The organism is Nocardia australiensis (assembly GCF_020733705.1).
Lineage (GTDB): Bacteria > Actinomycetota > Actinomycetes > Mycobacteriales > Mycobacteriaceae > Nocardia > Nocardia australiensis.
In genome coordinates this window covers 344,676-397,380 of the sequence record NZ_JAJFZM010000016.1, presented here as the reverse complement: position 1 = coordinate 397,380, position 52,705 = coordinate 344,676, and the positions used below count along the sequence as shown (strand labels likewise).

42 protein-coding genes, 1 other RNA gene and 1 pseudogene (1 of these 44 running past the window's edge) are annotated in these 52,705 nt (G+C 65.6%); 24 read left to right on the top strand and 20 right to left on the bottom strand.

All coding sequences use genetic code 11. From position 1 onward, the window contains the following. The 3 genes and pseudogenes from LKE06_RS29215 to LKE06_RS29205 form a co-directional block, all read left to right on the top strand. Positions 1–303 (top strand): annotated as a pseudogene (locus LKE06_RS29215) (hypothetical protein); the annotation flags it as partial. 13 nt (positions 304–316) lie between these two features. After that, the gene (locus LKE06_RS29210; RefSeq protein ID WP_228002194.1) at positions 317–523 is read left to right on the top strand and encodes a helix-turn-helix transcriptional regulator; all 207 of its coding nucleotides are present in this window, start codon (positions 317–319) and stop codon (positions 521–523) included. A 68-nt stretch (positions 524–591) separates the two neighbouring features. Continuing rightward, a complete protein-coding gene (locus LKE06_RS29205; RefSeq protein WP_228002209.1) occupies positions 592–1,725 on the top strand; it encodes a tyrosine-type recombinase/integrase in 1,134 nt (377 codons plus the stop codon). A 33-nt stretch (positions 1,726–1,758) separates the two neighbouring features. Here LKE06_RS29205 and glnA (LKE06_RS29200) read toward each other — a convergent pair whose 3' ends face one another. Beyond that, positions 1,759–3,195 (bottom strand): type I glutamate--ammonia ligase, encoded by a 1,437-nt coding sequence (gene glnA, locus LKE06_RS29200; protein ID WP_228002208.1) that lies wholly within the window; start codon positions 3,193–3,195, stop codon positions 1,759–1,761. A gap of 252 nt (positions 3,196–3,447) precedes the next feature. Between glnA (LKE06_RS29200) and LKE06_RS29195 the strand changes: the two genes are divergently transcribed. Further along, positions 3,448–3,903, top strand: a complete 456-nt coding sequence (locus LKE06_RS29195; RefSeq protein WP_228002580.1) for an RDD family protein — start codon at positions 3,448–3,450, stop codon at positions 3,901–3,903. Between the two features lie 128 nt (positions 3,904–4,031). On the opposite strand, the gene LKE06_RS29190 is transcribed toward LKE06_RS29195, so the two are convergent. Both LKE06_RS29190 and LKE06_RS29185 read right to left on the bottom strand, forming a co-directional pair. Next, complete coding sequence (locus tag LKE06_RS29190) at positions 4,032–4,775, bottom strand: DUF4191 domain-containing protein (RefSeq protein WP_228002579.1); 744 nt, start codon at positions 4,773–4,775, stop codon at positions 4,032–4,034. 190 nt (positions 4,776–4,965) lie between these two features. Continuing rightward, positions 4,966–5,853 carry an oxidoreductase gene (locus LKE06_RS29185; protein ID WP_228002574.1) on the bottom strand — a complete coding sequence of 296 codons (888 nt, stop codon included), beginning with the start codon at positions 5,851–5,853 and terminating at the stop codon, positions 4,966–4,968. 91 nt (positions 5,854–5,944) lie between these two features. On the opposite strand from LKE06_RS29185, the gene LKE06_RS29180 reads away from it, so the two are divergent. The 5 genes from LKE06_RS29180 to LKE06_RS29160 all read left to right on the top strand — a co-directional run bounded on the left by LKE06_RS29180 (position 5,945) and on the right by LKE06_RS29160 (position 10,937). Next, a complete protein-coding gene (locus LKE06_RS29180) occupies positions 5,945–6,511 on the top strand; it encodes a TetR/AcrR family transcriptional regulator (protein WP_228002569.1) in 567 nt (188 codons plus the stop codon). Positions 6,512–6,574: 63 nt separating this feature from the next. Beyond that, positions 6,575–8,233 (top strand): CocE/NonD family hydrolase, encoded by a 1,659-nt coding sequence (locus LKE06_RS29175; RefSeq protein WP_228002567.1) that lies wholly within the window; start codon positions 6,575–6,577, stop codon positions 8,231–8,233. After that, entirely contained in the window at positions 8,230–9,627 is a 1,398-nt protein-coding gene (locus LKE06_RS29170; protein WP_228002566.1) for a M20 family peptidase, read from the top strand. Before LKE06_RS29175 ends, LKE06_RS29170 begins: the two co-directional genes overlap by 4 nt. Then, complete coding sequence (locus tag LKE06_RS29165; protein WP_228002564.1) at positions 9,624–10,475, top strand: alpha/beta hydrolase; 852 nt, start codon at positions 9,624–9,626, stop codon at positions 10,473–10,475. The genes LKE06_RS29170 and LKE06_RS29165 overlap by 4 nt, the downstream gene beginning before the upstream one ends. A gap of 9 nt (positions 10,476–10,484) precedes the next feature. After that, complete coding sequence (locus LKE06_RS29160) at positions 10,485–10,937, top strand: 6,7-dimethyl-8-ribityllumazine synthase (RefSeq protein WP_228002562.1); 453 nt, start codon at positions 10,485–10,487, stop codon at positions 10,935–10,937. Positions 10,938–10,961: 24 nt separating this feature from the next. Here LKE06_RS29160 and LKE06_RS29155 read toward each other — a convergent pair whose 3' ends face one another. From LKE06_RS29155 to LKE06_RS29135, 6 genes are all read right to left on the bottom strand, one after another. Further along, positions 10,962–11,258 (bottom strand): hypothetical protein, encoded by a 297-nt coding sequence (locus tag LKE06_RS29155; protein ID WP_228002560.1) that lies wholly within the window; start codon positions 11,256–11,258, stop codon positions 10,962–10,964. A 123-nt stretch (positions 11,259–11,381) separates the two neighbouring features. Next, on the bottom strand, positions 11,382–11,621 hold the full coding sequence (locus LKE06_RS33490; RefSeq protein ID WP_443678140.1) for an FDXHR family putative zinc-binding protein: 240 nt from the start codon (positions 11,619–11,621) through the stop codon (positions 11,382–11,384). 352 nt (positions 11,622–11,973) lie between these two features. Then, positions 11,974–12,918 (bottom strand): endonuclease/exonuclease/phosphatase family protein, encoded by a 945-nt coding sequence (locus tag LKE06_RS29150; protein ID WP_228002558.1) that lies wholly within the window; start codon positions 12,916–12,918, stop codon positions 11,974–11,976. 184 nt (positions 12,919–13,102) lie between these two features. Continuing rightward, the gene (locus tag LKE06_RS29145; RefSeq protein WP_228002557.1) at positions 13,103–16,114 is read right to left on the bottom strand and encodes a bifunctional [glutamine synthetase] adenylyltransferase/[glutamine synthetase]-adenylyl-L-tyrosine phosphorylase; all 3,012 of its coding nucleotides are present in this window, start codon (positions 16,112–16,114) and stop codon (positions 13,103–13,105) included. A 93-nt stretch (positions 16,115–16,207) separates the two neighbouring features. Next, positions 16,208–17,545: a type I glutamate--ammonia ligase gene (gene glnA / locus LKE06_RS29140; RefSeq protein ID WP_228002555.1), complete on the bottom strand. Its 1,338-nt coding sequence runs from the start codon at positions 17,543–17,545 to the stop codon at positions 16,208–16,210. A gap of 166 nt (positions 17,546–17,711) precedes the next feature. Further along, complete coding sequence (locus LKE06_RS29135) at positions 17,712–19,238, bottom strand: alpha/beta hydrolase (RefSeq protein WP_228002554.1); 1,527 nt, start codon at positions 19,236–19,238, stop codon at positions 17,712–17,714. Between the two features lie 215 nt (positions 19,239–19,453). Between LKE06_RS29135 and panB the strand changes: the two genes are divergently transcribed. The 4 genes from panB (at position 19,454) to LKE06_RS29115 (ending at position 22,858) form a co-directional block, all read left to right on the top strand. Further along, positions 19,454–20,311, top strand: coding sequence for a 3-methyl-2-oxobutanoate hydroxymethyltransferase (gene panB, locus LKE06_RS29130; protein ID WP_228002552.1), 858 nt, complete (start codon positions 19,454–19,456; stop codon positions 20,309–20,311). Positions 20,312–20,499: 188 nt separating this feature from the next. Then, positions 20,500–20,955, top strand: a complete 456-nt coding sequence (locus LKE06_RS29125) for a hypothetical protein (RefSeq protein WP_228002551.1) — start codon at positions 20,500–20,502, stop codon at positions 20,953–20,955. Further along, on the top strand, positions 20,955–21,917 hold the full coding sequence (gene pip, locus LKE06_RS29120; RefSeq protein WP_228002550.1) for a prolyl aminopeptidase: 963 nt from the start codon (positions 20,955–20,957) through the stop codon (positions 21,915–21,917). Before LKE06_RS29125 ends, pip begins: the two co-directional genes overlap by 1 nt. Before the next feature lie 2 nt (positions 21,918–21,919). Continuing rightward, positions 21,920–22,858 (top strand): CHAD domain-containing protein, encoded by a 939-nt coding sequence (locus LKE06_RS29115; protein ID WP_228002549.1) that lies wholly within the window; start codon positions 21,920–21,922, stop codon positions 22,856–22,858. A 154-nt stretch (positions 22,859–23,012) separates the two neighbouring features. Here the strand turns inward: LKE06_RS29115 and LKE06_RS29110 are convergent, their stop codons facing one another. Together LKE06_RS29110 and LKE06_RS29105 are read right to left on the bottom strand one after the other, a co-directional pair. Continuing rightward, a complete protein-coding gene (locus tag LKE06_RS29110) occupies positions 23,013–24,629 on the bottom strand; it encodes an RNB domain-containing ribonuclease (protein ID WP_228002547.1) in 1,617 nt (538 codons plus the stop codon). Positions 24,630–24,646: 17 nt separating this feature from the next. Continuing rightward, on the bottom strand, positions 24,647–24,979 hold the full coding sequence (locus LKE06_RS29105) for a hypothetical protein (protein ID WP_228002545.1): 333 nt from the start codon (positions 24,977–24,979) through the stop codon (positions 24,647–24,649). A gap of 418 nt (positions 24,980–25,397) precedes the next feature. Here LKE06_RS29105 and LKE06_RS29100 point away from each other — a divergent pair, with 418 nt between their 5' ends. After that, entirely contained in the window at positions 25,398–25,781 is a 384-nt protein-coding gene (locus LKE06_RS29100) for a hypothetical protein (RefSeq protein WP_228002543.1), read from the top strand. 88 nt (positions 25,782–25,869) lie between these two features. On the opposite strand, the gene rnpB is transcribed toward LKE06_RS29100, so the two are convergent. Continuing rightward, positions 25,870–26,294, bottom strand: an RNA gene (gene rnpB, locus LKE06_RS29095) — RNase P RNA component class A. 65 nt (positions 26,295–26,359) lie between these two features. Here rnpB and LKE06_RS29090 point away from each other — a divergent pair. The 3 genes from LKE06_RS29090 to LKE06_RS29080 all read left to right on the top strand — a co-directional run bounded on the left by LKE06_RS29090 (position 26,360) and on the right by LKE06_RS29080 (position 28,201). After that, positions 26,360–27,247, top strand: coding sequence for an alpha/beta hydrolase (locus LKE06_RS29090; protein WP_228002541.1), 888 nt, complete (start codon positions 26,360–26,362; stop codon positions 27,245–27,247). 135 nt (positions 27,248–27,382) lie between these two features. Further along, on the top strand, positions 27,383–27,964 hold the full coding sequence (locus LKE06_RS29085) for an NUDIX domain-containing protein (protein ID WP_228002540.1): 582 nt from the start codon (positions 27,383–27,385) through the stop codon (positions 27,962–27,964). A 57-nt stretch (positions 27,965–28,021) separates the two neighbouring features. After that, positions 28,022–28,201 (top strand): hypothetical protein, encoded by a 180-nt coding sequence (locus tag LKE06_RS29080; RefSeq protein ID WP_228002538.1) that lies wholly within the window; start codon positions 28,022–28,024, stop codon positions 28,199–28,201. Between the two features lie 103 nt (positions 28,202–28,304). On the opposite strand, the gene LKE06_RS29075 is transcribed toward LKE06_RS29080, so the two are convergent. Further along, positions 28,305–29,135 (bottom strand): CPBP family intramembrane glutamic endopeptidase, encoded by an 831-nt coding sequence (locus LKE06_RS29075; protein WP_228002536.1) that lies wholly within the window; start codon positions 29,133–29,135, stop codon positions 28,305–28,307. Between the two features lie 65 nt (positions 29,136–29,200). Further along, positions 29,201–29,620, bottom strand: coding sequence for a hypothetical protein (locus tag LKE06_RS29070; protein WP_228002535.1), 420 nt, complete (start codon positions 29,618–29,620; stop codon positions 29,201–29,203). A 129-nt stretch (positions 29,621–29,749) separates the two neighbouring features. Between LKE06_RS29070 and LKE06_RS29065 the strand changes: the two genes are divergently transcribed. Continuing rightward, entirely contained in the window at positions 29,750–30,598 is an 849-nt protein-coding gene (locus LKE06_RS29065) for a helix-turn-helix domain-containing protein (RefSeq protein WP_228002533.1), read from the top strand. A gap of 25 nt (positions 30,599–30,623) precedes the next feature. Here LKE06_RS29065 and LKE06_RS29060 read toward each other — a convergent pair whose 3' ends face one another. The 4 genes from LKE06_RS29060 to LKE06_RS29045 form a co-directional block, all read right to left on the bottom strand. Next, positions 30,624–37,853: a non-ribosomal peptide synthetase gene (locus LKE06_RS29060; protein WP_228002531.1), complete on the bottom strand. Its 7,230-nt coding sequence runs from the start codon at positions 37,851–37,853 to the stop codon at positions 30,624–30,626. A gap of 177 nt (positions 37,854–38,030) precedes the next feature. Then, positions 38,031–40,508: an FAD-dependent monooxygenase gene (locus LKE06_RS29055; RefSeq protein WP_228002524.1), complete on the bottom strand. Its 2,478-nt coding sequence runs from the start codon at positions 40,506–40,508 to the stop codon at positions 38,031–38,033. Positions 40,509–40,819: 311 nt separating this feature from the next. Continuing rightward, a complete protein-coding gene (locus LKE06_RS29050; RefSeq protein WP_228002522.1) occupies positions 40,820–41,950 on the bottom strand; it encodes a bifunctional RNase H/acid phosphatase in 1,131 nt (376 codons plus the stop codon). Between the two features lie 67 nt (positions 41,951–42,017). Continuing rightward, positions 42,018–42,755: a zinc ribbon domain-containing protein gene (locus LKE06_RS29045; protein ID WP_228002521.1), complete on the bottom strand. Its 738-nt coding sequence runs from the start codon at positions 42,753–42,755 to the stop codon at positions 42,018–42,020. A gap of 231 nt (positions 42,756–42,986) precedes the next feature. Between LKE06_RS29045 and LKE06_RS29040 the strand changes: the two genes are divergently transcribed. The 6 genes from LKE06_RS29040 (at position 42,987) to LKE06_RS29015 (ending at position 51,016) form a co-directional block, all read left to right on the top strand. Continuing rightward, on the top strand, positions 42,987–43,508 hold the full coding sequence (locus LKE06_RS29040) for a YbaB/EbfC family nucleoid-associated protein (RefSeq protein ID WP_228002519.1): 522 nt from the start codon (positions 42,987–42,989) through the stop codon (positions 43,506–43,508). Beyond that, positions 43,505–43,819 carry a WXG100 family type VII secretion target gene (locus LKE06_RS29035; protein ID WP_228002518.1) on the top strand — a complete coding sequence of 105 codons (315 nt, stop codon included), beginning with the start codon at positions 43,505–43,507 and terminating at the stop codon, positions 43,817–43,819. Before LKE06_RS29040 ends, LKE06_RS29035 begins: the two co-directional genes overlap by 4 nt. A 4-nt stretch (positions 43,820–43,823) precedes the next feature. Next, positions 43,824–48,908 (top strand): ADP-ribosyltransferase, encoded by a 5,085-nt coding sequence (locus LKE06_RS29030; RefSeq protein ID WP_228002517.1) that lies wholly within the window; start codon positions 43,824–43,826, stop codon positions 48,906–48,908. Continuing rightward, the gene (locus LKE06_RS29025; RefSeq protein WP_228002516.1) at positions 48,905–49,342 is read left to right on the top strand and encodes a hypothetical protein; all 438 of its coding nucleotides are present in this window, start codon (positions 48,905–48,907) and stop codon (positions 49,340–49,342) included. The genes LKE06_RS29030 and LKE06_RS29025 overlap by 4 nt, the downstream gene beginning before the upstream one ends. A 34-nt stretch (positions 49,343–49,376) precedes the next feature. Continuing rightward, positions 49,377–49,679, top strand: coding sequence for a hypothetical protein (locus tag LKE06_RS29020; protein WP_228002515.1), 303 nt, complete (start codon positions 49,377–49,379; stop codon positions 49,677–49,679). A 581-nt stretch (positions 49,680–50,260) separates the two neighbouring features. Further along, complete coding sequence (locus LKE06_RS29015) at positions 50,261–51,016, top strand: hypothetical protein (protein ID WP_228002514.1); 756 nt, start codon at positions 50,261–50,263, stop codon at positions 51,014–51,016. 189 nt (positions 51,017–51,205) lie between these two features. Here the strand turns inward: LKE06_RS29015 and LKE06_RS29010 are convergent, their stop codons facing one another. Both LKE06_RS29010 and LKE06_RS29005 read right to left on the bottom strand, forming a co-directional pair. Continuing rightward, positions 51,206–51,847 (bottom strand): hypothetical protein, encoded by a 642-nt coding sequence (locus LKE06_RS29010; protein ID WP_228002513.1) that lies wholly within the window; start codon positions 51,845–51,847, stop codon positions 51,206–51,208. 165 nt (positions 51,848–52,012) lie between these two features. Beyond that, positions 52,013–52,705: the 3' portion of a Nif3-like dinuclear metal center hexameric protein gene (locus LKE06_RS29005; protein ID WP_228002512.1), read on the bottom strand. 432 nt of this gene lie beyond the right edge of the window; the window shows 693 of its 1,125 coding nt (coding positions 433–1,125); its start codon lies beyond the right edge, outside the window; it ends in the stop codon at positions 52,013–52,015.

Genomic DNA, 52,705 nt, shown 5'->3' with positions numbered 1-52,705 from the left:
GGCAAAACGATTCCCGATCACAAGGCCGATCGCCTCGACTTCGTGCGCTCCGAGCTCGCCCGTGTCGGCATCGTCAAACCCGACACCTCACACCTGCGTATCACCCCGGTCGGACCTACCGACAAGGACGCACCACCTCGTTCCCATCTGGTCATGGCACTCGTCGCCGCCCGCATCAACCAACGCGCCGAGTACACAAACGCCCGCCTCGAGATGACCGAAGGTCCACCAGGCGACGGTGATGTTTCACGCGAAACCGTTGTGCCACAACAGAGTTCGTTCGTTCAGCAATCCGCAGCATAGGGAGGAATCCGAGATGAACACCGAAGACACGTACCTGAGGGCCAAGGACTGCGAAGCCCTCACCGGTATCCCCGAGGCCACCTGGCGGTGGTGGGCACACGTCGGACAGGGACCAGCAAGCTTCAAACTCAGCGCTCGCCGTCGGGTGTGGCGAAAGTCTGTCGTCCTGGCCTGGATCGAGGAGCGGGAGCGGCTCACCAGCACGCAGGCAGCAGCCTGATGAGCACGTCACCGCGTCGCCATCGACGTTCAGGAGTTGAGCCGCGCTGGTTCAAGACTGTGACCGTCGTGAGCGAGGATGGCACGACAACCCGCGAACAGGTGCCGTCAGCGAACCACGGCAAGGGCAAGAAATGGCGGGCGCGCTACGTCGATGACCAGGGCAACGAGCACGCCAAAGGGTTCGACCGCAAGACCGATGCGCAAGCCTGGCTGAACGCGCAGATGTCCACGCTCGTCCAGGGCACTCACGTATCGCCACGGGATGCACAACTGACCATGCAAGAGTGGTGCGATCTCTGGATTCAGGGCTACGCAGTTCATCGTGACTCGACCGTTCGGCAAGCCAAGGTTCATATCAAGCTGATCACGCATGAGTTCGGTATGGTGCCCTTGGCTGCCGTCCGGCCATCCTCGGTGAAGTCTTGGGTAGCAAAACTGAAGACTGAGAAGCGTGAGCCGAGCTACGTCTACGCCGTGCATTCGCGCCTCTCGCAGATCATGAGCGACGCAGTGCATGAGGGCCTACTGGTCCGCAACCCATGCTCGCGCCGAACCGCGCCCCCGATGGGCAAGCAGAAGCCGTATGTCGCTACAACGCAACAGGTTTGGGCGATCTACGATGCGTTCCCGAAGCACCTACAGGCGTCCGTTCTGCTCGGTGCATTCGCCGGTCTTCGGGTCGCTGAGGTGTCCGCGCTCAAGGTCGCCGATATCGACCTCATGCGGGGCGTGGTGAACCCCAAGCAGCAATGGAAGGACGAACCGCTCAAGACCGACGCGAGCCAGACACCGATACCGATACCGAGGGAACTGGCGTTGCTGCTGTCGGCGTCAGTTAAGAAGTGGCCTGGCGAACACATGGTGACCGATGGCATGGGCAACCCTGCGCCACCCTGGCACATCGATCGCGCCCTCCGTGCGGTGCGGAACGCGGGCAAGGTGCAGTCATTGCCCGAGGAGTTCAGCTTCCACGACTTCCGGCACTACTTCGCGTCGCTGCTCATCTCCAAGAAGGCGGACATCAAGACCGTGCAAGTCCGCCTCCGCCACGCCAGCGCCAAGACCACGCTCGACACCTACGGGCACCTGTGGCCGGACGCGGACGAGTCCACCCGAACCGCAATCGGTGAGGTGATCGCGGAACGGATGGACTCGGGTACTGCTACTGCGGATGAACTGCGGACGGAGGACCAGGGTTAGATGCTCAGCCGCAGGTCAAGCCCCCAATACGACTTACACGTCGAAGTACAGCTCGAACTCGTACGGGTGCGGGCGGAGGTTCACCGGGGCGATTTCCTGCTCGCGCTTGATGTTGATCCAGGTCTCGATCAGGTCCTCGGTGAAGACGTTGCCTTCGGTGAGGTAATCGTGGTCCTGCTCTAGCTTGTCGATGACCGACGCCAGGCTGGTGGGGGCCTGGGGGATGTTCTTGGCCTCCTCCGGGGGGAGCTCGTAGAGGTCCTTGTCGACGGGAGCCTGCGGCTCGAGCTTGCGCTTGATGCCGTCGAGGCCGGCCATCATCATGGCGGCGAAGGCGAGGTACGGGTTACCCGAGGAGTCCGGCGCGCGGAACTCGATACGCTTGGCCTTCGGGTTGTTACCGGTGACCGGAATGCGGACCGCGGCGGAACGGTTGCGCTGCGAGTACACCAGGTTGATCGGCGCCTCGTAGCCCGGAACCAGACGGTGGTAGGAGTTCACGGTCGGGTTGGTGAACGCCAGCAGCGACGGCGCGTGGTGCAGGATGCCGCCGATGTAATGGCGCGCGAGATCCGACAGACCCGCGTAGCCGGCCTCGTCGTGGAACAGCGGCTTGCCGTCCTTCCACAGCGACTGGTGCACGTGCATGCCCGAGCCGTTGTCACCGAAGAGCGGCTTCGGCATGAACGTGACAGTCTTGCCTTCCTGCCACGCGGTGTTCTTCACGATGTACTTGAACAGCTGCAGGTCGTCGGCCGCACCGAGCAGGGTGCCGAACTTGTAGTTGATCTCGGCTTGACCGGCGGTCCCAACCTCATGGTGGCCACGCTCGAGCTCGAAGCCCGCGTTCTGCAGGTTGGACGAGATCTTGTCGCGCAGGTCGACATAGTGGTCGTAGGGGGCGACCGGGAAGTAGCCACCCTTGTTGCGGACCTTATAGCCCCGGTTGGGCGAACCGTCCGGGTTGAACTTCGCGCCGGTGTTCCAGGAGCCCGAGATCGACTCGATCTCGTAGAACGCGCCGTTGATCCCCGAGTCGTAGCGGATCGAGTCGAAGATGTAGAACTCGGCCTCGGCACCGAAGTACGCGGTGTCGGCGATACCGGTCGAACGCAGGTACTCCTCGGCCTTGCGCGCGATGTTGCGCGGGTCGCGGCTGTAGGCCTCGCGAGTGAACGGATCGTGCACGAAGTGATTGAGGTTCAGCGTCTTGGCGGTGCGGAACGGGTCGAGCTGCGCGGTGCTGAAATCGGGCAGCAGCAGCATGTCCGACTCATCGATCGACTGGAAACCACGGACGGAGGAGCCGTCGAACGCGAGCCCTTCCTCGGCGAGATCGGCCGTGAACGCCTGCGCCGGGATCGAGAAGTGCTGCTGCACACCGGGAAGATCGCTGAAGCGAATGTCGACGTATTCGACTTCTTCGTCAGCGATGTATTTGATGACCTCATCGGCCGTGCTGAACGTCACTTGTTCTCCTTACGGATCGGTTCCCAGCCAGTGTCGATTGCATGGGTTCGTCGCGACCAGACGCTATGGATGAAGTGTTTCCCGGCCGTCAAGGCTGTGTTTCGCCAGTGTTACACGTCCGGCTGGCGGGGTGGCCTTGGCCACCCGGGCTCGAACAACATGGTAATCCTGCCATCTTTTTCGGCGCGCGCCGACGTGAACTCCCCTTATGCGGTGTCGGGCGACCGGCTGGACGCGCTTACTCTGGGGAGCATGGCACGCAGTACGGGATCCTGGCTTTCCGGACCTCCGACGGACCCGGGCGACCCGGCAACCCCAGAGTTCCGCGGTCAGTATTTGGGGTTGCCCGAGTCCGGAGTCGGGTCGTTGCCGGGTTTGGGACGCCGTATCGCCGCGCTGTTCGTGGACTGGATGATCGCGGTCGGGATCTCGCTGCTGATCGTGCGCGGCGGATCGGCGTCGAGTCTGACGCTGCTGGTCTGGTTCGTGATCGGGGTCGGCGCGGTGACGCTGTTCGGCTACACGCCGGGCCAGTACTTTCTGCGGATACGGGTGATCCGGATCGACGCGCCGGTGCCGGTCGGCTTCGTCCGCGCGCTGGCACGGCAGGCTCTACTGGTATTCGTGGTGCCCGCGCTGTTCACCGACGCCGACGGTCGCGGCATGCATGACCGAGCCACCGGTACCGCGGTCGCCCGGTCCCGGTAACGGACTTCGAACCTTCGAACCGTTGGAGCCCGCGCACGGCGGCGCATACGCGAAGGCCCGCGTCCCAGCCTCATGGAACGCGGGCCTGTCGAAGCGTCACCCGGCGCGATGTCTCCGCGCTGCAATACTCAGCGCCGACGGATGCTGCGCTGTACGCCGCGCATCTTCGCGCCCGCGGGCATGGGCCCCTTGGGCAGCGCCGGGCCGCTGCGCGCGTTGAGGGCGGTCAACCGGCCCTCGATCAGGTCGATGCGCTTGGCGTCGATATTGCGCGGCAGTTTGGTGAGGTGCTTCTGCAGTCCCTTCAGCGGTACCTGCCCCTCCTCGTTGCCGATGATGATGTCGTAGATCGGGGTATCGCCGATGAGCCGGGCGGTGCGCTTCTTCTCCTGCGCCAGCAGCGACTTCAGCCGCTGCGGGGAGCCCTCGCCGACCAGGACCACGCCGGGCAGCCCGATCACGCGGTGCACCGCGTCGAGCTGGGTGGTCGCGGCGATGCCGTTGCTGACCCGCCACTTGCCCTGCAGGTTCTCCAGTACCCACGCCGCCGCGCCGGCCTGGCCTTCGGCCTTGGCGTAGACGTTCTTCTGCACACGGCGACCGAAGATGATGAACGCCACCAGGGCACCAAGCAGCAGGCCCAGCGGCAGCAGGAACCATTGCAGGCCGAAGATCAGCCCGACCACCAGGAACACGAGCGTGATGCCGACCAGCGCGCCGATCATCATGGGCAGCAGCAGTTTGTCTTCCTTGCGCTGCATCTGGAACGCCTGCCACAACTGCTGGCGACGTTCTTTCGACTGCTGCTTGCGCGCCGCCTTCGCCGCGGCCTTCGCTTCCTTCGACGGCGTGCCGCCCTTACCTGCTGCCATGCCCACAGGATAGTGCCAAGTGGGGTGTCGACCGGCGACGGGACCACCCGCTCGGGCCGCAAGCGCGGCAACGACTGCCGGACCGGGCGCACCGCGCATTCGGGCTGGTCGTGCGGCACGCTCGCGAATGACCCCCACGAGTCGGGTGCGCGACGGCCCGGTGCCGTGGCCGTGCAACCACGCCGGTTGATCAGGCGGCGTAGCGCACTCCGGTCAGGCGCTCGGAGGTCTCCCACAGGCGCGACTGTGCGGCGTGATCGTGGGAGCGGGTGCTCGATCGAACTGCGGCGGGATAACCTTTGATCTCGAAAAGACCTGCGGGCCCGTAGTATTCGCCGCCGGCGGCGGACGGATCGGTGGCCGCGCGCAGCGTCGGGAGCGCACCCATTGCCGGTGTGCGACCGAACAGGCGAGCGATGGCCAGGTTCGGTAACCGAAACCACGGCGACGAGTAGCGGAATACCTCGGTACTCGCACCGCCAGGATGTGCGGCAAGGGCCACGGCGGGGAGATCGGCGAGCCGACGATCCAGTTCGTAGGTGAACAGCAGGTTGGCCAGCTTCGATCTCGCGTACACACCGCCGCCGGAGGACACTTCATCGAAGTCGATCCCGCCGAATCGGTGCCCGATGCTGCTGACGGTGACGATGCGTGCGCCCTCGGTCGAGGCCAACCTGTCGAGCAGCAGACCGGTGAACGCGAAATGTCCGAGATGGTTGACCCCGAACTGGATCTCGAATCCGTCGGCGGTTCGGCCGGACAGTCCGGTCACACCCGCATTGTTGATCAGCAGGTCGAGTCGTTCGTGACGCGCTCGGATGTCGTCGGCCGCCGCGTGGATCGACGCGAGCGAGGCCAGATCGAGACGCACCGAGTCGACCCCGGCGCCCGGCACGCTTGCCATGATCCGCTCGGCCGCGCCCCGGGCTTTTCCCTGATCGCGGCAGGCGAGCACGACGGTGGCGCCGTGTTCGGCCAATGCCCGGGCGGTCTCGAAACCGATGCCGGTATTAGCACCGGTGATGACGGCGACGCGACCGTGCTGGTCGGGGATGTTCGCTTCGGTCCAGATTTCCATTGCGACTCCTAAAATGAACGAGTGGTTCACTATTAAAAGTGAACCACTCGTTCATGTTCTATGCAAGAGCGGAGGATAGGGTGAGTTCGATATGACCGGACAACCCAGACGGCGCGCTGACGCGCTACGGAACAGAGACGCGATCGTCAGCGCCGCACGAGAACTGGTCGTTGCGCGCGGGCCCGACATCGGTATGGATGACATCGCCGTGGCGGCCGGCGTCGCGGTCGGGACCATCTATCGCCACTTTCCGACCAAGACGGATCTGATGGAAGCGATCGTCACTGATCTCGCGACGGAGATCGCGGCATCGCTCGAATCCGCCACCGCCAGAGTCTGCGATGGTGAAAGCACCGCGCTCGAGGAGATCATTGCGCTGCTGTCGCGGGTGGTCATGGATATGCGGCAGGAGCGGCTGCTGCGTTATGCCGTCGCGGGCCTCGCGCCGGACTCGTTGCGCGAGGTCCAGCGACAGGCCAGGCATACCGTCGCCCGATGGGTCGACGCCGCACACCGGGACAAGGCTCTCTATCGAGACATCACGGTCGAAGATGTCATTCTGCTGCTGGCGACCGCACCCGACGACGCCCGGCCCGAGGCCGAGCATCGTCGCTGGCTGACACTGGCCCGGCGCGCGCTCGCACCCGAATCAGCGTGAAGCAGGCCGACCCCCCTGTTCCCAGGGCTGGACAGCCGACCGAGTTCGGTCGATAGTTCACGGGTGAATGTGGGTGCTGTGGTATTGCGTGCGTCGGCCGGGCTCTTGCTGATACTGGGTGTACTTGCGCCGGTGTCGCACGCGGATCCGGGATTGCCGTTTCAGTGGTCCCAGAGCTATATCACCGCGGCCGACGGCACCCGACTGCACGCGGATGTATTGCGTCCGCTCGGGGTTTCCGACGACACGCGCACACCGGTGATCCTTACGGTAAGTCCGTATCGCGCGCACCTCGCGTATTTGAGTAACCCGCGGCTGGAGCCAGGGCCGTCCATCGAGGACCTCAATGTGGAGATGTTTCTGCAGGCCGGATACACCTATGTCGTCGTCGACCTGCGCGGGTTCGGTGGATCGTCCGGGTGCCCGGATTTCGGCGGGCCGGGCGAACGCTCGGATGTGAGCGCCGCGGTGGAGTGGGCGGCAGGCCAGCCGTGGTCGACCGGCCGGGTCGGCATGACGGGCGTTTCGTATGAGGCGTGGGCCGGGTTGATGGGGTTGGCCGCCAAGCCGAAGGGACTGGCCGCGGTGGCCGCGTTCGAGCCGGTGATCGACCCGTATTCCTATCTGTACATGCAGGGTGTGTCGTGGAAGTTCTCCGGAAAACCGGTGACCGAGACCGGGATTCGCCCGGCCGATGAGGTCGGCCTCGAACACCTGCTGATTGCCTCTACTCCCGGCCGCTGGGACGACTCCCCCGAGTACCGGGCCAACGCCACCGAGATGACGCCGCAGTGCTACGCGCAGTACGCCGAGAACACCGCCGATCATAATCGCGACAGCCAGTTCTGGCGCGAGCGCGACCTGGTGGAACAGTTGCGCGGCAATACGATTCCACTGTTGCTCGGCCAAGGCTTCCTCGACCAGAACACCCGCGCCTATCGCGCGTTCGATGCATGGAACGCGCTCGGCCCCGGCGAGCACCGCGCCTGGTTCGGCCAGTGGGGTCACAGCGACTGTCATGCCAAATGTGGCACACCGAATTTTGACGCCGAATTGCTCGCCTTCTTCGACAGGCAGGTCGCGGGCAAGGACGTCACGGTGCCGGGGCCGCGTATCACCGTCGGCCAGTACGACGGCGGCTGGCGTTCGGAAACCGCATGGCCGCCGAAGGATGTGCGGCGTGTGCCGATCGACCTGCGCACCGGCGAGTACACCGATCGCGGGCTACCTAACGGACTCGACCGCGAGATCTGGTCGATATCCGAACCATTGGCGCAAGACCAACACCTGTCCGGAATTCCTACCGCGTCGCTGCGACTGAACGGCCCGCCGTCAGCCACCGTCGCGATCGAGTTGTACGACATCGCGCCCGACGGCCTGTCCACCGTCATCACCCGAGGTATCGCCCCGGTCGCCCAAACCGCCGATGTCCGGCTACTCGCTCAGGATTGGCCGCTTCCCGCCGGGCACCGGATCGGCGCGCGGATCACCGACGTCATCGATGACATCTGGTCACATACTCCGGCCTTCGCATCCGTCACCGTGACGGCCGCTCGGCTCGAATTGCCGCTGCTCACCATCCCACGCCATCCGGACCTGACCGGCGGATCGAGCGAGACCTGGGACAAATGGCACACCAACGAGACCATCACCATTGGGCCCGATCTGTTGAACAATGCAACGATGCCCATGAACCTACCGACCATGACCGGTAACCGATGACCGACGAAGCCGCCACCCACTCGGTGGTGGTCGATAACCACGTCGCCGAGCGTCTCGCGCGGGCTCTGCGTTTCGCGACGGTGTCCACCGAAGAGCCCGACCGGCCCGACGACCCCGAGTTCGCCCGATTGGGCGCGTACCTCGAGGAGTCCTTCCCGCTGGTGCACACCGAGTTGGAGCTGGAGCGGTTCGGCTACAGTCGGCTCTATCGGTGGGCCGGGGCCGAGCCGGAGCGGGTCTCGGCAATCCTGCTCGCACACCAGGACGTGGTCCCCGTCGACGATCCACACCGATGGACCCATCCACCGTTCGCCGGCATTGTCGACGACGAATTCATTTGGGGCCGTGGCGCAATCGATGACAAGAGCCGGGTGCTGGCCATTCTGGAGGCAGTCGAATCGGCACTCGCCGTGGGCATTCGGCCGTACCACACCGTCTACCTGGCCTTCGGCCACGACGAAGAGGTGTTCGGCGACCAGGGCGCGGCGCGGATGGCGCGGCGACTGCGCGAAGCGGGTGTGCACGCGGATCTGTTGATCGACGAAGGAGGGGTGATCACCGACGGCATAGTTGACGGCGTGGACCGCCCGGTGGCCTCGATCATGGTGGGCGAGAAGGGTTATCTGACGGCCCGGTTCTCCGTGCGGGAAGTGGGTGGACACTCAGCGATGCCGGGTCGCAGGACCGCGGTCGGCCGGATCGCACGCGCGGTGAGCCGGATTCAGGACCATCCGATGCCATTGCGGATGACGCCGATCGTGGTTGACATGCTGCGGCGGCTGCGTCCGGCGCTGCCCGAGTCACGCCGTCGTCTACTCGGGGTGGCCGGGCTGGCCACCCCGCTGGTCACGCGGGTAATGGCGGCGCGTCCGCAGACCGAGGCGCTGGTGCGCACGACCACCGCGCCGACGGTGATCAGCGGTGGTGTGAAGGCCAATGTACTGCCGCAGCACGCCGAAGCGCTGGTGAACTTCCGTATCCTACCCGGCGATTCGGTTCGCTCGGTGCTGGAACACTGCCGAAAAGTAGTGCGCGACAAGGGGATCCGAATCGAACCGTTCGGGATATCCTCGGAGCCATCACTTTTCGACGGCCCCGGCCCCGGATTCGATGTGATCGCCGGACTCGCCCAAGCGGTTGTCCCCGGAATCGCGGTTACCAGCGGCATCGTCCCTGGCGCCACCGATGCCAGACATTACGACGACCTCGCCGCGACGCGTTGCAATTTCGCGCCCATCGTGATGACCGAGGCCGACCTCGCGACCATCCACGGAACCGACGAGCGCATCTCGCTGGTGAACTACGCTCGGCTCATCGAATTCAATCGGCGGCTGATCGACCATCTCGCGCGCGGGTCGAGCACCACGCCGCAGACGTCAGGAGCCGACGTATGACATCCGAGAGCGCTGTATCCGCGACCGGCGAATTCGAGGGCCGTGGCAGCCGGGTCGCCTGGCGGGCGTGGCTACCGGACACCACAGCCAAGGGCGTTATCGTGCTCGTGCACGGAGTCGCCGAGCATTCCGGACGCTACGTGTATGTCGGAAAGCGGTTGGCGGACGCCGGTTTCGCCGTGTACGCACCCGACCACATCGGCCACGGCAAGTCCGCGGGCAGCAATGCGAACATCGGCTCGATGGACGCGGCGGCCGACAATGTGGCCGCCATGCTCGACATCGCGAGCCGCGAACATCCCGATGTGCCACGCGTGCTGCTCGGCCATTCGATGGGCAGCCTCATCGTGCTATATCTGGCCACGCGCGCACCCATCGACGTCGCGGGAATCGTGGTCTCCGCACCGCCGCTTGACATTCCGCTCGGCAACCCGTTGCAGCGCCTGTTCGCCCCGCTGTTGACCAGGTTCACGCCGAATCTCGGTGTGCTGAAACTGGATTCGTCGATGATCAGCCGTGACCCCGATGTGGTGCACGCCTACGACAACGATCCGCTGGTGTTTCGAGGCAAGCTGCCCGCCCGCACCGCTGTCGAGATACTGAACGCGACGCAGCTGGTGAAAGGGCGCCTGGACCGGCTCACCGTGCCGCTACTGGTGTTACACGGCACCGCCGACGCGGTCGCGGCACCTTCGAGCTCCACGCTGATCGAGCGGAGCGCGAGCTCGAAGGATCTGACCGTGATCCGCTACGACGGGCTCTATCACGAGATCTTCAACGAACCCGAAAAGGACCGGGTACTCGGCGACGTCGTGGACTGGCTGCGGGCGCACATTTCCGAGACGTAGGCTCTGCCTATGGGAGATAGAGTCGCATTCATCCGCGCCACCTGGCACAGCTCGATCGTGAACAAGGCGTACCAGGGTTTCGGCACGGAATACGCCGATCTCGGCTTCGACCCCAGCACTATCGATCTGTTCGAGGTCCCCGGCGCGTTCGAGATCCCGCTGCACGCCAAGCGCCTCGCGCGCAGCGGCGACTACGCGGCGGTGGTCGCGGCGGCATTGGTGGTCGACGGCGGCATCTACCGGCACGATTTCGTCGCCTCCGCGGTGATCGATGGCCTGATGCGGGTGCAACTCGACACCGATGTGCCGGTGTTCTCCGTGGTACTCACCCCGCACCATTTCCACGAGCACAGCGAGCACGTCACCTACTTCACCGAGCATTTCGTGACGAAGGGAGCCGAGGCCGCCCGCGCGCTGGCGGGCACCCTCAGCTCCCTTCGGGCATTACCCGCGGCCAACTAGCTCACTCCATTTGGTTGAAGCGGCTCAATGCTCGTCGTAGTGGCCGTTGTGGGCGGCGTGCCGATGACCGTCGTGGATATAGTCCACATGATCACCATGCGGGACCGCGACATGACCACAATTCTCGCCGTGGATGTGGTCGTGACTACCATGCTCGGCGTGACCGGCAGGTTCGCATTCGTCGTAGTGGTCGCCATGGGCACGGTGCAGGTGTCCATCGTGGACATAGTCGACGTGGTCCCCATGCGGAACGGCCGCATGGCCGCAGCCCTCACCGTGCACATGGGTGTGATCTTCGTGCGACAAGTGTGCTGTCGTCATTCAACGCCCCTTTCACGTGCTTGAACAATGATTGCTATGCCACCGATCACATTAACAAACATGCATACATCGGCGCGCGTGCGGAATCGGATGACGATCTCCGCATCCGTCGAGCGACGCTAATTAATGCGGCAAGCCCCAGCAGGGGTAATCGCGGCCGGCATCGACAAGGCCGACGCTGTGCGGTGTCCGACAGGTGACGTGCGGCTTGTGGCGATAATCCACAACCAGATGCAGACTCGCAGCCTTCTCGCCGGTGAACGTCTGATGACATTGGGAACAATGGCACACATTGTGTGCGCTCAATGGCCACCAGCACTGGCATCCCCGGCACGTCACCGCTTCCGGCGGTTTCGTCTTCATGATCACTCACCCACTCGCGCGGCCCCGGGCGCGGTCCGCTCAACACCTCGGGGGTCTCCGGTAGGTCTCCGGTTTTTCTCGGTCATTAAACCACCTACCTGAGACCTCACCCATATACCAACGCGGACAACAGCTTTCACCAACTCACTGCTACACAGACCCTAGCTCTTCACCACCCCGATGTATTCGAACTGCGGCGGCATCGCCATCGGGAATCTTGGCCATCGCCCGGGCCAGGCTGGTCAGCGACGCCTCGTCGACCGGGCCGCCGCCGTTCTCCACGGTGAGTGTTCACATGGTATTCGCTGCGGCCCGATCGCGCGTAAACGTCACGCGAGACGCCGACCCGCGGCTACTTGTTCAGCCGCACCGTGGCGAGCACGGCTCGATGGTCAGATCCTGGGACCGTCACTGTGCGGACCTCGTCGGAGGTCGCGTCGGCCACCAGAATGTGGTCGATGCCGATTACCGGACCCCATCGGCGATCGTTCGGAAAAGTGGGCAGCGGCCCCGCACCCGCGAGATCCGCCGCCGCGGCGAAGCGTCCGCGCAGCAGATCGCGGAATGCCGAATGATCCCGTGTCGCATTGAAATCCGCGCCGACGATCGCCGGACCCTGTTGCGCGTCCAGTATTTCGCGGATCTTACGCATTTCCGAACTCCAGACCGGAAAATCGAATAGCGGCGGAACCGGATGGAACGCGAACACCGTGACCGCGCCCGCCTGCGGATGGTCCATCGTCGCCGACACATTGTTGAGCACGAAGCCGTAGTATTTCTTGCTGTCGCGCAACGGATACCGGCTGTATATGCCGGTACCGCCGCCACCACCGCCCGGCTGCAGGAATCGATACGGCAGCAGCTCCGAGATGCCCGCCGCGTCCAACCGCGTCACCATCTCCGGTGTCAGCTCCTCGATGGTCAGCGCTTCGACGCGGCCGTCTCGCACCGCCCGCACGACCGTCGCCTCGTCGGCTCCGCCGAACAGCACATTCGACTGCATAACCCGCAGGTCCGCCCCTGCGGCCGCGTGCCCGTCCGGCACGAACATCGGCACCGATGTCCACAACGCGGCCGCGACGATCACCCCCGCCACCGCCGCACTACGCCAGCGTCGCGCACCCAGCAGCAACACCAGTCCGATGATCGCGCCGACCATCAGATACGTCGCCCCCGAGGCGGCAAGCACGAACAGCTGCCGCTGCCATGGTCCGAAATGCAGGGCAATCCCGAGGATCCCCGCCGTGAGCGCACACCACCCCACACCGGGCAAGGCCTGGTCTCTCCAATTACGCATGGACCGACCCTAGATCGGATCGGCGCGGACGCCGTGCGCAGTTCGTGGAGCTTCGCCCCCGCCCCGAAACCGGCCGGGCGCCGTCGCGGAGGTGCAGTAGGGACAGCGCCAGGTCGATGGGTGGAGGCTGCTCAGAGTGGGGCAAACACTCGCGCAGGGGCCCCATTCACCCGGTGCGGGTCGTTCACTCGCCGAATACCCGCTCCACGACCGCTTTCGCGCGACGAGTAATGCGCAGATAGTTGTCGAGGAACTCGCTACCGTCGTCATTGGGCCAGCCTGCGACGCGCGCAACGGCCGAGAGCAGCCGACCAGGGGCGGGGAGTTGGTCGGCGGGTTTGCCGCGCACCAGGACCAGGGCGTTGCGCGCCCTGGTCGCGGTGAGCCAGGACTCGCGCAGTAGCGCGGCATCTTCAGCGTCCAGCAGTTCGGCCCTCTCGATGACATCGAGCGACTGCAGTGTCGACGTGTTGTGCAGAGCCGGCACCTCGTGGGCGTGGCGCAGCTGCATGAGCTGCACCGTCCACTCGATATCGGCGAGCCCGCCGCGGCCGAGTTTGGTGTGGGTGGCCGGATCGGCGCCGCGTGGCAGTCGTTCCGAATCGATCCTTGCCTTGATCCGCCGGATCTCACGCACCGCATCGGCCGAAACACCGCCTGCGGGGTAGCGGACCTTGTCGATGGTGTGCAGAAAGCGCAGACCGAGCTGATCGTCACCGGCGACCTGGTGCGCGCGCAATAGCGCTTGCACCTCCCACGGTTGCGCCCACTGCTGGTAGTAGGCGGAGTACGCGGCCAAGGTGCGCACCAGCGCACCGTTGCGTCCCTCCGGCCGCAACCCGGCATCCACCTGCAGTGGCGGATCGATGCTCGGCGCACCGAGCAGCCGCTGTACCCGCTCGGCCACGCTGATCGCCCATTTCACCGCCATGGTCTCGTCTTCGCCGGGGCGCGGATCGCAGACAAACAGCACATCGGCGTCGGAACCGTAGCCCAGTTCCATACCGCCGAGCCTGCCCATTCCGATCACCGCGAAATCGGCGGGCGCGGGTGCGCCGCGCTCGGCCTCGCTGGCCCGGATCACCGCGCGCAGCGCGGCTTCCAGCACCGCCACCCACACCGAGGACAGCGCACGGCACACCTGCGCCACATCGAGCATGCCGAGCAGGTCCGCCGAGGCAACCCTGGCCAGCTCATGGCGACGCAGTGAACGCGCCGCGGCCACAGCACGTTTCGGATCGTCATATCGCTTCGCGGCGGTAAGGATGCCGCGCGCAACCTCTTCCGGCTGCGGTGTGAGCAGCAACGGCCCGGTCGGTCCGTCGGCATACATCCGAATCGTGTCCGGCGCGTTGATCAGCAGATCCGGTAGATACTCCGACGAACCGAGCACGATCATCAGCCGCTGCGCGATCGCGCCCTCATCGCGAAGTTCGCGCAGGAACCAGATCTGGTCGCTGAGCCCCTCCGACACGCGCCGGTAAGCCAGCAGGCCCGCATCGGGATTCGGTGTGTCACCGAGCCATTCGAGCAGGGTCGGCAATAGCAGCGCCTGGATTCGCCCCTTACGCGAGACGCCGCCGGTCAATGCTTTCAGGTGACCGAGTGCGTGTTCGGGCGCGGCGTAGCCAAGCGCGGCCAGCTGCCGGATCGCGGCGTCGGGACTGAGCCGCAGGGCGTCGGGGTCCAGGCGCACCACCGATTCGAGCAGCGGCCGGTAGAAGAGCTTCGCGTGTAATCGCCGCACCCGCACTGAGTTACGGCGGATTTCGGTCGCGAGCACCCCGACCGCGTCTTGCCTGCCATCGGGACGGATGTGCGCGGCGCGGGCCAGCCAGCGCATCCCTTCCTCGTCGTCGGCGGCGGGCAAAGTGTGGGTCCGCTTGAGACGCTGCAATTGCAGCCGGTGCTCGAGCAGGCGCAGGAATTCGTAGGAGGCAGTGAGATTCGCCGCGTCGTCGCGACCGACATAGCCGCCGGCGGCAAGCGCCGTCAACGCCTCGACGGTGCCCTGCACATGCAGCGCCTCGTCCACCCGCCCGTGCACCAATTGCAGTAGCTGCACGGCGAATTCGACGTCACGCAGGCTGCCGCGTCCGAGCTTGAGCTCGCGCTCACGCAGGTCGGCGGGCACCAGATCCTCCACCCGGCGCCGCATCGCCTGCACGTCGGCGACGAAATCCGGTCGCTCCGAGGCGGCCCACACCATCGGCATCAGCGCGTCGCGGTACTGCTCGCCCAGCTCGAGATCGCCGGTCATCGGCCGTGCCTTGAGCAATGCCTGGAACTCCCAGGTCCGCGCCCACCGCTGGTAGTACGCGACATGCGAATCCAGGGTGCGCACCAGCGCACCGGCCTTGCCCTCCGGGCGTAGCGCCGCATCGACCTCGAAGAAAGCCGCGCTACCCACGCTCATCATCTCCGCGGCCAGCCTGGCCGCGGTAGCGTCGGCGGGTTCGGCGACGAACACCACATCGACGTCGCTGACGTAATTCAGTTCGCACGCACCGCATTTGCCCATCGCGATCACCGCGAGCCGGACCGGTACCGGTTCGTCCTGGCACACCCGCGCCACCGCTACCGACAGCGCCGCGGCCAGTGCGGCATCGGCCAGATCGGTGAGGTGGCGACCAACCACCTGATAGGGCAATACCGGCTCGTTCTCGACCGTCGCCGCCAGATCGAGCGCGGCGAGCAGCATCAGTTGATCGCGATATCGCTTGCGCAGCAACCCAATCGACTCCGGACCCGAAATCTCCGCCCGATACAGCACGGCGGTCGGGTCGGGACTGCGCGCGGGCACCGCGGCCACGGCGGCGAGCAGGTCGTCGACGAGTTCCTCGCGACTCGGCAGTTTGTCGCGCCGCAGGATCCGCCAGGTATCCGGATCGGCGACCAGATGGTCGGCGAACGCGCTCGACGATCCGATCAACGCGAACAGCCTGCCGCGCAACGATCTGTCCGCGCGCAACATCGCGTCCAATTCGGCCCAATCGTCACCGAGTGCCGAACGCAGCCGCATCAATGTCAGCAGTGCCAGATCGGCATCCGGAGACCGCGACAGGGCCCACAGCACCGGAATGCTGTCGACGTTATCCCACGCCAATTCTCGTAACGACGCAGCGGCAGTCGGCTCGAGCAATCCGAGCCGACCGACACCGGGAACAGCAGAACGAGCAGACGGCGGCCGGACCATATGTCCAACCTAGTTGTCCGGGCAACTCTTTCCACAATGGCCGGTGGATAGCAGCGCAAACGTAGCCGTAATCGCCCGATTCGCGACGCGGGCCTACAACCCGAGGTATTCCCGCAGCTCGAACGGCGTCACCTGGCTGCGGTAGTCCGCCCACTCCCGACGCTTATTGCGCAGGAAGAAGTCGAACACATGCTCGCCGAGTGCTTCCGCGACAAGCTCCGATCGCTCCATCGCCTGCAATGCTTCGTCCAGCGTGCCGGGCAGCTCACGGAAGCCCATCGCGCGGCGCTCGGCCGAAGTCAGCGACCACACGTCGTCCTCGGCCTCCGGCGGCAGCGTGTACCCCTTCTCGACACCGCGCAGACCGGCGGCCAGCAGCACCGCGAAACTCAGGTACGGATTGCAGGCCGAATCTGGGCTGCGGATCTCGACACGGCGCGAGGAAGACTTGTTCGGGGTGTACATCGGCACTCGAACCAGCGCGGAGCGGTTGGAGCGCCCCCACGAAGCCGCGGTAGGCGCCTCGCCGCCGTGGATGAGCCGCTTGTAGGAATTCACCCACTGGTTGGTGATCGCGCTGATCTCCGGCGCGTGCTCCAGGATGCCCGCGATGAACGCCCGTGCGGTGGCGGAAAGGTTGATCGGGTCGTCGGGGTCGTGGAAGGCATTCGCCTCGCCCTCGAACAGACTCATGTGGGTGTGCATCGCCGAACCCGGGTACGGGGCGAACGGCTTCGGCATGAACGTCGCGCGCACACCCTCGTCGATGGCCACTTCCTTGATCAGGTAGCGGAAGGTCATCACATTGTCGGCCATGGACAGCGCGTCGGCGTAACGCAGGTCGATCTCCTGCTGGCCAGGCGCACCCTCGTGGTGGCTGAACTCGACCGAAATGCCCATCGACTCGAGCGCGTCGATGGCGTGGCGGCGGAAGTTCGGGGCCGAGTCGTGCACGGCCTGATCGAAGAAGCCGCCGCTGTCGGCGGGCTTGGGGTCCGCGCCCGCCGGACCGTTCTCGAGCAGGAAGAACTCGATCTCCGGGTGAACGTAGCAGCTGAAGCCGACGTCACCGGCCTTGTTCAGCTGACGGCGCAGCACGTGGCGCGGGTCGGCCCAGGACGGCGAACCATCCGGCATGGTGATATCGCAGAACATGCGCGCGGAGTGCTGATGGCCCTTGCTGGTCGACCACGGTAGGACCTGGAAGGTCGAGGGATCCGGTCGGGCAACCATGTCCGCTTCGGAGACGCGAGCAAAGCCCTCGATGGCCGAACCATCGAAGCCGATGCCCTCCTCGAACGCGCCCTCCAGCTCTGCGGGCGCGATAGCGACGGACTTGAGATACCCCAGTACGTCGGTGAACCAGAGCCGCACGAAGCGGATATCCCGTTCTTCGAGCGTCCGCAGCACGAATTCCTTCTGGCGATCCATGAACGCGAGCGTAAGCACCTGGCGTTAAATCCGTGTTACATACACGCTTAGGGATTGCAATTCACTGATTCGGAACACCTCGCGCGCCCGCGTACACGATGGTGAGCCGTCCGGGCATACCGTCCAAGGACGGCCGTTCACCCCGGACGGCACGATCACCGATCGGTCAGCAGGTGAGTCCCTGGGCCGGGACAGTCAGGTCGGTCAGGTACCCGATAACCGCGTCGTCGAGGCATGCATCGCCCGCCACCAGGGCCGCAGTGTGCCGATTACCGTTATAGGTGATCAGCTCGGCGCCCATCTGCGCGGCCAGATCGACACCGGCCTGGTAGGGCGTCGCCGGGTCGTCAGTGGTCGAGACCACCACGGTCTTCGGCAGGCCGTTCGCCGAAATCTTATGCGGCTGGCTGGTGTTGGGCACCGGCCAGACGGCACACAGTTCCAGCGGAGCGGCCCCGGTGCCGCGGCCGTCGTCCATGAACGGCGCCGCCTTGCGGTATTCGACATCCTGCTTGCCCGCGATCGCGGGGTCGGAGATGCGCGGGTCGTCGACACAGCGGATCGCGTTGAAGGCGTCCTGGGTGTTGTTGTATGTGCCGTCGTCGCGGCGGCCGTCGTAGAGGTCGGCGAGCTTGAGCAGGGTGTCGCCGCGGCCGTCACGTAGTTCGGTCAGTCCGTGGGTCAGCGCGGGCCACAGTTCGTCGGTGTAGAGCGCCTGCTGCACACCGGTGATCGCATCGTTGTAGGCGAGGCCGCGCGGGTCGGTGGTGGACGCGGGCTTGTCGTGCAGTGGGTCGACCAGCGCGCGGAACTTTGCGACGGACTGGGCCGGGTCGGTGCCGATCGGGCAATCCTGATGCTGGGCGCAGGCGGCGCTGTAGGCGTCGAACACTTTCTGGAAGCCGGCGGCCTGGCGCAACGATTCCTGCACCGGGTCCTGCGAGGAGTCGACCGCGCCGTCGAGCACCATCGCGCGCACGTTGGCGGGGAACTTCTCGGCGTAGGCCGAGCCGAGCTTAGTGCCGTAGGAGTAGCCGAGGTAGCTGAGCTTCGGATCACCGAGCACGGCGCGGATCACGTCCATGTCCTGCACCACCTCGCGGGTGCCGACATGCGAGAGGAAATCTGTGCCGGTGCGATCGGTGCAGTGGCCGACGTACTTGCGATTTTCGTCCTCGGATTCGGCGATGCCTTCGGGTGTGTTGTCCGTCGGCTTCTCGGCCCGCTCCTTATCGGCTTCCTGCGGGGTGAGGCAGTTGATCGCCGGGGTCGAGGAGCCGACGCCGCGTGGGTCGAAGCCGACTCGGTCGAAATGCTCGGCGAGCGGGGTCTTGCTCGCGATGCTCGACATCGACAGCCCCGATACTCCCGGCCCGCCCGGGTTCAGCAGCAGCGAGCCGATGCGATTGCCACTGGCTTTGACCCGGGCCAGCGCGATCTGCGCGGTCGGGCCGTCCGGCTTGTCGTAGTCGATGGGCACGGTGACCCGTGCGCACTCCGCGGACTTGTCCATCCGGTCCTCGGGATCACCGAAGCCATCGCAGCCGCCCCACTCCGGCGTCTGCGAATAGAACTTCTCCAACCCCGATGGCGGAGCGGGCATCGGCGCGCCCTGCTCGTCCTTCGTGGCTGTACAACCCGCCACCGTCATCGCCAGCACCGCCGCCACCAGCACACCGCGCCCATTGCGCATTAAAGCCATCCTGAAATCCTGCCATCAACCGCGCTCGGCACTGTCGGTCCCGGTAGCCGAACGGTGTCACGCACGCCGCGAAGCGCGGCGGCCTGTGACCAATCGCACCAGGCCCTGGCCTTAATCCGGCCCTCAGGCTGGTGGCACACTGAACTGGTCAGACAAACCCGGGGACCCGTACGGGCCTCGAGGAGACACGACCGAAAGGGACGATGATGTCCGTATCCGATTCGGAATCCCCTGCCTACGGCGTCGGGCCCGCAGCGGCCAACCCCGCCAAGCGCAAGACACGGGTGCATCACCTGCAGCAGATGAAAGCCGACGGTGAGCGCTGGTCCATGCTTACCGCCTATGACTACTCCTCGGCCCGGCTGTTCGAGGAGGCCGGCATCCCGGTGCTGCTGGTCGGTGACTCCGCGGCGAACGTGGTTTACGGCTACGACACCACCGTACCGATCACTGTCGACGAGCTCATCCCGCTGGTGCGTGGCGTGGTTCGCGGCGCACCGCATGCGCTGGTGGTCGCAGATCTGCCATTCGGCACCTACGAGTCCTCGCCGCAGCAAGCGCTCGCGACCGCCACCCGCTTCATGAAGGAGGGCCAGGCGCACGCGGTGAAGTTCGAGGGCGGCGAACGCGTCGCCGAGCAGATCGCGCTGATCACCTCGGCGGGTATTCCGGTCATGGCGCACATCGGGTTCACACCGCAGAGCGTGAACACACTGGGCGGCTTCCGCGTGCAGGGCCGCGGCGACGGCGCCGAACAGCTCATCGCGGACGCCATCGCCGTGCAGGAGGCGGGCGCGTTCGCCGTGGTCATGGAGATGGTGCCCGCGGAACTGGCCGGACAGGTCACGGGCAAGCTGACCATCCCCACCGTCGGCATCGGCGCGGGCGTGGAATGCGATGCGCAGGTGCTGGTCTGGCAGGACATGGCCGGCTACACCAGCGGCAAGACCGCCAAATTCGTCAAGCGTTTCGGCAATGTCGGTGACGAACTGCGCACCGCCGCAGCCACTTACGCCGCCGAGGTCCGCCGGGGCACCTTCCCCGGCCCCGAACACAGCTTCTGAGCAGAGCCTCGATGATCGGCCGAGCGGCGCAGGATCCACCCGCACCACTCGGCCGACCATGAACGCCGATTGGGCGGGCAGGATACTCGCGGCCGGTTTCCGGTAGCTCTCAGACAATCCTCCCGGACCGGTGGCACAAAAAATGGCAGACTCGAAGCCGACAATGTCGACACGAGTCAGAGGTACCGATGCCGCAACCCCGTTGGATCACCCGCAGCACGCTATTGCTGGCCGGAGTTTTCGCCGCAGCCGCGCTCACCGCCTGCGGAACCGGCTTGGATTCGACACCGACCGGGAGCTCGGGTTCGACAACGGGATCGGCCGCCGCGACCACCGTCCCCACCGGTTCGGCCACCGCCAGTAAGCCGAATAGCCCGCAGATCTCCGATGCGGCAGGCACCCAACTGTGCGACATGATCCGGCCGGAGCTGTCGAACTGGCGGGTCCAGGGGCCGACACTCGGCCGGATCGGGCTCAACGCCATCGTGCACGAATGGGCGCTACGCAACGGCGGCATCAACGCTCAGGTGCTCGCCGATAAGGCGATCATCGATAGAGTCACCACCAAGAGCTGCGTCGATGTGCACCAGCAGGCCATCGAGGCGCTGGAACTGTCCGATCTCGCTTCGGGGCTCGTCTTCTGATGCGCGTCCTGTATCCCCCCATCGAGCCGTATGACACCGGCATGCTCGATGTCGGTGCGGGACAGTCGATGTACTGGGAAGTCAGCGGCAACCCGGACGGTAAACCGGTGGTGTTCCTGCACGGCGGACCCGGTGGCGGCACCTCGCCGCTGCATCGGCAATTCTTCGACCCCGCCGCCTACCGGATCGTGCTGCTCGATCAGCGCGGCTGCGGTCACTCGACCCCGCACATCGCCGACGGCGCGAGCCTGGAGACCAACACCACGGCGCACTTGATCGCCGACATCGAAGCGCTGCGTACACATTTGGGCATCGACCGCTGGCAGGTGTTCGGCGGTTCCTGGGGTTCGACGCTGGCGCTGGCCTACGCGCAAACCCATCCGCAGCGGGTTACCGAACTGGTGTTGCGCGGGATTTTCCTGTTGCGGCGCAAGGAAATCGACTGGTACTACAACGGCGCCGCCGGTTACCTCTACCCGGACGAGTGGGAGAAATTCCTGGCCCCGGTGCCCGAGGCCGAACGCGACGGCGATCTGGTCGAGGTCTACCACCGGCTGCTGCACTCCCGCGACGACGAGGTCGCATTGGCGGCCGCTGTCGCCTGGTCCACCTGGGAAGGGTCGACGAGTGCGCTACTGCCGCACCCGGATCGGGTCGCCGAGACCGGCGAGCCACGCTTCGCGCTGGCCTTCGCGCGCATCGAGAACCACTACTTCCGCAACGGTGGCTTTCTCGACGAGGGCCAGTTGCTGCGCGATATCGACACCATCGCGCACATTCCCGCCGTCATCGTGCAGGGCCGCCACGACATCGTCTGCCCGGCCGTCAGCGCCTGGGACCTGCACCGCGCCTGGCCCGGCTCGGTTTTGCATATCGTGGATGACGCTGGGCACACCGCCAACGAGCCCGGCATCACCCATCATCTGGTCGAGGCGACCGACGGATTCGCGAAAGTGAGCTGAGCATGGTCAACGCCGGAAACGCCCTCGTCGCCGCACTCGGCGACGACGTCGACCGGCTGCTGGCCGCCGAACCAGAGGTCCGCGCCGACGCCGACGATTCGGTGCACCAGATGCGGGTGGCGACCCGCCGCCTGCGCAGCGTGCTGCGGTCCTACCGCGGTCTGTTCGAGAAGGCGCCCGCAACGGTGATGGGCGCTGAACTGAAATGGCTGGCCGGGCTCCTCGGCGTCGCACGCGACGCGGAGGTCCACGCCGATCGCTTCGCCGCACTGCTGGCCGAACACACACCGTCATCCGAACCGAGCAAGGCCCGATCCGGTTCAGCGACAACCGATTCCGCAGCATTCGAGCAGGCAGCTGCCACACGCACCGACATCGAAACCGTAACCGCCGAACTCGTCGGGGCCCAGCAAGCGAGATACGCGAGCGCCCACGCGGAAATCATTGCCGCGCTCGACGGCCACCGATACCGCACGCTGCGCGACGAACTGTCGGTATGGCGCACCGATCCCCCGCTGGATCACGCCCAGGCCGCAAAGCCCGCGACAAGGACCTTCGAGCGGGTAATTCGCGGCGATCGCAAACGGCTACGCCGCCTGGTCTTCGCCGAACCCACCGTCTCGCCCGCCGAACACATCGAGCTGCTGCACGATATCCGTAAGAGCGCCAAGCGGTTACGGTACTCGTGCGCCGGCGCGGCGTCGACGCTCGGCGCCGCGGCCACCGAACTGGGCGCGAACGCGAAGCGCCTGCAAACCGTCCTCGGCGACCATCGCGACGCCATCGAATCCCGCGACACGATTGTGGCCCGCGCCGCCGAATCACACGCCACCGGCACGGTCGCGGCGATCTACGAACTGCTCGCCGACGCCGAGGAAATCGCCGCGGGTAAAGCACTCGCCCACTACCCGACCGCCGCCACTTTCGTGTCGGCTGACTGAAACCTATTGCACTCCTAAGTATTTGGGCCGAGACATCGGCCGACTCGCTCAAGTCATCACAGTGGGATCGGCCACAATAACCCCTACGTCGAAACCGGACGTGACGGTGTGCCGAATCGAGACTCGCGCAGAGCTGTCCCACCGGGCGCGGGAATCAGGCTGGGTAGGCGAAGGCGATCTTGCGGGTGGCAGGGTCGGCGGATTGCAGACGAACTCGCACCTTGGCGCCTTCAGAGGGTGCACCTTCGCATCTTCCGACCACCGGTGGGTCCGCGATGAATACTTCGGCGGTGCGGTTTCCGTTCGCCTCGCGGATGACCACCGCGTCGAATTCCGCGCCGATGCGCTCGGCCAGCAGTGTCGCCTCTGTGAGGTCGATACAGGCTCGTTCCACCTTGTTCGCGGTAGCGTCGGTGCGGCGCATGGTCTCGGCGGCGGATGGCAGTCCGTCGCGAACCCATTGCGGCACTTCGGTTCCGGCGCACAGGGCCAGACATATTTCGGTCGTGAACCGGTCGGATAGTCGACGCAGCGGAGCGGTGACGTGCGCGTACGGTGCGCCGATCGCGCTGTGCTGCAGGCTATTCGACGACTGGGTGTGCTGCCCATCCGACTGCGGCAGGCTCTGCGTCGGCTTGCCCCCGTTCGGCTGCCCGTCTTCGGCCGCCCCTGCGCCCGAATCGGACTGCGAGGTCTCGCCAGTATCCGGTTGCCCGAAGCCCGGGCGTGCATCATTCGGCTGCCCCCGCACTGGCTCGGGCCGGTGCGACTCCGTACCGGCCAACACCGTGTACCCGGCCCCGCGCAGCAACCCGGTGGCCTCCGACATCAGCACCAGCGCGGCGGGAGTATTCGGGTCGAGCCCGGCGAGCATCCGGCCGACCGATACGTCCACGGGCCACACGATGCCCAGCGCCGCCGCCGTCCTGCGCATGGAATCTATCGCCGATTCGACGGGCGGCGGCATGGTCCGCAGCAGCGCGACCCGCTCCCCTGACGGCGTCACCCCGTCGAGCATGATGCGCGCCGCGCACATCCCGGTTAGCAGCGATACCTGTTCGTTCCAGTCGTCGACGGCGGTGCGCGGCTCCAGCACCAGCCGCCAATGCCCGTCGGTCCGGTCGTCGCCGACCACGCTCTGGGCCGGTAGCCGCAGCCCGATCGCGCCACGGGCAAGTCCCGCCTCGATGCGCCGCGTACCGAATTCCGGCAGGGCTGCGATCGCAGGATGTAACCGGCCCGCGTCGGCGTCGGCCTGCACACCCGCGTAGTCCAGTCGGGCGCGGGACCGAATCATGGCGCGCACCACCGAGAATCGTTGTGGTTCGGCGTTTTCGTCGAGTTCGACGGTCCACAACGCGGCAGGCCTGGCCTGGTCGGGCAGCAGGCTCGCGGTGTTCTCCGACAGGACCGGCGGGTGCAGCGGCACGGTGCCATCGGGCAGGTAGAAGGTCTGTCCCCGGGCGCCCGCCGCTTCGGCGAGGGCACCACCGGGATTGATCACGGCGCCGACATCGGCGATCGCGTAGTGCAGAGTGAAGCCGGAATCGGTGCGCTCCAGATGCAGCGCCTGGTCGAGATCCATGGCGCCGGGCGGATCGATCGTCACGAACGGGATATCGGTGCGATCAGTGCGGTTGCCCGCGAACGCGTCGAGCGCGACGCGGGCTTCCGAGACGGCCTCGGCGGGATACGCCGAGGCCAATCCGAACTCGGATCGGATGGCGCCGAAATCGACCGGCGCCGAGACGATCCGCTGGTGAAGTTCCACGCTTTCGCTGTCAGGCTCTACTGCAGCGCCAGCATGGTGCCGTTCAATTGATTGATCGGTCCGTACATGGTGAAGGTGACCCGCCCACCCGGAACGTTCGACGAGACGGCGGCCGTCGCGTCCAACGCCTGACCGAATGAGGCCGCGGACGGATGCGGCAGGCCTGCGATCGCCTGCCCGATGTGGCTCTGGTGTACCCAAACCGTGTCGACGGAGTTGAGGTCGACCTGCACCCCGCCCGCCAACGGAGTCACCGCGACCGCACTCGCGGACCCGGCACCAAGCACTGCGAAAACCGATGCTGCCCCGGCGATCAAGGCACCGGCGACCAGTGAACGAACTACCCGCATAGAGTTGAGACCTGCTTCCGCAATCGGAGAATGAATGACCCTGCACCGGGTCGTGCCAACGGCGACCACTCTATGACCTCTCTCACGTTCTAGGCCAGCCCACGCCGAATCGCCATACCTGACACGCCGACACCCATCCCCTACACGGGTCACTGCTAGGGTTCCCGGGCGTAGCGGGGTTCGATCTTCCCGCACATTCTGAAGTGTCTCCGTACGTCGACCATTGGGAGTTACGCACACATGTCAACGCTGCTTTTCGATTACCTGATGCCATTGATCGGCCCGGACCAGGCCGCGTACTGGGCGCAGGTCTTCATGGTCGCGCCGGTCTGATCTCACCGCGGCACCCGCGGTCGTCGTCGCCTTCCGTTAACCACACGGAAGGCGACGTTCGCCAACTACCACTAGCATCCCGCCCGTGCAAAGAACTTCCGCCGCCATCGCGGCCAGCGCCACCCTCTTCACGCTGCTGCTCGCCGGCTGCAACGACGACGCCGCGAGCAGCGCCGCCGGATCGACATCGGCAAGCGCCGCAACGTCTTCGGCCGCCATCCCCGGCCTCGACGACATCAAGACGGGCACCTTCGTCGTCAGCTTCCGTAGCGCCTTCCCCAAGCTCGCCGACGGCAAGGACGACACCAAAATCCGCGACATCCTGGTGGACACCTGCAAGGACATCAAGGGCGGTAAGTCCGAGGACGATGTCGTGCAGAACATCATCAAGCGAACCCAGTCCGGGTCGGTCGAGGCAAGCAAGGAAGAGGCGCAGGCGATCTACCAGATGACCAAATTGCTCTGCTGAGATCAAGTCGGTGGGCTGCCGCTCGCGAAAAAGCGCCAGCTCCACCGCCGAATTCCCTTCGACCACAACCCGATCCGGGTCGGCGGGGCGGACGAGTTGACCTGTAAGCCGGATCCTGTCCCCGGTTCGCACCGGGTGACGACCATCCATCTGGACACACCGTTGCCGGGTGCCTCGAGCGGTCCACCCGCAGGCTCGGGCGAGCAACCCTCGAACACCTGCGCAGCCGCACCGCAAGCGATGCGACCTTTGACCTTGCTCCGGGCGGGGTTTACCTAGCCGCCCCGGTCACCCGGGGCGCTGGTGCGCTCTTACCGCACCGTTTCACCCTCACCGACACACTCGAAAAAAGCTCGAGCCGCGTCGGCAGTCTGTTTTCTGTGGCACTGTCCCGCGGGTCACCCCGGGTTGCCGTTAGCAACCGCCCTGCTCTGTGGAGTCCGGACTTTCCTCGGCGGTGGGCGGCGGCACTCGCGTGCCCGTTCCCATCGCCGCGGCCGTCCGGCCAACTCGTCCGCCCGTACAGGGTACAGCGGCCCGCGCGACGGGTGGCGAGGCGGCGGCTACGGTTATGTGCCATGGAACGTGTCGAGGTCAGTTTTCCGTCGGGCAGCGAGCATTGCGCCGCCTGGCTGTACCCGCCCGACGGCGTCCCCAAGCCCCGCCCGCTGATCGTGATGGGGCACGGAATGGGGGCCAATCGGGAAATGGGATTGGATAGGTACGCACGCCGGTTCGCCGCCGCCGGAATGGCCGTGCTGGTGTTCGATTACCGGCATTTCGGGGCCAGCCAGGGTTCGCCGCGCCAGCTGCTGCACATTGCCCGCCAGCGCGAGGACTGGCGCGCCGCGATCTCCTACGCGCGTACCCTGCGCGGCATCGACGCGACCCGAATCGCGCTGTGGGGCACCTCTTTCGGCGGCGGACACGTACTGGCGGTCGCACCCGACGACGACTACATCGCCGCGGTCGTCGCGCAGGTTCCCTTCACCAGTGGCTGGGCCTCGGCCTGGGCGAAGGGCCCGACCAGCATGACGAAGGTGGCGACCATCGCCGCCACCGACCTGCTCGTCGGCCCGTTGCGCCGCAAACCGGTGCGGATTCGGCTTGCGGGGCGCAAGCGTTCGGCCGCGCTGATGAGCGCGGCCGATGTGCCCGAAGGTTACGGCAGGCTCGCCGATGAAAGCGAAAGCTACGAGCCGAGAGTGGCTGCCCGAGTTGCGTTCTCGACACTGTTCGACTCCCCTGGACGCAGGGCCAAGTCGCTCAAAATGCCGGTGATGTACGTCATCGCCGATAACGATTCGATCGCCCCCGCCAAGCCGACCCTGCGTGCCGCCGAACGCACCAAGCACGCGGTCGTGAAGCGCTACCCCGTAGGCCATTTCGATGTCTACTTCGACGACCATTTCGAGCTGGCCGTCTACGACCAGACCGAATTCCTGGTCTCGGTGCTGCGCCCATAGGGTGCCACACCCATAATCGAGCCCGGGGTCGAGATGATGGCGGCCGCCTCGATCCCGGCAGCACGGTGTGCCGGACAGATTCGATGGTCGAGCGCAGCCTCGATGTGTCGGTGGCCGCGGCTAGAGTCGCGTGCCATGAACCAGGCGACGGCCGTCGTGGCCGATATCGTGCGTGCAATAGCACCATTGGATTCGCTCGAGCGAGAGCACATCGGCGCGACGCTGGCCTGGCTCGAATCGACCGATGATGTGTTCCGTCGCGTCAAACCCGATACGCCACCTCGGCATCTGGTGTCCTACGTGGTACTGGTCGATCCGGACGCGCGCACCGTCTTCCTCGGACGGCACCTGCTCGCGGACCTGTGGCTACCGACCGGTGGGCACATCTCCCCCGGCGAGCACCCCCTCGATGCCGCAGGGCGTGAAGCGACCGAGGAACTCGGTATCACCCCGGAGTTCACCGTCGTCGGACCCAAACCGTTGCTGCTCACGGTGACCACCACGGTCGGAACGCACAGCGGCCATGAGGACGTCAGCCTCTGGTACGTCATTCGGGGCGACCGCATCCGCGAATACTCCCTGGACCCAACCGAATTCAGCGAGGGCCACTGGTGGGACATCGACAAATTCCCAATACCCGACTCCGACCCCCACTTCGCCCGGTTCCTCACCAAACTCGAAACCCGACTCGGCGGCCACGCCACGATCGCCACGTGACGGCGGCCTGGACGGATGATCATTGCGCACGCCTGGACGACCGCGCACCATGGTCGAATGATTGTTCGCCGGTTGGGTGAGAACGAGTGGACGGTGGCGCGAGACGTCCGGCTCGACGCTCTCGCGGGTTCAGCGCCCGGCACCTTCGCCTCGACACTCGAGGTAGCTTCGCAGTGGACGGAACACGACTGGCTGCGATGGATGGGCACCAGGCTGTTGTTCGTGACTGGAAAGTGAGATGGTCATCGCGCTCGCCGGCGATGCCGACGAGCAGGCGCGGCGACGTCAAGGCTCGCTCGCGTCGGAGTGACCTCGCGGATTGCGCAGGGATGTCCTGCGGTTAGCGGCTACCGGCTTCTGGCGAATGATGCTGTGACGCGACCTGTTCATTCGGAATACGGCGCGAGGTCTGTACCAGAACAGCAAGAGCTATCGCGGACATGAGTAATCCGGCGAGCACCGTGCTGATTGCCTTGCTGTAGTCCGGTGTCAGGGCGGCGGTCACGTTGAGCATGGCGTGCATGACTATTGCGGCGAGAATGCCATGACCGGTGTGGTTGTGCAGCCACACGATGAGCACGCGGGCGGCGACGGTGCCCGCGAACCAGCCTGCGATCCAGCCGATGCCGTGGTCGACCTGGAGCAGGGGGATCAAATGCCATACGGCCCAGAAGGTTCCGAGGATGAGGCCGGTTCGGGCCGGCCCCCATCGTTGCTGCATGGGGTCGGTTGCGTAGCCGGTCCAGCCCAATTCCTCACAGCCCGCGGCGAATAGAGCGGCGAGCACGATCACGGGCAACGCTGCCGGTGATATAGGCAGTGTCGACCCGACCTGCCCCGACATGCGCGCGATCCCGTGTGACACGAGTGCGACCACCGCCGGGATGAGCAGTGCGACCAAGTACCAGAACTTGCGCGGCGCCGCCGAATAGTCGCCGATCCGGCGCAATAGCCGAACGGTGCCGCCCCAACCACTGTCCCGATAGGTGAGGATCGCCGCCGCAAGCACCGGCAGCACGAACATCGCCGCGCTGGCGGGCAATTCCATAGCGCCCACCCGCAGGCTCCCGAACACCGCACCCAGCACGAAGAACGGCAGCGACAACACCGTAACCAGCATCAGGAACCGAATCGGATGCCGAGCGTCGTCCGATTCGTCATGGACACTCATGGATTTCAGCTTGCCATCCGAGTGTCGATCTGGAGGAACGCGGTCAGGAGGTGGCGCCGGTCCGGCTACGTGTAACGGTCCGCTCGGCGCAAACCCGCGTACTCCAGGCACGCGAAACCCGCGACGACGGTCGCCCCGATGAGCATGAACACAATACCGAGACCGGTGAGATCGATCAGGCCGGAAAACGCGAGCGCCGCCATGCCGACCGCCGAGAGCGCGTTGACGGCGACGACGGCGGTCGCCTGCCGACGCGCGATCGCCGGGTAGCCCGCGATGAGCAGCAGCGCGAGCGCACCGCCGAGCATGCCCACACCGAAAGGGATCGACCAGGCCGTCGGCAGTCCGAGCGGGTCACGCAAGGCCGCCGCGCCCGCCAGCATGACGACGCCGAAGACACCGGTGCTCCAGCCGTCTATGCGCAGCGCGGTGCGCAGGTGGTCGGTGTCGAGGACGGGGTTGGCGGCAAGGGTTGACGTGCTCATGTACGGCTCCTGCGGGTCGTTTCGGTGAGCCGGGCCGGTTCACGCGATCAACGATGCGGCCACGAGGTAAGGGTCTCAATAACCTCTGAGGTCATGGTCACGCTGCGCACCGCTGATTAGCCTGCTCAGGTGGCGGAAATTCGGGTAGCGGAAACTTTGGCGAACAACCGGTCGCGGGTCGGTGGCCTGCTGCGGGATTGGCGGCAGCGGCGCAGGCTCAGCCAGCTCGATCTGGCGCTGCGGGCCGACACCTCGACGCGGCATGTGTCCTACGTGGAGACAGGGCGGTCCAAGCCGAGCCGGGCCATGGTGCTGCGATTGTGCGAGGCCATGGATGTCCCACTGCGCGAACGCAATACGTTGTTACTGGCCGCCGACTACGCGCCCGCCTACCGGGAGAGCAGCCTGGACGACGCGGGTCTCGCCTCGGTCCGTTCGGCATTGGACACGATGCTGGCCGCGCATGAACCTTATCCGGCGGTTGTCGTCGATCGACTGTGGAATGTGGTCGCCGGCAACACGGCCTTGGGGTGGATGATGGACGGCATTCCGGAGCATCTGCTGCTACCTCGGCCGAATGTGTACCGTCTCGTGCTGCATCCGGAGGGGCTCTCGGCGCGGCTGGCCAATCTCACCCAGGTGCGTGCGCTGTTTCTGCAGCGGCTGGCCGAGCAGGCCAGTGCCAGCGGTGACCCGCAGTTGCGCGCGCTGTATGACGAGGTCTGCGACTACCCGCGACTGCCTGACCCGCCGGATGGGCCGGATGACGATACGGCGCAGCCGAGTCCGTTCGAGGTGCCGTTGCGGATCAGGACACCGCTCGGCGAGCTGCGGATGTTCAGCACCATGGCCACCTTCGGTGCACCCGCCGATGTCACGCTCTCGGAGCTCGCGATCGAATTGTTCTATCCACTCGATGAATTCACCGCCGGAGCCCTGCGCGGGCTCGCGGCGGCGACAACTGTGACCTCCCGGTGAATATTTGCGCTGGCGGTCCGCGCCTTCAGGCGTCGAGCATCTCGGCGCCGAGTGCCTGATCCGCGGCCGACAGGGCCGCGTCGAGTCGTTCGGCGACCGTCTGGACATGCGGCTCGGTCATCATGTGCAAGTGATCGCCCGGCACTTCGACCTGAGTGAATCGACGGCCCGCGTACTGGCGCCACCCATTGTTCTCGCTGTCGAACATGCTGCCAACCGCCTGATGCGCGAAGTCGACACCGGGCGGCAGTCCCTCGGTGGCACGCAGCAGGGTGATGTCGCGCTCGTAGGGCGCCAGTTCGTACTCGAGCAGCGCCGTGTAGTTGGCGTGGAATACGTCGTAGAGCCTGCGGACCGCCTGCGGTGAACTCTCGGTAGGCAGGATCCCGGATTTGATCGTCTCGGTCAGCACCGCGTCGAACAGTTCCTCGGTGTCGTGCAGGTCGGGTTCGAAATCGACCAGCGCGGCCTCGTTTCCACGTGCGTACCAGAGCAATTCGAGGAAGAACCAGCGGATGAGCTGCTCTTCGGCGATCGGTTGACGATCCTGCTGTCGCCGCAACGCCATGGTGTCGAGCAGCGTCACGCTGGCCACCTCGTCCTCGGGCAGCTGGCGGGCCATCTCCAACGCGACATTGCCGCCGAACGACCAGCCCGCCAGGTGATACGGGCCGTCGGGATACACCCGGCGGATCGCCGCCAGATACGACCGCGCCATCGCCTCGATCGTGTGCTCCGGCGTGCTCCCCGAATCGGCGCCCGCCGCCTGCAATCCGTATACCGGCCTGCCGGGGCTCAGGTAGCGGGCGAGTAGCAAGTAGCACAGCACATTTCCACCGATCGGATGCACAAGGAACAACGGCGTCTTGGTGCCGTCGCTGACCGGAACCAAGGGGTCGAAGGTGCGGTGGGTGCTACCGGAACGCAGGACCGCGGCGAGTTCGGCGGCAGTCGGTGCGCCGATGAAAGTATCGAGTGCCACCTCGATACCCCACCGCCGCGACAATCCCATCACCACCCGCATGGCACCGATGGAGGTGCCGCCAGCGGCGAAGAAGTCGTCATCGAGCCCGATCGATCGCAACCCCGCGTATTCGGCCAGCAATTCCATTGTCGATCGCTCGTACTCATCAGACGGGTCCCGTTGTGCGACAGCGGAATCCGTCGCGGTCTCGACGACCGAACGCAGGGCGCGGTCGTCGCGTTTGCCACTGGGGGTGCGCGGCAGTTCATCCAGCCAGGTGAAGCGGGACGGCACCATATGCGACGGCAGCACCGCCCGCAGATCGTGGCGCAACGCTACCAGATCCGTGCGCTCGGGGTCGCCGACCAGGAATGCGATCAGCGCGCCATCGATGCCGCCGAAACTACGCGTCACCACCGCCACCTCGGCAATCGCGGGATACCTTTCCACCAGCCCGAGAATGTACAATTCCACCTCCGCGGGCTCGACCCGGAACCCGCGAATCTTCACCTGACTATCACTTCGGCCCAGATAAACGAGGTCGCCGGAGGCAAGTCGCACACCGAGATCACCGGTGCGGTATGCGATCGCGCCACCGTGGGTGGCCACGAACCGCTGCGCGGTCAGTCCGGGCCGGTCCTGGTAGCCGCGCGCGATGGATCGTCCACCGAGGTAGATTTCGCCGATCACACCGTCGGGCACGGCCCGCAGTGCGGTGTCCAGCAACTCGGCGGTGTCGCCGTCGACCGCGCGTCCGATCGCGGGCAGTGCCGGGAAATCGTCGGCGGGACCGCTCAATGTGTACTTGGTCGCGACATGAGATTCGGTGGGGCCGTACTGGTTTTCCAGGAGCAGCCCCGGCACCACCTTGCACAGCGCGCGAATCTCATCGGTAATGCGCAGTTGTTCCCCGGAGGAAACCAGCACTTTCAGGCTGGTCGGGAAGGTGCGCCTCGCCACCGCCGCCTCGGCGAACGCCTGCAAAGCGACATAGGGCAGAAAGAGACGCTCGATGTCCTCATCGACAACCGTTCGCAGCAGATCCTCGACGTTGGACCGCAAATCCACCGAACTCACCCGCAGCGTCGAACCCGCGGCCAGCGTCGTGAAGATCTCCTGGAACGACACGTCGAAACTCAGCGGCGCCAACTGTAGGGTGCTGATCAGGCCGGTGCCCGACCGGGCGCGCAGCTGCCAATCCACCAGTGCGGTCAGGCCACGATGCGCCATGGCCACCCCCTTGGGTTCACCGGTCGAGCCCGAGGTGAACAGCACGTACGCGACCGTATCCGGCGATACCTGTTCCGGCACAGTGAATTCCGGACCAGAGTCGACATCGACATCGAACACTGCGGCCGTATCGAGCACCAGCGCGGTGTCATCGACGATGTCGGCGTATTCGGCGTCGGCGATCACCCGCTGTGGACGGGCCCGATCGATCATCAGGTTGAGCCTGGCCCGCGGATAGCCGGTATCCAACGGCACGCAGGCCGCACCGATCCGGGCGAGTGCGAGCACCAGCTCCACCGATTCCGGGCGTCGCGCCATCATGATGCCGATCCGGTCACCTGGTTTGACACCGAAGCCGCTGAGCTGCTGGATGATTCGATCGCTTCGCTCGATCAGCTCGCCATAGGTGACGATGTGGTCGTCACCGACGAGCGCGATCGTGTCCGGATTCAACGCCGCCGCCTCGGTGACCAACGCACCCACGTCGCGGGTCGTGGCCGGTCCGGTGCTGTGATCGATGGCCGAATCCGGTTCGCCCACAATGCTCGCCAGCATCCGCAGCTGGGTTGCCGCGACGGTCTGGCACTGCGCGGTGGTCAGCGTGTGATCCCCATTGACGCGCACCCACATCCGGTTGTCGCGCGGATCATTCGCCACCGTCACCAGCAGCTGGAAATTGGTGTCCTCGCGAACATCGAAGTCGCTCAACCGAACTCCGTCGGCGCCGACGATCGGCGCGAACACGTGATAGTTGATGAAGTTGAACGCCGTCTCGAATACCGGACCGCCGTCGGTCAGTATCGACCGCAGTGGGTAACGGCGGTGCGGGTAGGCGTCGCGCTCCCGGCGAGCGATCTGTTCGACCGCGTCACGCCACGTGGTCACGGTGTCGTCCAACCGCATCGGCAGCGTATTGAGGAACAGTCCGGCTATGCGTTCGGCACCCGCCCGATCCGGCCTGCCGTGGCTGACGACCCCGGTGGTGACATCGGCGCGGCCGGTGACCGTGCGCAGCGCCAGGCAGTGCGCCGCAAGATAGACGGCCTTCTCCGGCAGCTGGTTTCGGGCCGCGTATTCCGACACCCGCTGCGCGAGCCTGCGCGGCACCAGCGCGCGCGCCTGGGGCGCGTGAGTCTCGGCGACCTGGTGGACGCCGAGCGCGGTCAATGCGGTGGGGTCCGCGCCCGCCAGTGCGGTGCGCCAGTAGTCGCGGGCCGAATCATCTTGGGCAGCAGCCTGTTCAGCCTGTGCATATTCGGCGAGCACGGTCGCCGAATACGGGGTGTCGTCGATGCCGGTCTCGACCAGCCCGAGCCGATGCAGGTAGTCGACCAACAGCTCCAGCACCGAGGTCGCGACGCTCCAGCCGTCGAGGATCGCGTGATGGAAGCTGAGGACGATTTCGACGGTTCGTTCGGCATCGGCGTCCAGCGCTGGCCGCAGGTATACCCGTACGACATACAGTGGGGCGCGGTCGATGTCGTAGTGCGCGTGCCTGCGCTCCTGGATGTAGGACTCGACCTGTTGCTCAGCCTGTACCGGATCGACGGCGGTCAAGTCGACGATGTCCAGCTCGTAATCAGCCGTGCGGTAGACGATCTGCAGCGGAATCGAATAGCGGCTCAGGTCGAATGCGGAGCGCAGCGCGGGCTGACGCGCCACCAAGCGATCGAACGCCACCCGGAATTGCGCTGCGTCCCAGGGCATATCGAGCCGATAGCGGAACACGTCCTTGTAGGTGACCGAGTCGGCACGTTCGATGCTGTGATACAGCATGCCCAGTTGCAGCGCAGTGGCCGGAAACGCGTCTTCGGCCTGATGCAGCACCGCGCGGTCGATCAACGGCACCGTTTCCAGCGCGGAACCGATGCGAATTCGCGAGCCGTCCGGGGCGGCGGTGACGATACGTGCCAGTTCGGCGATGGTCGGGTTCTCATAGAAGCCGTCCACATCGAAATAGAGTCCGGCCCGTTCGGCGGCAGTGCGTACCGACAGCGCGAGAATGGAATCGCCGCCATGGGTGAAGAAGTTGTCGTGCACGCCGATGGACTCGGTGCGCAGCACGCTGCTCCAGACCGCGACCAGTTCGGCCTCGACGGCGGTACTCGGCCCCGAGTGGGCCGCGACATCGACCGGCTCCGCGGCGGCCTGCTTGGTGAGGGCTTTCCGGTCGAGCTTTCCATTGCGGGTCAGCGGAATTCGATCGACGCGCACCAATCGCGCCGGGATCATATAGCGGGGCAGGCGGGTAGCAAGAAGCTCGGCGATGTCGTCGCCGGTGACCTCGTCGCCGACGAAGTATCCGACCAGATGCACGCCGTGCGTGGCGGACGGCTCGTCGAGGACCGCGGCCGAACGCACTCCGGCGCAACCGAGCAACGCGTTCTCGACCTCGCCGAGTGTCACACGGTTGCCGCGGATCTTCACCTGATCGTCGAAACGGCCCAAGTATTCGAGGGTGCCGTCGGGCAGCCAGCGCGCGATATCACCGGTGCGGTAGCGGCGACGGCCCAGCACCGTCCGATCGTCGACGAAGGCGGCCGCAGTCAACTCGGGGCTGCCACGGTATCCACGAGCCACGCCGACACCGGCGATATTGAGCTCACCGGGTACGCCGACCGGCAATCGCCGGCCACCCGCGTCCAGCACCAGCAGGTCGATATTGTCGATCGGGCGGCCGATCGGCACCACGGCGCGCGAATCATCCTGCGCGCAATCGAAGTACGACACATCGACGGTGGCCTCGGTGGGGCCGTACAGGTTCACCAGGTGCGGTGGGGTCTCATGCGCCGCCGCGTAGACCGCGTAGAACCGGTCGACCAGCGCGGGCGGCAGCGCCTCACCACTGCAGAACACCCGGCGCACGGTGGCCAGGCGCGGCAAGAGGGTGCGATCGGCTTCGAGTTCATCGATCAGCGCGGCCAGCATGGACGGCACAAAATGCACGACGGTCACCCAGTCGGCCTCGATGGCGGCAGCGATCCGGCGCGGGTCACGTTCCCCACCCGCCTCGAGTAACGCCACCCGCGCGCCGGTAATGGCCCACCAGAACAACTCCCACACCGAGACGTCGAAGGTGACGGGTGTCTTCTGGAGGATGACGTCATCGGAGGTCAGTCGATAATGCCGCTGCATCCAGGTCAACCGGTTGACCACCGAGCGATGTTCGACCATCACGCCCTTGGGCACACCGGTCGATCCCGAGGTGTAGATGAGATAGCTCAGATCGGCCGGGTGCGAGACGTTTTCGACGACACGACCCGACACCGTGTCGGTCACCGGCACCCGTGTGACACCCAGCTCGGTATACACGTGCGCATGACGTGGATCGGCGACCACGAATCGAGCGGCACAATCGGATAGGACCGTCCGAATCCGTGCGGCCGGATAGTCGGGATCCAGTGGTACGTAGGCGCACCCGGCGCGCAGGATGCCCAGGATCGCGACCAGCATGTCCGTTGATCGGGCCAGCACCACCGGGACGCATTCGTTGCCGCTGGCGCCGAGTTCGTGCAGCCGGGCCGCGAAACCATTGACGCGACCCGATAATTCGGCGTATGTCAGCGGTTCGTCCCCGGAGTCGGCGGCAGGGATCAACGCCACCCGGTCCGGGTGTGCGGCCGCCTGCTCGCTGAAGAGCCGGTCGATGGTGGTGTACGGGAATTCGGCACGTGGGCCCGCTTCGAACGTGGCTACCTCAGCGAGCGCCCGCGCCGAGAGCAGCGGCAGCGCACCGACTGCGGTCTCGGGATGGTCGAGTGCCGCGACGATCAGCTCACCGACACTGCGCAGCGCCGATTCGATGGTGAACGTATCGTCGAAAACGTCGGTGTCGTAGAACAACTGGAGGTTGATCGAGCCGTCCCGGCCATTCTCCGCAACCACGATGGTCAGCGCGTCGGAGACCGTGCCAGGATTCAGCACCGTCCATTTCGAGAGCAGGTCGTGCACATAATCCGCGTCCGGCAACTTGGTGTAGGAGTACTGGACGTCATACAGCGGCGGTGCCGACGGGTCGCTGTTGAGCGCGCGCGCCAGGTCACCGTACGGGAATCGTTGGCGCTTCTTCAGATTCCGGATCTGCTGGGTGACCTCCGCCGCGACCTGCGCGAGAGGCACCTCGCGATCCACCCGGACCGGCAGCGGCACGACATTGGCGCGATGACCGGCGGTGCGGAAGGTTTCGGCCGAGTGCCGGTTGAGCATCGGGCACCCGATCACCACTTCGTCGGTATGGTGGATCGCCGTCAGATAGGCCGCCACGGCCGCGGTGGTATAGGCGAACACCGTGAACCCGGTGTCCCTGATCCGCTGGAGGAACTCACCAGAAATCATCGTGCTGTGGTGTCCGCGAACGACTTTCGGGCGTTCCGAACGTCCGGAGAACAGTGCGGGCTCAACACCGTCCAATGCGGCGAGCAGGGCGTCACGGTCCTGCGTGTACTGCTCGGATTCGCGATAGGCCTGGTCTTCGGCCGCGATCGCCCGATAGGTGTCGACCGAACGATCGGTGTACTCATTGGGTGGCTCCGGCTGGGCCAGCTCCTCGAGCGAAACCCCGTCGGACTTGGTGTAACTGTCGTTGAGCAGGGCGATCAGCGGGTTCATACCGTAGCCGTCGGCCAGCGCGTGATGTACCGAGAGGAACATCCAGAACCGGTCCGGTCTATCCACTACTGCCGCCAGCCGCGCCGGGCGCCCGGGCAGCTCCGGGTCGGCGACTGCCCGCCACAGCCACTCCTGTGCCGCGGCAACCGGATCCGGTTCGCCGGTGAGGTCGAATACCTCCACCTCGGGGATATCGTCGGACACCCACTGACGGAACTGCCCATCCGCAAGCTCGAAGCGCAGCCGCAGCGCGTCGTCACTCATCAGGGCCCGCTGCCAGCACGCTTGCAGCCGTGGGAGATCCAGCGGCGCGTCCATTCGGAAGCTGTATGTCTGCTGGGCGACGGGATCAGGTGCCAGCCGGAAAGCCAGGCCGAGCACATCACGCTGGTACGCGCTGACGGGCCAAGCCTCGGACGGTCTTTCGGGGGTTGCGCTGGTTTCGGATGTCACAGTCACTCCTATCGCGACGGTCGCGGCACAAACCGTGCGCAGATCTGCCTAGGGCCCACCCTGATGACTCGCAAACGCAAAGCTGTAACCGCCAGTTATCCAGTTGTCAGAGGTCGACAAACACCGGCATCAGCATTGATGCCGTCCTCGTCGTGGTTCAGGGACGCATCGCGCCGGTCAGATGGCGGCCAGTAGCGCGCGCACGCTTTCGTCGGCGAGCCGCTCCGCCCGCTCGCGGGATACCGCCGGCTCCACATAACCGACGTTGAAGGACAGTTCGCCGTGCGTCGCGTTGGCGGTGGCCATGATGAATCCGCTCACCGACATACCGGAGACGAACTGGGCACCCGACAGCTGCCAGGAGCCGATCTTGTCCGGGAAAGGATAATCACCCAGGTAGGTCATGCACAGGTGGCCGGGACCCCGGGTGTCCATCAGCTGTACCGTGGCCGCGCTCGCGGACACCGACTTCGGTGCGGCGAGCTTCAAGAAGTTCAGCGCGCCGAGATGATCGCGCCGCTTCATCCGATCGGCGTACTCGCGCTCGATTTCGGTGGCGATCTGCCACAACGAGGACCACGGCGCGTACCTGGCCGGCGTGGCGATCATGCCCTGGTATGTCCCGACCTCGGTATCGGCGACCGCACCTTCGAGATGCGAGCGGAAGTTCACCGAACTGCCGACCGTGTACCAGGACTGCGTCACCGTCTGTGCCTCCCGCGCCGCCCCGGCCAGCAGCGCGGCCGAGAGGGCCGCCTGCAGGCCGACACCGTTGCGCGCGCATGCCGCGGTGAGCGCTTCGAGCTGGTCGCCGTCGAGGGTGCGGTGCACCACTCGGCTGCGGCGCCGTGCGGGCGGCGCCAGTTCCGTCGGCTCCAACCTGCGCGCCCGTCGCAGCTGCGACTTCTGGTCGCGCAGTAGCGATCCCACGGCGCGGCCGATGCCGCTGCCGCCCTGGAATTTCTGGGGGAACAGTTCCTCGGGGCCGGGGCGGACCGGCGCCGGATCGAGCGCGGCGCTCTCACCTGCGGCTACCTGCAATACCTGCTTCGACACCGACATGGCGCTCTCGCCGTCGGCGATCGCGTAGTGCAGGGTGATGACCAGATCGCTGGTCTCGCCATCCGGCGTGCTGATGAGCACGGCACGCGCGAGGGGCCCCTCGCGCCAGTCGAACGGCTCCCGCAGTTCGACCTCGTCGACCTCACCGAGCCAGCCTTCGAGCTCGGCGGATTCGACGACCCGCAGCGGGATCGGCCGATTGGTCACCGGCACGAATCGCGGTGCGGTGCCATCCGGTTCGGCCGCCACCGCGACACCTAGCAGTGGGTGTCGCCGCTGCACCTCGTCCAGACCGGTCCTGACCTGCTCGGCTGTGATTCGACCCCGCACCCGCACGCGGGCCAGGATATGCAGTGGCGCAAGCTGATCGGCGATCCAGTGCCAGCGCTCCATCGGCGACAGCGGTCGTGGCAGCCGCGCGGTCGGGCCGTCCAGCGGCGGGAAACCCAAGGGTTTGGCTGTCTCACGAAGGAAGAACTCGGTGGGCGCGTGCCGGAAGTATGCGTCACGCAGCTTGATCAGCCGCGCGTCCGTGGTCTGCTCGACCTTCCCGAGATTCAACGACCCGTTGACCATCATCGCGGCCCGGGCCGCGCGCACCTGCTCGTAACGGCGCAGTCCCGCAACGGGATCCAGCGAGGTCTTCAAGCTGTGCGCCAGCACCACGGCGTCCTCGATGGCCGAGTTGGCGCCCTGGCCGAGGCTTGGCAGCATGGGGTGCGCGGCATCACCGAGTAGAGTGACACGGCCGCGGCCCCATTGTTCGAGCACCGGGCGGTCCTGGGCGGGCACGGCCAAAATATCGGCTTCATCGGTCTGCTCGATGCACGCCCGCACCTCGGGCGCCCAGTTCGCGTAAAGCCGCAGCAGCTCTTGTTTGCCCCCTTGCCAGTTCGCGGCCTCGGCGTCCGGCATGGTCTGCGTACCCCACCAGTACACGCGACCGTGGCCGATATCGTGGATGCCGAAACGCATTCCGGTGCCCCAATAATGGGCCGAGAAGCCGCGCGGCACGGCGGGATGCTCGAACGGGATACAGGCCAGCCAGCACACAAAGTTACCGGGGCGGGGCTCGGCGCGGCCGTGCAACTGGGCGCGCACCGTGGAGTGGATGCCGTCGGCGCCGATCAGCAGGTCACCCTCGGCGACGCGGCCGTCAGCGAACTCGACGCGCACATGCTTACCGTCGTCGACGAAGCGAGTCGCCTGTGCGCCCGCGTAGGTCGGAGTGTCGCCGATGGCGCGCAACAGCGTCGAGTGCAGATCACTGCGGTGCAGTGCGACGCTCGGAGCGCCGAGGCGGGCATCCTGGCGGTGCACCGGCAACACTCGAAGCGGCGTGCCGTCGGGATAGCAGAACCGGAAGGTCTCGACCTTGCCGCCGCGTTCGATCAGCTCTTCATCGATACCGAGCCCAAGCGTGCGCAGTGCGGTGATTCCGTTGGCTGACACCGAAAGTCCGAATCCTTGCGCGCGCAGCTCCGGCGCGGCCTCATATAGTTCGACGCCGAAACCCGCGTGCCGTAAGGCCGCCGCAGTAGTGAGTCCCCCGATGCCAGCTCCCAGAACGACAACTTTGATCGGATTACTCATCGAACCTGCACTCTCGTCGAACCACTCGATAGCGCAGGGGTGCCTCACCTTTCGAAGCGGCCGTCGAGCCACGCTGCTCGTTGGCCGACATCCCCCCCTTGACAGCACTGTATGAAGAAGATAATCCTCGAACAGGCAGTCGGGGCGGGATGCCCTGCGCCAGACCGCCCCGAACCTTACTCCCAGATCGAGGTTTGAAACGCGAACGAGTGAGATTCGCCGCAAGCCATTGCGAACTGTGGCCGATTACGTTGGAATGAGCGATAATTCGCGTCTCGCGACCGAGCCGCCACGACGGACCGGCCCGATCGTTACAGATACGAGGTGTCGTTCACCAGCCGCACCGACGATCCTCCATCGGGATAGAACTCGGCGATCGACAGCGACGCCAAGTCCAGATGCAGGCGATACAGCAGCGACGGACCGACACCGAGAGCCAACTGCAACAGCGTCTTGATCGGGGTCACATGACTGACCGCTACCAGATTCGCACCCGGATACATCGCGACCAGATCCCGCCGCACAGCCTCCACCCGTTCGCGCACCTGATCGAAGCTCTCGCCGCCAGGCGCGGGCACCGACGGATCACCCAGCCACCGCGCGTGTAACTGCGGATCACGTTGCGCCGCTTCCAGGAACGTCAAGCCCTCCCAGTCACCGAAATCGGTCTCGATGAGCCCGTCGAGCACATGCACCGGCACATTCAGCGCGGCAGCCGCGGCCTCCGCGGTTTCACGGGCTCGGCCCAGCGGGGAGCTGACCACGGCCGACACACCGCCCTTCGCCGCCAGCATCTTGGCCGCGCGAGCGGCCTGATCGCGACCGAGTTCGGTGAGTGGCGGATTGCCACGACCCGAATAGCGGCGCTGCACTGAGAGCTCGGTTTGGCCGTGACGCAGCAGCAGCAAACGAGTCGGACGGCCGGTGGCGCCGGTCCAGCCGGGTGCGGTCTGCTGCGCGGTCTGGGTTGTGCGCTGCGCGGGTTGCGCATTCGACTCGGCCTCGAGCGCGGTTCGCACCTCCCCCACAATCGTCGCGTCATCCATCGCCGCATTGGCGAGTCGATCGGCATGCGAATTCTGGGCGCGCGGAATCCAGCTGAAACTCACCCGGTCGAATCCCGCCACCAGCCTGCGCGCCTGATCCGCCAGCGGAATCATCGCCGCGTGCTTGACCTTCCAGCGCCCCGACATCTGCTCGACGACCAGCTTGGAATCCATCCGCACCGACACCACCCGGGCGCCGAGTTCCGCCGCCGCCGCCAAACCCGCGATGAGCCCACGATATTCGGCGACGTTATTGGTGGCGACACCGATGAACTCGAACCGTTCGGCGAGCACCCGGGCATGATCGGCGTCGAAAACGACCGCACCGTAACCGGCAGGCCCCGGATTGCCCCGCGAACCACCGTCCGCCTCGACGATCACCTCACGCTCGGCCATCAGTCCCTCGCTGTCCTCGACCTGCCATGGTCATATCGATCGCCCGCGCCGAAACACGGTCGCAGACCTACAGCCCCGATTCCTTGGTGCGCACCAGCACCGCACCGCACTCCGGGCAACGCACGATCGCATTCGGTTCGGCCTTCGCGATTCGGGCGATCTCACCGCGGTCCAGCTCGATCCGGCACGCACCACACCGACGGGCCTGCAACAACGCCGCACCTATCCCGTTCTGGGTGCGCTGCCGGTCATAGATGCTCAACAGCTCAGCCGGGAACGCGCCGACCAGCCCGGCGCGGTCGCCATCGCAACGGCCCTGCGCCACATCGAGATCCGCGAGCGCCTCATCACGCTGACGCAGGGCAGCCGCCAAATCCTGCTCGGTCTTGTCCAGCCGGGCGCCTGCGTGCTCGTGGTCGGCGGCGGACGCCTCGCGACGCTCCATCACCTCGAGCAGTTCGTCCTCCAGCACCGAGCGGCGCCGCTCCAAACTGCCCAGCTCATGCTGCAACTCCGAAAGCTGTTTCGCGCCCACCGACCCCGAGGTCAGCATCCCGCGATCGCGTTCCTCACGCTTGCGGACGGCCTCGACTTCGCCCTCCAGTTTGCGGATATCGCGATCGAGATCGTCGAGCACGATCTCGACCGCCACCGCGGCGTCCTTATGACCATTACGCTCCCCCTCGAGCCGCGCCACCTCCTGCTGCTCGGGCAGCACGGTGCGCCGGTGCGCAATCCGCGTCAGTTCGGCGTCGACAGCGGCGAGCTGCAGCAGCTTGGCCTGGATCGGGGGTTCGACATTCAACGCGGACAAACTCCTGGACGCTATGGACGGATAGGGAGAGATACCCGCACGCCCACAACAGACCGCGAATACCAGTGCACAACCGTACCCCTGGCACGTGACCACGCATCCCTTCGACTCCGGTTTGCTCGAGCCGCGCCCAGGTGATGGAATCGCCCGAATCGTGGAACCGATCCGAAACCTATTGCGTCGATATCAGAGACGGATCGGTATCGAAGGAGGGGATAACTGGTGAACGGCATCGCACAGAATGATCCGCAGCCACACATCAACGCGCTGCGGGAGCAGGTCGACTCGATGCTGTCGGCGTTCGAGCAGCAGCGCAGCGGGCTCGCCGATGCTCAGGCCCGGATCGCCGCCGTCACGGGTGAGGCGTGGTCGGAAGACAATCTGGTCCGAGTGGTGTGCAATGTCGCGGGCATTCCGCTGGAGGTGCACGTGGAAGCCGCGGCCTTCAAGCGGTCGACTCCGGAAAAACTCGGCAGGTCGATTGCCGAGGCCGCGCAAGCCGCGGCACAGGCCGCCGCGGAGAAGTCCCAGAGCGTCTTCGGCCCGATCGGTGACATCGCCAACGATATGCCGGACCTGTCCGACCTGATACCCGGAGCACCCAGTATCAAGGACCTCGTCGCCTCGATGCTGCCCACGCCTACCGGTCAGCGGAATTCGCCGGACCCGGATCGGTCGCCGCCCAGCGATGAGGACGAGGACATGTACTACCGGAACCGCTCCTACCTCGAGAACCGCCGATGAGCACACTGAGCGTCGATCCAGCAGCACTGCGTACCACCCAGCCGCGTTTCGCGGAGGTGTCGCAAACCGTGACCGATGCAGCGACGGCACTGCGCCGAGTGCTAGAGGCCGAGGGCGAGTGCTGGGGCCACGACGAAACCGGAGAACAGTTCGCGAAAAACTACACGCCTGGCAGCGACGAAGCACTGACAGGCCTGAACGGACTCGCGACCACATTCACCGGCCTGAGCGACAACGTCCGCACCATCGCCGACACCGTCGAGAGCCAGAACCAGGCCCAGGCGGCCGCAACCAACGCGATCGCTCCCTGATCTCTTGGGAATCGAGATCCCCACCCAACTGCAATGGGTCGCGAAATATGTTGTGGGAGCTGGTGACTGGCCGGAAGGCGACGAGACCGCGATGCGTCGGGTCGGCGACGCGTGGGAAGCGGCGGCCACCGCGCTGGACAGCGTCGACGCCGACGCCGAGAACATCGTCCGCGACGTTCTCAACGCCCTGTCTTCCGGCCAAACCCACGACGCGTTCGCCGACTACTGGAAAGAGATCGGCGGCGAAGACGGCGGACTCGCCGGGCTCATCGAACGGCTGAAGCAACAAGCGGCCAGCATCGACGAGGGCGCGACCGATATCGAACACACCAAGTACGTCATCATCGCCGCCCTCGTCATTTTCGCCGCCCAGATGCTGTGGGCACTGGCGACCGCCGCAACTGGTGTCGGTGCCCCCGCAGCCGCAGCCGCCGAAGTCGCCGCCCGTGCCGCCACCCAAACCGCCATCCGCATCGCGATCCGCCAACTCATCCAACGCATGATCGCCCGGATGACCGCCCGTGCGGTCGCGCGTGCCGCGCTCAAAGGCGCCGTGTTCGGACTGCTGCAATCCGGCGGCGTCGACCTCGGCGCTCGACTCATCCAGATCGGCCAGGGCAACCGCGATGGCTTGGATGGTGACGACTGGAAGGCCATCGGCATCGGTTCCGTGGCGGGCACCATCGGTGGCGCCGTCGGCGGTGGGCTCGGCACCGGCGGAGCCGCCGCCGGCGTCGCAGACCAGGCAAGCAGCAAACTGGGTAGACATCTCACCGAGGTCGGTGTCGAGTCCGCAGCCGGTGTCGCTGGGTCCGTAGCAGGCAGTGCGGCCACCGTTCCCCTCGGCGGCGAATTCGAATTCAACGCCGCCACCCTCACCTCGTCCGTCGGAGGTGCCGCCAGTACCAACTTCGGCCAGGGCGGATCGGGCGACGGCGACGGTTCCGTCAGTCAACAGCACGGCGACAACAACCAGCCGTCGCGCCAACCCGACACCTCCACCAACCCCACTGGCGCTGAGGACAGCTCACCGGCAGCCACTCAACCGGACGCCACCGACAGCGGTGCCGATCACTCCGCCGACACAGGCGGACAGCAGAGCCCTACTGCCTCACCGGGCGACCAAGGCAATTCCACCAACCCGGCGGCAGCTCCCGATGCAACGCAACACAACCCGCCGTCGCAGGATGGCACCCCGCCGACACAGAACGTGGAATCCGGCGCTCCGTCAACGCATCCCGATGCCACGCCTCCCTCGCATTCCACCGACACCCCGGACCCAGGTAACGCTCCGCATTCCGAGCCCAGTACCGAAGCACCCCAACATAACTCGCCCTTTCTATCGTCAGATCCGGGTAACCTCACGCCAGCTCACACCGACGCGCCGCAATCCGGCACCCAACCGCAACCTGACGGGCAGCCGACCCACGACCCGCAACCCGCGCAGGACTCGCACCCCGGCACCACCCCCACATCTCACCCACAGTCCAGCCTCGACCTGCCCCCCGTCGATTCCGCACAGCCCGCAACTCCGGCCACATCCACACCCGAGCCCCCTACAAGCACTCCCACGGAGCCAGGGACTTCGCACCAGGACACACTCCCTCCGGCGACACCGGACGTATCACCGCAACAACCCGCCCTTTCGGGAAGCCACGACGCCGCTCCCAACCAGCCGAGCGCAACCCAGCCCCCCACTGCCACATCGCAATCCGCCCATCCGGAGCCGACCGCTGGCGCGGCACCCACCAATCCGGAAACCACTCCGCCGTCGCGAAGCAGCACCGCGACCGAAACGTCGACCGCGACACTCCCGTCCACAGGCACCCCGGCCCCGAGCACCTCCGGCACCACCACTCCCGACGGCAACCACCGACCGACCCCCACACCACCCGAAACGACCAATACCGGCACTCCGACATCATCGACGCCCCCTCGCCCCGAAACCCCCACAACGCGAACTGATTCCGGTCGGCCGACCCGCCCGGACACACCCACCACCCCCCGTTCGGACACCGCGCGCTCGGACACTTCCCGACCGACAACACCGCGGCCAGATTCCACCCCTCCGACAACACCAGAGGCATACCCACACACCCCCACACCCGCATCACGCCCACGTACCCCCGAACCCACCGCGCCCACTCATCACCCGAACGCCGAACGTCCTGCTACCCGCACAACGCCGGATGCGTCCGCGCCGCCGCGCCACACGGACCCGGCCACCCCACCCCACTACAGCCATCAAGTCCCCGACTATCACCGAAACGCCAGCCGCCTCCCGGATTGGTGGCTCACCAGCAATCAGCCGACCGCGACCCACACCCCCAACCCGCGCAGCGAAACTCCCCGGAGCGCCGAAGCACCCCGCACAACCACACCACCTCGCGGTACCGACCATGCGCAGCCCCCGAGTCCCGGCACCCCGCCCCGAACAGCACACCCCGCCTCGCGGACCGCTCCCGAAGCAACCAACACCCGTGCACCCGAGTCGGCTCTGCCCGCAGCACAGCCCACCCACAGCCACTCAGCCAGCACTCCGCCCGGCGCTGCTACTCCGACCCACCCGCACTCTCCGGACCACGCTGGTCGTCAGCCTTCGAACGAGGGCCACGTCACCGACGACGGATACCGCCGGTTCCCGAGTGACGATGCTGGAGAGCGCTACGGCGAGAATCGGCTCGGGCAGGTGCTGCAAAACTTGCCTTCGGATCTCAGGAACGCTGTTCACCAGTACACGGTGCAGTCACTTCCCAACGGCTTCCTGCGTGGAGCGGATCCTGCCGCAAGTGCGGGGCGATACTTCGACCATCTGCGCAACGAAAGCCACGGGGTACACGCACTCGCCCCACTGAACGGTGGACGTATGCCGGGAACCGCGGCAGAACTCCACCACATGTGGCACAATCCCGCCGCGACCGACGTACAGCGCGCGTGGATTCAACACGCACTCAACAACCCCGACAGCGCGGCACGCCTGCACCAGATGTGGGACAACCATGTGCGGCTGAATCAGGTTCGCCGGTATTTCGGCGAGGAACCGACAGCCGACGCATTCAGCCGACGAATCGACGCGCTCGACGCCGCCGTGAACCAGCCGCTCCCGGAACCCGTGCAGGTGCTGCGCGGCATGCACGACATTTCGTTCTTGACCGCCAGAGACGGCCAGCCACTGGGAAATCGCGACCCGCAGCTGCTCAACGGCAGCACCCAGTTGGACCGGGGCTATATGTCGACTTCGCTGGGCCGCAATCCCACCCAGGTCGACGGCAAGTCGTTCGCCTACCGACTCGATCTGGAACTTCCCGCTGGCACCAACGGACTCTGGGTGGGCCGCAGCAGTGCCTACCCGGACCAGCGAGAGCTGATCTTGCCTCGCGATACCGAATACCGGGTCATCGACGTAACCCATACCGGCTGGGATCCCACTGGCAGACCCACGTTCCACATTCGAGCGGAAGTCATCCCAGATTCCGATGGCACCGGGCACGGCGATACGGCGTCGCCATCTACCACGGAGGCATCTCCACATCACGTAAATCCGACTGGCGATCGCTATTCCGCCGTCAACGGCGATGGTCGACGACCGAATCCCAGCCAACCAGCAACGGAGCCGTACGCAGGCACGGCCCACCGCCCACCTTCCGATACCCCTCCACCGAGCCACAACGGCAGCGGCCAGCCGACCCATGCCAACGGCAACACCCCACCGCATACCGATACGCCCCAACCCCACGTGGCTACTGAGTCCACAACACGCCCAGGAGAGGCACAACCCCACCACCCTGAGAACGGGCCGCGGACGGAAAGCTCGAACCAGTCTCAGCGGCACGATTCTCAACGGCACGATGTCGACGAAATGCATCCTCGGATCGAGCGTGATCACGAGACGAGCTACCGGTACCCCGAGCTGACCACCGAACAACGTGAGGCGCTGCGCCGCTATACCGACCCGGATGCGCATGTATACGCCGACCTGAATCGGCAACTACGGGATGACGGGGATCTCGACGCCGAACAACAAGACCTCGCGGCGAACATATCGGCGGGCCTGCACGCCCTTCCGCCACACGTCGGAACCGTGTGGCGCGGCGCCCACCTCAGCCCCGAAGAAATCGCTCGCTACATTCCGGGACATACCGTGCCGGAGTCGGCATTCACGAGCACATCCACCGACCGCAGACGAATTTTCACCGGAAATGTGGAATTCGTAATCCATTCCACAAGCGGCAGAGACATATCCCCGTATTCTATCCGCCCGAACGAACACGAAGTCCTGTTCGACCGGAATTCGCGTTTCGAAGTACGCGGAGTTGTGCACGACCCCAACGCCAACCTTTTCGGCGTAACCCGTATCTACCTGTACGAATCATCGGCACCGCCGGCACATCCCGATGCGACAAGCCCTTCGAGCGATGATTCACATCCAGTTGAATACATCGGCAGCGAATCACCCACCCCCGATTCGATTCCTACCGGCGATCACCCGGTTCTGCATGGTTCCGATCGGACCGCGATCGGCGATGATCCCGCCACCCACCGCGTATTCGACAACCTCAGAAACGAGGGCGAACACGACGTCGTGGTTCATGGAAATATGTTCGGCAGGCCGATACCAGGCAACGCACACGAGTCCGACCCGAGCGCGATCGTACAAGCGATCCAGAACAACCCCAATTACATTCCCGGCACTCCTGTCAGATTGGTTGCCTGCCACAGCGGCAACGAGATCGGCTGGGCTCAGCGAATCGCGGACGAACTGGGCGCACCCGTCCGTGCGCCATCGAATAATGTCGGCGTCCGTCAACAGCCGGACTCGCCTGCTGTGGTCCTCGGCGCTGGCAACTGGCAGACCTTCCATCCGGGCGGGGACCGTGGCATACCTGATTCTCCCGGCGAGCGCGACGCCCCACAGACTGCGGGCACAGCCGATGCCGGGTCCCTCACCGGCTGGGACATGATGGGCGATGATCTTCCCGCGCAACCTGCGCACCCTAATCGCTATCCAGGCGGGCTACCCGATCCCACGGTGCGGACGGAAGAAGACGACGACGATCCGCCAGCAGTGCCATCGACGGACCCGCGGTGACAGAATTGGACGATGTGAAACCCCGTGACGAGAGTGAGGATGCTGTGCCACCTTTGAAGGACGTCGGAATCTATCGAGATATGTATCAGGATCATCGAGCGCATCTTCCATTGGTCGCAGATTCCTATACGGATTCGATCGTCGAAGACCGGCCGAAAATCATCGACTACATGAAATCCGTGGTGCCTACTTTCGATGTTTTGGAAGACGCCGTAGATATGATCGGAAAACGGGAGTGGATCAGAAGTGCCCCATCACTCGTGTCGGATGGTGCGTGGTTCTGGCGCGTTGATTCCATCTACTACCTGGAGACATACCAGCTGCATATCCCGGATGCTTTTCTAGCGCACGTCAGAGCGCAGAAATATACGTCGACAACAGATGGAAATATATCGGATGAATTGTTTAATGTCGCATTTTCGGCCTATCTATAACCCATCCGCTCACCCGCAACCTTGGAGGCACTGAATGACAGAGATGCCCTGGAACCAATCCCCATCCCCAGAACAGCGGGAGATCGACAAGATCACCGCCGCCAATATGGGGATTTCGCTGGAAGAGTTGTACGACATCGACCGCAAGGTCGCCGAGGACGTCCGGGCCAGAGACGCGATCCCTAGGGAGAATCGAGTCGTCGACGGCAATCCGAAGTTCAACAAGGGTTTCGGACCCAATACGCCCGCAAACAATATTCAACCCGGCGAATTGCGCGCCTACTACGACTCGATGCCATCGAACCCCGGCAACGACGGAGACGAACACAAGCGATGACACAGGCCGGCGACATATCGGACGCCTTGCAGGCACTACCTTTCTACAACGGAACTGTATACCGCGGCGCCTTTATGTCCGCTCACGAGATCGCGCAGTTCCAGTCAGGAAATATATACACCGAGCGCGCATTTACCAGCACCACCACGGATTCTCGTCGAATATTCGTATCCAATGTCGAGTTCGTCATCTATTCACGGACCGGTAGGGATATCTCTCAGTATTCGAACTTTCCATTCGAGCATGAGGTTACGTTCGAAAGCGGCACGTCGTTCATAGTGCGAAATGCCATGGTCGCGGCGCGGCGGGATGGAACCGCGAATGCCCGCATCTACCTGTACGAAGTCGGCAATCCCAGCACGAACAATCCGCAGCACCGAACTGACAGGGCAACAGTTCGGACACCCCAACCTCCCCGGTCCGACGCCCAGCACGGCCACTACCCGCCACCCGTGCCGTCAACCGGCGTCCCACCGGCAGCACCGGCAGCACCGGCAGCACCGGCAGCACCGGCAGCACCGGCAGCACCGGCAGCACCGGCAGCACCGAGGCGAACCTACGATGCCTGGACCCGACAACCGGTGTTCTACCTGCCGGTGACGCTACGCGGGGAACTCGTCGGCTACCTCTGGGCATCGATAACCCACAACTCCGCAAGTTTCCTCCGCAAGCTCCCTCCTCAGACACCCCAACAGTTGGCCGACCCATTCGCCGACCCCTCACTGTGGAGCGCCGACGTATGGGCCGGGCGATTAGCCGCGGCGCGCGAACACGGTATGCCCGCGCAACAGGCCGTCCGCCAATGGATCGGCGCACCCGAGCATCCCGAAGGTGGCCACATTCCCCCGGGTTCCGCCGAATTCCACGCCGCGACACTCGCCGCCCTCTACGAATTCGTAAACCCAGGCGGTCCACCGCCACCCGATCCGCTCGTCCAAGACGGGATGTACCCCGACGGAACCCCCGAGGACCGCTCCCGGGGGTGGGGTCCGCTGGTCAGCGCACCGCTACCCAGATACCGAACCGACACCACAGCCGCGATTCGTTTCTTCCCGGTCACCAAAGACAAAGCGGTAATCGGATACCTCTGGGCGTCGGTAACCGGCGACGCGGCCGACTACATTCCACGACAGAACGCCGGTCGCACCGGCGAAATCGCGGCCGGCCTATGGCAGCTCCGACTGAGCCGAGCCTATAAGCAAGGACTCAACTCCCTCGACGCACTCCACCAATGCCAACAGATGCCACCGGATCGCCTGTCCGGAATCATCGGATTCGACGTCCCCTCCCAAAACCTGCCCACCCTTGCGCAACTCAGAGAACTCGCCGAGCAGTAGCCGTGACCGGGTAGGGACAGACCGTCCATCCAGGTGACGTGGCCGAGCCAACCGACTGCCGAGTGACGTTCTGCCGCTATGAAACTCGGCGGTCGGGCCATTCGAGCATGCACGCAAGCAGGTGGCGCACGCATTCTCGACCGATCTCATTCGTCATCCGGCGGAGCATCGCCCAGCGCGTTGGTTCGACTACCCCGACGGCCGGGTTTTGATGGCATCACGCGAAACGAACACATCGAATTCGCCGGGCGTGCCGATCACCGCGTTGCCGTAGGCCGAACGAACGAACGGCTCTGTCCACCAACGGCCTTTTCGCATGTCAGTGAAGAAGTCGCGATCGTCACCATTAACGAAGAATTGGTTCTGGCTGGTAGCGACGCCGTCGAGGCGCTGCCCGTACAGTCGCGTCACCTTGTACCCGGAGTGAAAACCGAGCGCGTTCACCCACGGCTCCAGCTCGACGATATTCGCTTGCAACACCCACAGGTCCCCTTCGACCTCATACTTCTCGTGCGTCTCACCGTGGTCCTTGTCCCCGTATAGCGTGAGATCGACTTGGAGCCGATGTTCCTGCCCCGCAACCGAACTCACCACCACGTGGGCTGCCTTGATCTCCCCACTCAACCCCAGATAGGTCTGAATCAACGTCGCCACCCACAGCAACACCACCGCCACGACCAACAGCGCCAACCCGGTGGCGCCCCGTCCGAGCAGCGCACGCAACCCGACCCGGCGCACCATGACCAATGCCGAAATCATCAGCGCCACAGCAACAAAGATCAACAACGTCAGCCCGACCTGCACAACTCCCAGGTCCACCGGGAAACTCATGCGGTAGTTGTACCCCTTGGGGCCCCGTTGACTCAGCCGAACGGCCCGTCACATCGCCCCGCACCGGCGACACGCGTCGACACGCCGCACCATCGCTTCGGCCGGCTCAGCTCGGCGGTCGACACAACAGCGGCATGCGATGGTGGCGGACCTCCCCTCCCGCGATCAGGCGGGTGCGCTGACCGTCCACGGATCGGTGCGCAGCGTGGACACTCTTGTTTCGAGGTTGGGCAGCGCTGATCGCACCACCGTCTCCGCTTGGGCGCACCAAGGGAATTCGGTGGCCCAGTGGGCGGCGTCGACTACTGCGGGGCCGCCCGCACGCAGATGTTCGTCGACCGGGTGGTGGCGCAGGTCCGAGGTGACGTAGGCGTCGACGCCGAGCCGGGTCACGGTGCTCAGGTAAGAGTCACCGGCACCGCCGCATACCGCGACGGTGTGGATCATCCGGTCCGGATCGCCTGCCGCGCGGACACCCCAGGTGGTCGCCGGCAGAGCGGCCGCGACCCGAGAGGTGAAGGCGCGCAGCGACTCCGGTTCGGGCAGCGTCCCGACCCGGCCGATGCCGAGCCCGGAGGGCAATGGCGCGCGCTCGGTGACCTGATAGGCGGGGTCTTCGTAAGGATGCGCGGCGAGTAGGGCTGCCAGCACGGCGGTTCGCGCGGCGGGCGGCGCGATGACCTCGATGCGGTCTTCCTCCATCCGTTGCAGCTCACCGATCGCGCCAATGGCCGGATTCGCGCCCGGCACCGGCCGGAACTGCCCGATGCCCGGCACCCGCAGCGCGCAATCGCGGTATGCGTCACTGCCACCCGCGCCGACCGCGAACAACGCCTCGAGCACGGCTTCGGTATCCGA

Excerpts from the sequence above, each read along its gene's own strand:
- LKE06_RS29210 (WP_228002194.1), top strand. The coding sequence starts at position 317 with ATGAACACCGAAGACACGTACCTGAGGGCCAAGGACTGCGAAGCCCTC.
- LKE06_RS29195 (WP_228002580.1), top strand. The coding sequence starts at position 3,448 with ATGGCACGCAGTACGGGATCCTGGCTTTCCGGACCTCCGACGGACCCG.
- LKE06_RS29190 (WP_228002579.1), bottom strand. The coding sequence starts at position 4,775 with ATGGCAGCAGGTAAGGGCGGCACGCCGTCGAAGGAAGCGAAGGCCGCG.
- LKE06_RS29185 (WP_228002574.1), bottom strand. The coding sequence starts at position 5,853 with ATGGAAATCTGGACCGAAGCGAACATCCCCGACCAGCACGGTCGCGTC.
- LKE06_RS29180 (WP_228002569.1), top strand. The coding sequence starts at position 5,945 with ATGACCGGACAACCCAGACGGCGCGCTGACGCGCTACGGAACAGAGAC.
- LKE06_RS29170 (WP_228002566.1), top strand. The coding sequence starts at position 8,230 with ATGACCGACGAAGCCGCCACCCACTCGGTGGTGGTCGATAACCACGTC.
- LKE06_RS29165 (WP_228002564.1), top strand. The coding sequence starts at position 9,624 with ATGACATCCGAGAGCGCTGTATCCGCGACCGGCGAATTCGAGGGCCGT.
- LKE06_RS29160 (WP_228002562.1), top strand. The coding sequence starts at position 10,485 with ATGGGAGATAGAGTCGCATTCATCCGCGCCACCTGGCACAGCTCGATC.
- LKE06_RS29155 (WP_228002560.1), bottom strand. The coding sequence starts at position 11,258 with ATGACGACAGCACACTTGTCGCACGAAGATCACACCCATGTGCACGGT.
- LKE06_RS33490 (WP_443678140.1), bottom strand. The coding sequence starts at position 11,621 with ATGAAGACGAAACCGCCGGAAGCGGTGACGTGCCGGGGATGCCAGTGC.
- LKE06_RS29150 (WP_228002558.1), bottom strand. The coding sequence starts at position 12,918 with ATGCGTAATTGGAGAGACCAGGCCTTGCCCGGTGTGGGGTGGTGTGCG.
- LKE06_RS29145 (WP_228002557.1), bottom strand. The coding sequence starts at position 16,114 with ATGGTCCGGCCGCCGTCTGCTCGTTCTGCTGTTCCCGGTGTCGGTCGG.
- glnA (WP_228002555.1), bottom strand. The coding sequence starts at position 17,545 with ATGGATCGCCAGAAGGAATTCGTGCTGCGGACGCTCGAAGAACGGGAT.
- LKE06_RS29135 (WP_228002554.1), bottom strand. The coding sequence starts at position 19,238 with ATGCGCAATGGGCGCGGTGTGCTGGTGGCGGCGGTGCTGGCGATGACG.
- panB (WP_228002552.1), top strand. The coding sequence starts at position 19,454 with ATGTCCGTATCCGATTCGGAATCCCCTGCCTACGGCGTCGGGCCCGCA.
- LKE06_RS29125 (WP_228002551.1), top strand. The coding sequence starts at position 20,500 with ATGCCGCAACCCCGTTGGATCACCCGCAGCACGCTATTGCTGGCCGGA.
- pip (WP_228002550.1), top strand. The coding sequence starts at position 20,955 with ATGCGCGTCCTGTATCCCCCCATCGAGCCGTATGACACCGGCATGCTC.
- LKE06_RS29115 (WP_228002549.1), top strand. The coding sequence starts at position 21,920 with ATGGTCAACGCCGGAAACGCCCTCGTCGCCGCACTCGGCGACGACGTC.
- LKE06_RS29105 (WP_228002545.1), bottom strand. The coding sequence starts at position 24,979 with ATGCGGGTAGTTCGTTCACTGGTCGCCGGTGCCTTGATCGCCGGGGCA.
- LKE06_RS29090 (WP_228002541.1), top strand. The coding sequence starts at position 26,360 with ATGGAACGTGTCGAGGTCAGTTTTCCGTCGGGCAGCGAGCATTGCGCC.
- LKE06_RS29085 (WP_228002540.1), top strand. The coding sequence starts at position 27,383 with ATGAACCAGGCGACGGCCGTCGTGGCCGATATCGTGCGTGCAATAGCA.
- LKE06_RS29080 (WP_228002538.1), top strand. The coding sequence starts at position 28,022 with ATGATTGTTCGCCGGTTGGGTGAGAACGAGTGGACGGTGGCGCGAGAC.
- LKE06_RS29075 (WP_228002536.1), bottom strand. The coding sequence starts at position 29,135 with ATGAGTGTCCATGACGAATCGGACGACGCTCGGCATCCGATTCGGTTC.
- LKE06_RS29070 (WP_228002535.1), bottom strand. The coding sequence starts at position 29,620 with ATGAGCACGTCAACCCTTGCCGCCAACCCCGTCCTCGACACCGACCAC.
- LKE06_RS29055 (WP_228002524.1), bottom strand. The coding sequence starts at position 40,508 with ATGAGTAATCCGATCAAAGTTGTCGTTCTGGGAGCTGGCATCGGGGGA.
- LKE06_RS29050 (WP_228002522.1), bottom strand. The coding sequence starts at position 41,950 with ATGGCCGAGCGTGAGGTGATCGTCGAGGCGGACGGTGGTTCGCGGGGC.
- LKE06_RS29035 (WP_228002518.1), top strand. The coding sequence starts at position 43,505 with ATGAGCACACTGAGCGTCGATCCAGCAGCACTGCGTACCACCCAGCCG.
- LKE06_RS29020 (WP_228002515.1), top strand. The coding sequence starts at position 49,377 with ATGACAGAGATGCCCTGGAACCAATCCCCATCCCCAGAACAGCGGGAG.
- LKE06_RS29010 (WP_228002513.1), bottom strand. The coding sequence starts at position 51,847 with ATGAGTTTCCCGGTGGACCTGGGAGTTGTGCAGGTCGGGCTGACGTTG.